The 56,661-nt window shown below is 68.6% G+C and carries 48 protein-coding genes, 3 tRNA genes and 1 other RNA gene (2 of these 52 only partly in view); 20 read left to right on the forward strand and 32 right to left on the reverse strand.

The window, feature by feature from the left end; all coding sequences use genetic code 11:
* Positions 1-1,337: the 3' portion of a DNA gyrase/topoisomerase IV subunit A gene (locus ACFM35_RS05975; RefSeq protein WP_378839636.1), read on the forward strand. Its footprint begins 1,132 nt before the window's first position; only the last 1,337 of its 2,469 coding nucleotides appear in the window; its start codon lies off the left edge, out of view; the stop codon is at positions 1,335-1,337.
* Positions 1,338-1,354: 17 nt separating this feature from the next.
* On the opposite strand, the gene ACFM35_RS05980 is transcribed toward ACFM35_RS05975, so the two are convergent.
* Positions 1,355-3,436: a DNA gyrase/topoisomerase IV subunit B gene (locus ACFM35_RS05980; RefSeq protein ID WP_378839638.1), complete on the reverse strand. Its 2,082-nt coding sequence runs from the start codon at positions 3,434-3,436 to the stop codon at positions 1,355-1,357.
* A gap of 171 nt (positions 3,437-3,607) precedes the next feature.
* On the opposite strand from ACFM35_RS05980, the gene ACFM35_RS05985 reads away from it, so the two are divergent.
* A complete protein-coding gene (locus ACFM35_RS05985) occupies positions 3,608-3,832 on the forward strand; it encodes a DUF7455 domain-containing protein (RefSeq protein WP_378839641.1) in 225 nt (74 codons plus the stop codon).
* A 90-nt stretch (positions 3,833-3,922) separates the two neighbouring features.
* Here the strand turns inward: ACFM35_RS05985 and ACFM35_RS05990 are convergent, their stop codons facing one another.
* Together ACFM35_RS05990 and ACFM35_RS05995 are read right to left on the reverse strand one after the other, a co-directional pair.
* Entirely contained in the window at positions 3,923-4,984 is a 1,062-nt protein-coding gene (locus ACFM35_RS05990; RefSeq protein ID WP_378839643.1) for an alanine racemase, read from the reverse strand.
* Positions 4,981-5,679 carry an alanine racemase C-terminal domain-containing protein gene (locus ACFM35_RS05995; protein WP_378839646.1) on the reverse strand — a complete coding sequence of 233 codons (699 nt, stop codon included), beginning with the start codon at positions 5,677-5,679 and terminating at the stop codon, positions 4,981-4,983. The genes ACFM35_RS05990 and ACFM35_RS05995 overlap by 4 nt, the downstream gene beginning before the upstream one ends.
* A 44-nt stretch (positions 5,680-5,723) precedes the next feature.
* Between ACFM35_RS05995 and ACFM35_RS06000 the strand changes: the two genes are divergently transcribed.
* A complete protein-coding gene (locus ACFM35_RS06000) occupies positions 5,724-6,746 on the forward strand; it encodes a sugar-transfer associated ATP-grasp domain-containing protein (protein WP_378839648.1) in 1,023 nt (340 codons plus the stop codon).
* A gap of 64 nt (positions 6,747-6,810) precedes the next feature.
* Here ACFM35_RS06000 and ACFM35_RS06005 read toward each other — a convergent pair whose 3' ends face one another.
* From ACFM35_RS06005 to ACFM35_RS06015, 3 genes are all read right to left on the reverse strand, one after another.
* Positions 6,811-7,509, reverse strand: coding sequence for a coenzyme F420-0:L-glutamate ligase (locus ACFM35_RS06005; RefSeq protein ID WP_378839651.1), 699 nt, complete (start codon positions 7,507-7,509; stop codon positions 6,811-6,813).
* Entirely contained in the window at positions 7,509-8,912 is a 1,404-nt protein-coding gene (locus tag ACFM35_RS06010; RefSeq protein WP_378839654.1) for an RNA polymerase sigma factor, read from the reverse strand. Before ACFM35_RS06010 ends, ACFM35_RS06005 begins: the two co-directional genes overlap by 1 nt.
* Before the next feature lie 254 nt (positions 8,913-9,166).
* Positions 9,167-10,081, reverse strand: coding sequence for a proteasome assembly chaperone family protein (locus tag ACFM35_RS06015; protein ID WP_378839656.1), 915 nt, complete (start codon positions 10,079-10,081; stop codon positions 9,167-9,169).
* 88 nt (positions 10,082-10,169) lie between these two features.
* Between ACFM35_RS06015 and ACFM35_RS06020 the strand changes: the two genes are divergently transcribed.
* From ACFM35_RS06020 to sucB, 3 genes are all read left to right on the forward strand, one after another.
* Positions 10,170-11,648 carry a leucyl aminopeptidase gene (locus ACFM35_RS06020; protein ID WP_378839659.1) on the forward strand — a complete coding sequence of 493 codons (1,479 nt, stop codon included), beginning with the start codon at positions 10,170-10,172 and terminating at the stop codon, positions 11,646-11,648.
* Entirely contained in the window at positions 11,645-13,018 is a 1,374-nt protein-coding gene (gene lpdA, locus ACFM35_RS06025; protein WP_378839661.1) for a dihydrolipoyl dehydrogenase, read from the forward strand. The genes ACFM35_RS06020 and lpdA overlap by 4 nt, the downstream gene beginning before the upstream one ends.
* Before the next feature lie 74 nt (positions 13,019-13,092).
* Positions 13,093-14,865, forward strand: a complete 1,773-nt coding sequence (sucB, locus tag ACFM35_RS06030; RefSeq protein WP_378839664.1) for a 2-oxoglutarate dehydrogenase, E2 component, dihydrolipoamide succinyltransferase — start codon at positions 13,093-13,095, stop codon at positions 14,863-14,865.
* A gap of 1 nt (position 14,866) precedes the next feature.
* Here sucB and ACFM35_RS06035 read toward each other — a convergent pair whose 3' ends face one another.
* Positions 14,867-16,243, reverse strand: a complete 1,377-nt coding sequence (locus ACFM35_RS06035; protein ID WP_378839667.1) for a hypothetical protein — start codon at positions 16,241-16,243, stop codon at positions 14,867-14,869.
* A 127-nt stretch (positions 16,244-16,370) separates the two neighbouring features.
* On the opposite strand from ACFM35_RS06035, the gene ACFM35_RS06040 reads away from it, so the two are divergent.
* On the forward strand, positions 16,371-17,081 hold the full coding sequence (locus tag ACFM35_RS06040) for a DUF4191 family protein (protein ID WP_378839670.1): 711 nt from the start codon (positions 16,371-16,373) through the stop codon (positions 17,079-17,081).
* Positions 17,082-17,105: 24 nt separating this feature from the next.
* Here the strand turns inward: ACFM35_RS06040 and ACFM35_RS06045 are convergent, their stop codons facing one another.
* Entirely contained in the window at positions 17,106-17,468 is a 363-nt protein-coding gene (locus tag ACFM35_RS06045; protein ID WP_378839857.1) for an RDD family protein, read from the reverse strand.
* 215 nt (positions 17,469-17,683) lie between these two features.
* Between ACFM35_RS06045 and glnA the strand changes: the two genes are divergently transcribed.
* Complete coding sequence (gene glnA / locus ACFM35_RS06050) at positions 17,684-19,108, forward strand: type I glutamate--ammonia ligase (RefSeq protein ID WP_378839672.1); 1,425 nt, start codon at positions 17,684-17,686, stop codon at positions 19,106-19,108.
* A 60-nt stretch (positions 19,109-19,168) separates the two neighbouring features.
* On the opposite strand, the gene ACFM35_RS06055 is transcribed toward glnA, so the two are convergent.
* Genes ACFM35_RS06055 through ACFM35_RS06065 form a run of 3 tightly spaced genes read right to left on the reverse strand, consistent with a single transcriptional unit; the run spans position 19,169 to position 23,798 of the window.
* On the reverse strand, positions 19,169-22,174 hold the full coding sequence (locus ACFM35_RS06055) for a bifunctional [glutamine synthetase] adenylyltransferase/[glutamine synthetase]-adenylyl-L-tyrosine phosphorylase (RefSeq protein ID WP_378839675.1): 3,006 nt from the start codon (positions 22,172-22,174) through the stop codon (positions 19,169-19,171).
* Positions 22,175-22,188: 14 nt separating this feature from the next.
* Positions 22,189-23,526: a glutamine synthetase family protein gene (locus ACFM35_RS06060; protein ID WP_378839677.1), complete on the reverse strand. Its 1,338-nt coding sequence runs from the start codon at positions 23,524-23,526 to the stop codon at positions 22,189-22,191.
* Between the two features lie 38 nt (positions 23,527-23,564).
* Positions 23,565-23,798 carry an SPOR domain-containing protein gene (locus ACFM35_RS06065; RefSeq protein WP_378839680.1) on the reverse strand — a complete coding sequence of 78 codons (234 nt, stop codon included), beginning with the start codon at positions 23,796-23,798 and terminating at the stop codon, positions 23,565-23,567.
* Between the two features lie 86 nt (positions 23,799-23,884).
* Here ACFM35_RS06065 and ppgK point away from each other — a divergent pair, with 86 nt between their 5' ends.
* Complete coding sequence (gene ppgK / locus ACFM35_RS06070) at positions 23,885-24,706, forward strand: polyphosphate--glucose phosphotransferase (RefSeq protein WP_378839682.1); 822 nt, start codon at positions 23,885-23,887, stop codon at positions 24,704-24,706.
* Between the two features lie 5 nt (positions 24,707-24,711).
* Here the strand turns inward: ppgK and rnpB are convergent.
* An RNA gene (rnpB, locus tag ACFM35_RS06075) (RNase P RNA component class A) lies at positions 24,712-25,072 on the reverse strand.
* A gap of 167 nt (positions 25,073-25,239) precedes the next feature.
* Between rnpB and ACFM35_RS06080 the strand changes: the two genes are divergently transcribed.
* On the forward strand, positions 25,240-25,893 hold the full coding sequence (locus ACFM35_RS06080) for an LPXTG cell wall anchor domain-containing protein (protein WP_378839686.1): 654 nt from the start codon (positions 25,240-25,242) through the stop codon (positions 25,891-25,893).
* A gap of 114 nt (positions 25,894-26,007) precedes the next feature.
* Here the strand turns inward: ACFM35_RS06080 and ACFM35_RS06085 are convergent, their stop codons facing one another.
* From ACFM35_RS06085 to ACFM35_RS06095, 3 genes are all read right to left on the reverse strand, one after another.
* Positions 26,008-27,762: a bifunctional 3'-5' exonuclease/DNA polymerase gene (locus ACFM35_RS06085; RefSeq protein WP_378839688.1), complete on the reverse strand. Its 1,755-nt coding sequence runs from the start codon at positions 27,760-27,762 to the stop codon at positions 26,008-26,010.
* Between the two features lie 12 nt (positions 27,763-27,774).
* Entirely contained in the window at positions 27,775-28,506 is a 732-nt protein-coding gene (locus ACFM35_RS06090) for a zinc ribbon domain-containing protein (RefSeq protein ID WP_378839691.1), read from the reverse strand.
* Between the two features lies 1 nt (position 28,507).
* Positions 28,508-28,580: transfer RNA gene (locus tag ACFM35_RS06095), tRNA-Val, on the reverse strand.
* A 177-nt stretch (positions 28,581-28,757) separates the two neighbouring features.
* Here ACFM35_RS06095 and aceE point away from each other — a divergent pair.
* The 6 genes from aceE (at position 28,758) to ACFM35_RS06125 (ending at position 36,378) form a co-directional block, all read left to right on the forward strand.
* Entirely contained in the window at positions 28,758-31,484 is a 2,727-nt protein-coding gene (aceE, locus tag ACFM35_RS06100; RefSeq protein ID WP_378839694.1) for a pyruvate dehydrogenase (acetyl-transferring), homodimeric type, read from the forward strand.
* A gap of 17 nt (positions 31,485-31,501) precedes the next feature.
* The gene (locus ACFM35_RS06105; RefSeq protein WP_378839697.1) at positions 31,502-32,698 is read left to right on the forward strand and encodes a PucR family transcriptional regulator; all 1,197 of its coding nucleotides are present in this window, start codon (positions 31,502-31,504) and stop codon (positions 32,696-32,698) included.
* A gap of 95 nt (positions 32,699-32,793) precedes the next feature.
* Positions 32,794-33,708: an ACP S-malonyltransferase gene (locus ACFM35_RS06110; protein ID WP_378839700.1), complete on the forward strand. Its 915-nt coding sequence runs from the start codon at positions 32,794-32,796 to the stop codon at positions 33,706-33,708.
* The gene (locus ACFM35_RS06115) at positions 33,705-34,706 is read left to right on the forward strand and encodes a beta-ketoacyl-ACP synthase III (protein WP_378839702.1); all 1,002 of its coding nucleotides are present in this window, start codon (positions 33,705-33,707) and stop codon (positions 34,704-34,706) included. Before ACFM35_RS06110 ends, ACFM35_RS06115 begins: the two co-directional genes overlap by 4 nt.
* Before the next feature lie 75 nt (positions 34,707-34,781).
* Entirely contained in the window at positions 34,782-35,030 is a 249-nt protein-coding gene (locus ACFM35_RS06120; RefSeq protein WP_045276804.1) for an acyl carrier protein, read from the forward strand.
* A gap of 109 nt (positions 35,031-35,139) precedes the next feature.
* A complete protein-coding gene (locus ACFM35_RS06125) occupies positions 35,140-36,378 on the forward strand; it encodes a beta-ketoacyl-[acyl-carrier-protein] synthase family protein (protein ID WP_378839706.1) in 1,239 nt (412 codons plus the stop codon).
* A 154-nt stretch (positions 36,379-36,532) separates the two neighbouring features.
* Here the strand turns inward: ACFM35_RS06125 and ACFM35_RS06130 are convergent, their stop codons facing one another.
* Positions 36,533-37,036, reverse strand: a complete 504-nt coding sequence (locus ACFM35_RS06130) for a DUF3145 domain-containing protein (RefSeq protein WP_378839859.1) — start codon at positions 37,034-37,036, stop codon at positions 36,533-36,535.
* 214 nt (positions 37,037-37,250) lie between these two features.
* Complete coding sequence (locus ACFM35_RS06135; protein ID WP_378839708.1) at positions 37,251-38,024, reverse strand: hypothetical protein; 774 nt, start codon at positions 38,022-38,024, stop codon at positions 37,251-37,253.
* Between the two features lie 213 nt (positions 38,025-38,237).
* Between ACFM35_RS06135 and ACFM35_RS06140 the strand changes: the two genes are divergently transcribed.
* Positions 38,238-40,250, forward strand: coding sequence for a DUF262 domain-containing protein (locus tag ACFM35_RS06140; protein ID WP_378839710.1), 2,013 nt, complete (start codon positions 38,238-38,240; stop codon positions 40,248-40,250).
* Between the two features lie 103 nt (positions 40,251-40,353).
* Here ACFM35_RS06140 and ACFM35_RS06145 read toward each other — a convergent pair.
* Positions 40,354-40,427, reverse strand: a tRNA-Ile gene (locus tag ACFM35_RS06145).
* Between the two features lie 48 nt (positions 40,428-40,475).
* Positions 40,476-41,576: a DMT family transporter gene (locus ACFM35_RS06150; protein ID WP_378839713.1), complete on the reverse strand. Its 1,101-nt coding sequence runs from the start codon at positions 41,574-41,576 to the stop codon at positions 40,476-40,478.
* Between the two features lie 42 nt (positions 41,577-41,618).
* On the opposite strand from ACFM35_RS06150, the gene def reads away from it, so the two are divergent.
* Entirely contained in the window at positions 41,619-42,185 is a 567-nt protein-coding gene (gene def / locus ACFM35_RS06155) for a peptide deformylase (RefSeq protein ID WP_378839715.1), read from the forward strand.
* Between the two features lie 117 nt (positions 42,186-42,302).
* Here def and ACFM35_RS06160 read toward each other — a convergent pair.
* The 5 genes from ACFM35_RS06160 to dusB all read right to left on the reverse strand — a co-directional run bounded on the left by ACFM35_RS06160 (position 42,303) and on the right by dusB (position 47,702).
* A tRNA-Asn gene (locus tag ACFM35_RS06160) sits at positions 42,303-42,375 on the reverse strand.
* Positions 42,376-42,436: 61 nt separating this feature from the next.
* Positions 42,437-43,228, reverse strand: a complete 792-nt coding sequence (locus ACFM35_RS06165; protein WP_378839718.1) for an ATP-binding cassette domain-containing protein — start codon at positions 43,226-43,228, stop codon at positions 42,437-42,439.
* 57 nt (positions 43,229-43,285) lie between these two features.
* Positions 43,286-45,163, reverse strand: a complete 1,878-nt coding sequence (gene dnaG, locus ACFM35_RS06170) for a DNA primase (RefSeq protein ID WP_378839721.1) — start codon at positions 45,161-45,163, stop codon at positions 43,286-43,288.
* On the reverse strand, positions 45,163-46,536 hold the full coding sequence (locus ACFM35_RS06175; RefSeq protein ID WP_378839723.1) for a deoxyguanosinetriphosphate triphosphohydrolase: 1,374 nt from the start codon (positions 46,534-46,536) through the stop codon (positions 45,163-45,165). Before ACFM35_RS06175 ends, dnaG begins: the two co-directional genes overlap by 1 nt.
* Before the next feature lie 5 nt (positions 46,537-46,541).
* Positions 46,542-47,702 carry a tRNA dihydrouridine synthase DusB gene (gene dusB, locus ACFM35_RS06180; protein ID WP_378839861.1) on the reverse strand — a complete coding sequence of 387 codons (1,161 nt, stop codon included), beginning with the start codon at positions 47,700-47,702 and terminating at the stop codon, positions 46,542-46,544.
* Positions 47,703-47,915: 213 nt separating this feature from the next.
* Here dusB and ACFM35_RS06185 point away from each other — a divergent pair, with 213 nt between their 5' ends.
* The gene (locus tag ACFM35_RS06185) at positions 47,916-48,416 is read left to right on the forward strand and encodes a glutathione peroxidase (RefSeq protein WP_378839726.1); all 501 of its coding nucleotides are present in this window, start codon (positions 47,916-47,918) and stop codon (positions 48,414-48,416) included.
* Positions 48,417-48,460: 44 nt separating this feature from the next.
* Here the strand turns inward: ACFM35_RS06185 and ACFM35_RS06190 are convergent, their stop codons facing one another.
* The 5 genes from ACFM35_RS06190 to recO form a co-directional block, all read right to left on the reverse strand.
* Complete coding sequence (locus ACFM35_RS06190; protein ID WP_378839729.1) at positions 48,461-49,150, reverse strand: DsbA family oxidoreductase; 690 nt, start codon at positions 49,148-49,150, stop codon at positions 48,461-48,463.
* A 46-nt stretch (positions 49,151-49,196) separates the two neighbouring features.
* Positions 49,197-50,054, reverse strand: coding sequence for a hypothetical protein (locus tag ACFM35_RS06195; RefSeq protein WP_378839731.1), 858 nt, complete (start codon positions 50,052-50,054; stop codon positions 49,197-49,199).
* Between the two features lie 138 nt (positions 50,055-50,192).
* Positions 50,193-50,828: a hypothetical protein gene (locus ACFM35_RS06200; RefSeq protein ID WP_378839733.1), complete on the reverse strand. Its 636-nt coding sequence runs from the start codon at positions 50,826-50,828 to the stop codon at positions 50,193-50,195.
* 130 nt (positions 50,829-50,958) lie between these two features.
* Positions 50,959-51,762 (reverse strand): isoprenyl transferase, encoded by an 804-nt coding sequence (locus ACFM35_RS06205; protein ID WP_378839736.1) that lies wholly within the window; start codon positions 51,760-51,762, stop codon positions 50,959-50,961.
* Complete coding sequence (gene recO / locus ACFM35_RS06210) at positions 51,759-52,487, reverse strand: DNA repair protein RecO (RefSeq protein WP_378839738.1); 729 nt, start codon at positions 52,485-52,487, stop codon at positions 51,759-51,761. The genes ACFM35_RS06205 and recO overlap by 4 nt, the downstream gene beginning before the upstream one ends.
* A 102-nt stretch (positions 52,488-52,589) precedes the next feature.
* On the opposite strand from recO, the gene ACFM35_RS06215 reads away from it, so the two are divergent.
* A complete protein-coding gene (locus ACFM35_RS06215; RefSeq protein ID WP_378839741.1) occupies positions 52,590-53,276 on the forward strand; it encodes a trimeric intracellular cation channel family protein in 687 nt (228 codons plus the stop codon).
* An 85-nt stretch (positions 53,277-53,361) separates the two neighbouring features.
* Here ACFM35_RS06215 and leuA read toward each other — a convergent pair whose 3' ends face one another.
* The 3 genes from leuA to era all read right to left on the reverse strand — a co-directional run.
* On the reverse strand, positions 53,362-55,122 hold the full coding sequence (leuA, locus tag ACFM35_RS06220) for a 2-isopropylmalate synthase (RefSeq protein ID WP_378839743.1): 1,761 nt from the start codon (positions 55,120-55,122) through the stop codon (positions 53,362-53,364).
* Between the two features lie 141 nt (positions 55,123-55,263).
* Complete coding sequence (locus ACFM35_RS06225) at positions 55,264-56,199, reverse strand: quinone oxidoreductase family protein (protein WP_378839746.1); 936 nt, start codon at positions 56,197-56,199, stop codon at positions 55,264-55,266.
* A gap of 186 nt (positions 56,200-56,385) precedes the next feature.
* Positions 56,386-56,661 carry the end of a GTPase Era gene (gene era / locus ACFM35_RS06230; RefSeq protein WP_378839748.1) on the reverse strand. 621 nt of this gene lie beyond the right edge of the window, so only the last 276 of its 897 coding nucleotides appear in the window; its start codon lies beyond the right edge, outside the window — the gene reads right to left on this strand; the stop codon is at positions 56,386-56,388.

Below are 56,661 nucleotides of genomic sequence, written 5' to 3' on the forward strand. Positions count from 1 at the left end.
GCCTCGCCCGCAGACGGGAGCGATTGCACCTCGTCGAAGGTCTGCTCATCGCGATCCTCGATATCGACGAGGTCATCCAGGTCATCCGCGGGTCCGATGACAGCGAGCAGGCCCGCACCCGGCTGATGGACGTGTTCGACCTGTCCGAACGGCAGGCCGAGTACATCCTCGAGCTGCGCCTGCGCCGCCTGACCCGGTTCTCCCGGATCGAGCTCGAGGCCGAGCGCGACGCGTTGAAGGCAGAGATCGCCGAACTCGAGACGCTGCTCGCCAGCGACACGCTGCTCCGCGCGCTGGTGGCGAAGGAGCTGGAAGCGGCGGCGGAGACCTACGGCACACCGCGGCGGACGCTCCTGCTCAACGGCGGTCCGGTGACCGCTCGATCGTCGCGGTCCGCGGCGCCGGCCGACCTGCAGATCGCGGATGCCCCCTGCCGGGTGTTCCTCTCGGCCACCGGTCGGATGGTCCGCGCCGAGATGACGGCTGACGTGCCCCACGGCGGAATCGTGCCGCCCGCGCGACGCTCCAAGCACGACGCCGTGCGTTCATCGGTCGATACGACCACCCGCGGAGACATCGGGGCGGTGACCAGCACCGGGCGGCTCGTGCGTTTCACGCCGGTCGACCTGCCCTCGGTGCCCGGTAACTCCGTGCAGCTCAGTGCGGGAACCCGCGCCGAGCAGTATCTCGGTCTGGGCAAGGACGAGCATCTCGTGGCTCTCGTGCCCCTGACGGACGACCCACCCATCGCCCTCGGAACGGCGCAGGGCGTCGTGAAACGCGTCTCGGCTTCGGAGCTCGCAGCCAAGCACGACGTCGAGATCATTTCTCTCAAACCGGGCGATCGGGTCGTGGGCGCGGCCGCCGCCCCGGACGACGTCGAGCTCGTCTTCATCACCACGGATGCGCAGCTCCTCCGGTTCGACGCCGACGCCGTGCGCCCGCAGGGCCGTGCCGCGGGTGGAATGGCGGGCGTCCGCGTGAGCCCGGGCGAGAGCGTCGTGTTCTTCGGGGCCGTCGCGAAAGATGCCGCCGACCCGGTCGTGATCACCATCGCCGGGACCACGCAGGCATTGACCGGCGCCGACCCCGGCACAGGCAAGGTCTCGGCGTGGGACGAGTTCCCGCCGAAGGGACGCGCCACCGGCGGTGTTCGAGCGCAGCGCTTCCTGCGAGGCGAGGACACCATCACCCTGGCCTGGGTGGGACCCTCCCCCGCGCGTGCCGTCGGTGCGGACGGGTCGGTCCGTGCGCTGCCGGACGCGGGCGCGAAGCGCGACGCCTCGGGTCAGCCGCTCGACGGTGTGGTCGGAGCGATCGGCTCCGCGGTCGGCTGATCCGCCGACGCAGCGCGTCAGGCGTCGATGCGCTCGCGCGAGAGCCCGGCGGACGACTCCACGATGAACTCCTTGCGGGGGGCGACGTCGTTGCCCATGAGCAACTCGAACACGGTCGCCGCCGACTCCGCGTCCGAGACGCGCACGCGGCGCAGCATCCTGCCGGCCCGGTCCATCGTCGTCGTCGCGAGCTGTTCGGCGTCCATCTCGCCCAGTCCCTTGTAGCGCTGGATCGGCTCCTGCCAGCGCTTACCCGCTTTGGTGAGCTTCGCCAGCAGCGCGTGCAACTCCTGCTCGGAGTAGGTGTAGATCGTCTCGTTCGCCTTGGAGCCGGCGTTCACGACGATCACGCGGTGCAGGGGCGGAACCGCCGCGAAGACACGACCGTCCTCGATCAGCGGTCGCATGTATCGGAAGAACAGCGTCAGCAGGAGCGTCCGGATATGGGCACCGTCGACGTCGGCGTCGCTCATCAGGATGATCTTGCCGTAGCGGGCGGTGTCGAGGTCGAACGTGCGCCCCGAGCCGGAGCCGATCACCTGGATGATGGACGCGCACTCGGCATTGCCGAGCATGTCGCTCACCGACGCCTTCTGGACGTTCAGGATCTTGCCTCGGATGGGAAGCAGCGCCTGATACTCGCTGTTGCGGGCGAGCTTCGCTGTTCCGAGCGCGGAGTCGCCTTCGACGATGAACAATTCGGAGTCGCCCACGTCGTTCGACCGGCAGTCGACGAGCTTCGCGGGCAGCGACGAGGACTCCAGCGCGTTCTTGCGCCGCTGCGTCTCTTTGTGGGCACGCGCCGAGATGCGCGCCTTCATCTCCGAGACGACCTTGTCGAGCAGCAGAGCGGTCTGAGCCTTGTCGTCCCGCTTCGGCGAGGCGAACAGCGCGGTCAGTTCCTTCGAGACGACGTTCGAGACGATCTGGCGAACGGCCGGTGTGCCCAGCACTTCTTTGGTCTGACCCTCGAACTGCGGCTCCGGGAGACGCACCGTCAGCACGACGGTCATGCCCGCGAGGATGTCGTCCTTCTCGATCTTGTCGGTACCGACCTTCAGCCGGCGCGCGTTCTGCTCGACCTGCCCCCGCAGCACCTTCATCAGGCCGGCTTCGAATCCCTGCTGATGGGTGCCGCCCTTCGGCGTGGCGATGATGTTCACGAAGGACCGCATCACGGTGTCGTATCCGGTGCCCCAGCGGAGCGCCACATCGACGACGCACTCGCGCTGCACCTCCGTCGGGATCATCGCCCCGGTGGCCTGCAGCACGGGCACGGTCTCGGCGAACGTACCGGTGCCTGTCAGCCGCCAGGTGTCGGTCACCCCCGCGTCCGGTGCGAGGAAGTCCGCGAACTCTGAAATGCCGCCGTCATAGCGATAGCTCGTCTCGACCGGCGCCTCGCCGCTCGGCACGCGACGTTCGTCTCGGATGACCAGCTCGAGCCCGGGGACCAGGAACGCCGTCTGGCGTGCCCGCTGCTCCAGCTCGTCGAGGTGGAAGGTCGCGTCCTTCGTGAAGATCTGCCGGTCTGCCCAGTAGCGGATGCGGGTGCCCGTGACGCCACGCGGTGCCCGGCCGGCCACCCGCAGCTCGGAGCTCTTCTCGAAGGGTGTGAAGACGGCATCCGGGCTGTCTCCGGCGAAGTTCCCCGGCTCGCCGCGGTGGAACGACATCGCCCATGTCTTGCCGCCGCGATCGACCTCGACGTCGAGACGTTCCGACAGGGCATTCACCACGGATGCCCCGACACCGTGCAGTCCGCCGGACGCCGCGTAGGACCCTCCGCCGAACTTGCCGCCGGCGTGAAGCTTCGTGAAGACGACTTCCACGCCCGTGAGTCCCGTGCGGGGTTCGATGTCCACGGGGATGCCGCGAGCGCGGTCCCGGACCTCGACGCTGCCGTCCGCGTGCAGGACGATCTCGATGCGACTGCCGAAGCCTCCGAGCGCCTCATCGACGGAGTTGTCGATGATCTCCCACAGGCAGTGCATGAGCCCTCGGGAATCGGTCGAGCCGATATACATGCCGGGGCGTTTGCGGACGGCCTCGAGGCCCTCGAGCACCTGCAGGTGATGGGCGGAATACTCGGAGGTCACAGTCCTCAAGCTTAAGCGCGGTCCCGACACCGGTTCGGCAGACACTCAGCGGGGCATTCCCACGTACGCGCACAGCGAAATGTCATTGGATCGCGGCATTATCGAAACAATGCCGTGGTTGTATGTCATGCACCTGCAACAGCACGCGACACGTCGAGGAGGCCACCGAAAATGAACACTATTTCCCGCACATCCGAGCCCACCGCCGTTCTCGAATACCGCCTGAGCGCGATCGACCGCTGCGATTCCTGTGGAGCACAGGCGTACATCGCCGCAGAGGTCAACGGCAGCGAATTGCTGTTCTGCGCTCACCACGGACGCAAGTACGAAGAAAAGCTCCGCGGCATGGCGAGCACGTGGCACGACGAGACGTCGCGTCTGTCTGAGACCGCCTGACTTTCAGCGTCAGAGAACCGGGTCCGGGAGCGTCGCGCTCCCGGGCCCGGTTTTTCGTTCGCCGGCTTCGCCGACCGGGTCACGCCGTGCTCACACAGGGAGCGCGCCGACGTACCGACGGGGAACGGACGGGGAGATGCGCACCGCGATCTCCTCGCCGATCGTTCCGATCGACTCGGCCAGATCGGTCGCCGTCGACGTCGTACCGCCGAGGCCGCCGTAGACCTCGACGATCTGCCCGGGCGCGGAGTCCGGCCAGGGGTCGACGATGGTCTGGTCGGCGTCGATCCGCCGAACCACGCGCTGTCCGGCAGGAGTGGTGACCGAGAAGCGACCCGCCAGCGCCGACGGCAGACCGTCGAGCGCCCCCACCGCGAGGTGCACCCCGTGCTCGGAGACGGATACGAGACGCGTGCGGAGTGACCCGATCGGCCGCAGGCCGAGTGCTGTCTCGTCGGGACCGCCGGCCGGCCGGATGCCGTAGCAGAACGCTCCCACCCGCACCATGTCCTGGCGGAATCCGGGGCGGGCGAACGACGCCGCGCTCGCGGCGAGATGCCGCCACTCCGGCGACAGTCCGGCCTCGATCGCCTGGGAGCACGCTCGGTCGAACACGGCTCGCGCGTGGTCATCCTCTTCATCGGATGCCTCGGCCAGATGGCTCCACAGGCCGGCGACATGCACGACGCCGCTGGTCTGGAGTTCGGCGGCGCGTTCGACGAACGCCGGCCACTCCTCGGGGCGCACGCCGTTGCGGTGAAGCCCTGAATCGATCTTGAGGTGCACGCGGGCGACCGCCCGTCGCAGGCGGGCGATCGCCGCCACGTCCTCGAGCAGGTCGCGATCGCCCACGCCGACGTCGAGGTCTTCGGCGAGAGCGAGCTCCACGTCGTCGCGGTTGCCGGCGAGCCAGACGAACACCCTCGCGCGCATGCCCACGGCTTCGCGCACGGCAGCGCCGGTTCGTGCGTCGAAGGCCCCGAACCACCGCACCCCCGCCGCGTGGGCCGTCGGGACGACACGGTCGAGGCCGTGCCCGTACGCGTCATCCTTGACGACGAGCATCAGCTCGGCGGGAGCGACCGCCCGCTGCACCGTGGCGATGTTCGCTCGGAGCGCCTCGAGGTCGACGACCAGTTCGGTGACGTTCATGTCCCGACTATCCGGTACGCGCGCTGACCCACCACCGTCACGATCTCGCGCGGGGTGAGCCCGGTGACCGTCGCCCAGGCGGCAAGCGAGGGCTCACCGGCTGCGGGGTCTCCGAAGAAGACGGCCTCGTCACCGCGCCGCACGAGGGCGTCGCCGACATCGACGACGCAGACATCCATCGCCACCCGACCGACGATGCGGTGCAGGACGCCACCGATGGCGATGTCGACGTGATTGCCGAGCGTCCGCACGACGCCCTGGGCGTAGCCACCCGTCACGAGGGCCACGTGGGTGTCCGTCGGCGCATGGTGCGTGTAGCCGTACGAGACGCCCTCTCCGGCGAAGAGGCGCTTGACGCTCAGCACGGCCCCGGTCAGGCGCATCACCGGCCGGCCTTCCGAGCCGGGAAGACCGAACAGCGACGCCGCCGCGGCCTGCCACGGCGAGGTCGTGCGCAGTGGGCCGTCGGCCACGAGCGATCCGCCGGCGGCACCCTGCGCAGCCTCATCGACGACAGCGGCGCCGTGCCCCCAGGCATCGTGCGTGAGTGCGCCGACGAGAGCCGTGATGGCACCGGTCCGACTGAGCAGCGCGACGTTCGCCTGCAGCGCGGATGCCGAGATCGTCGCCGTCGGCGCCGTGCGACGAGCGGTCGCGCCAGCCGACGGCGGGTGCTCGGCGGTCTCGGATGTCACGCCATCTAGACTAACCGGGTCCCCGTCACGACTCTGGAGAACGCATGCCCCGCACCGGCCTCGGCCTCACGCCCCGCCTTCGATACCTCGTCGGTCGAGCCCGCCGGATCGACGTCGGCTCCGTGGTCGAACGCGCCGGCGAGGCCTCCGCTCAGCACGGCAAATGGAAGCCGGCTGTCGTCGCCGACATGCTGTGGCAGGCCGGATTCCGCAACGTCGGCTTCCAGGACTACATCGACTACGACTTCGCGATCCTGAACCGGGACGAGCGGTCGACGTTTATGACGCACCCGGTTTCGAACCAGCTCTCGCAGAAGTACGACGACCCCGCGTTCCGCCATATCTTCCAGGACAAGGTCGAGTTCGATCGGGTCTTCAGCGACCACCTGAAGCGTGAGTGGATGGTCGTCGATGACGGGAACGCCGACGACGTGCGATCCTTCGCCGAGCGGCTCGGCACCATCGTCACGAAGGAGCCTGTCGGTCAGGCCGGCACCGGTGTCCACCGCTACCACGCGGCGGACATCGAGCATTGGGACGCGTTCCATCGTGGTCTGCGTGACCGCGGCGAGCTGCTCATCGAAGAGGTGATCCGCCAGCACGACGATCTTGCGGCGGTATGCCCCGGCACGGTGAACACCACTCGGGTGACGGCGTTCTTCGACGGCGAGCAGACCCACATCCTCGCCATGGCGCAGAAATTCGGACGCGGTGCCGTCAGTGATCAGATGACCTTCGGCGGCTTCTACACGATGCTCGATGAGCGTGGCCACGCCGTCGGCGCCGGCTACGACTCGCACGGGCACGTGCATGTGCGGCATCCGGATTCGGACTTCCCGATCGCCGACTTCCAGCTTCCGATGATCGACGAGGTGATCGCCTTCGTCGATCGTGTCGCACGCGTGGTCCCGCAGGTGCGCTACGTGGGCTGGGACATCGTCGTCACCCCCGAGGGCCCTGTGCTCGTGGAGGGCAACTGGGGCGCTGGTGTGTATGAGAACAAGCCCAGCGTCACCGGCATCCGTACCGGCCACAAGGGCAGATACCGCGAGGCGATCGGGTTCTGAACGGTTCGCCCCCGGCGGACGACGAAGCCCCGTTCCGAGGAACGGGGCTTGTCGGGTCATCCGCTCAGGCGGGCCGGATCACTCCGAGCGGAGTGGATTCGTGGCCCTGACCCAACGGGTTGTCTTTCAAGATCGTGACGAGGCGTCGCTCCGCGGCTTTGTCGAGTGTCGACCCGAGGATGTTGCCGCCGAGGTCGTTGATGTCGACCACAGCCACTTCGGCGGACCCGCCGAGCAGCGCCTTCAGCCGCGTAGCCACCTCACGGGGCTTCTCCGGCCCCAGCACGACCGCCTCGTTGTACGGCGGGATCGTGCCCTTCGTGGGCCCGTCGATCGCCCGCGCCTTATTGCCGGCCACGCGATAGAAGTCGCCCTTACGGCCGAACACCTTCGTCACGGCCGACACGCCGGCTGCGAAGAGGATTCGAGGCGTACCGCACTCGCGCAATGCCATCTCCATCGTCTCGGGCATGCCCAGGCCGATGCCGTAGGGCGTGCGCACGACGAACTTCGAGAGGAAGAACGCCAGCTTGCGCGGCTGGATCGAAGCGATGGGATACGACCGTCCCTGCGTGATCGCGACGATCTTCTCGGTCACGAACAGGGTGTCCCCCGGCTGCACGACACCGCGCGCGTAGTCCTCGATGAAGGCGTCGAGGTCATCACCCGGCATGACGACACGGGTGCGCACGGGTATGCGCGCGTACGTCGTGCCGTCGACCGTGACGGTGAGCGCCTTGCCGGCGTTCGATTCGTACAGCATCACTCGAGATAGTCGCGCAGCGACTGCGAACGGGACGGATGCCGCAGCTTCGCCATCGTCTTCGACTCGATCTGACGAATACGCTCGCGGGTCACGCCGAAGGTGTCGCCGATCTGATCGAGGGTCTTGGGCTGACCGTCGCCGAGACCGAAGCGCATGCGGATGACGCCCGCCTCACGCTCGCTCAAGGAATCCAGCAGCGACTCCAGCTGACGCTGGAGCATCGTGAACCCCACCGCGTCGGCGGGCACCACGGCCTCGGTGTCTTCGATGAGGTCGCCGAACTCGCTGTCGCCGTCCTCACCGAGAGGCGTGTGCAGGGAGATCGGCTCACGGCCGTACTTCTGAACCTCGATGACCTTCTCAGGGGTCATGTCCAGTTCGCGGCTGAGCTCCTCAGGGGTGGGTTCGCGACCCAGGTCCTGCAGCATCTGACGCTGCACGCGGGCCAGCTTGTTGATGACCTCGACCATGTGGACGGGGATGCGGATCGTGCGGGCCTGGTCGGCCATGGCACGGGTGATCGCCTGACGGATCCACCACGTCGCATACGTGGAGAACTTGAAGCCCTTCGTATAGTCGAACTTCTCCACCGCACGGATCAGACCGAGGTTGCCCTCCTGGATGAGGTCCAGGAACTGCATTCCACGACCGGTGTAGCGCTTCGCGAGGGACACGACGAGGCGGAGGTTCGCGCCCAGGAGGTGCGACTTCGCGCGCTGACCGTCACGAGCCACCCACTGCAGGTCGAGTCCCACCTGCTTGGACTTCTCCGCCGCCGTCATGTGCGAGAGCTTCTCCTCGGCGAAGAGTCCCGCCTCGATGCGCATGGCGAGCTCGACTTCTTCGGCCGCGTTCAGCAGCGGAACTTTGCCGATCTGCTTGAGGTAGTCCTTGACGGGGTCTGCCGTCGCACCGGTGATCTGCGTCGAGTACACCGGGACATCGTCTTCGTCGCTCGATGAGATGACGATCGCACCGGTGGGCAGGGGCTCGGAGAACGCGGGCTTCTTGTCGTCCTCGTCGTCCTCCTCCTCCACCGTCTCGGCTTCGGCGGGCTCCGCCTCGGCGGGCTTCTTCGCGCGGCCGGCCTTGGCGACAGGCGCCTCCTCGGTGTCGTCGGCGTCGTCGACGGCGTCTTCGTCGATCTCGACGTCGACGAGCTCTTCGTCGGCCGGCGCCTCGTCGTCGTCACCCTTTTTCGCGGTGCTCTTCTTGGGGGCAGCCGTCGTCTTCTTCGCGGGCGCCTTGGCGGCAGCCGTCTTGGGCGCAGCGGCTTTCGCTGCGGGCTTCTTCGCCGTCGTCGCCTTCGCCGGTGCGCTCGGGGCGTCCACGGCCTCATCGACGGCGTCGACGGTCTTCGCCGTACGGGAACGGGTGGGAGTGTTCGTGCCTGCGGTCACGGTTCGCCTTTCACCGGCGGACGTGTGCGGACGTCCATCGGTCGTGTTTCGGACACTAGTAAGACCCTTGTCAAGTCCTCGTCCTGCGGGAGTGATCCTGCGGGACTGGTTGACAACGGGTCAGGTTTTACAGTATCTCACACCTTACGCGCGCTATCCGCACGGATAGCGCGCTGAGATGGGGAGACCTCGGATACAACCTGCGGGAGCCCGCCCGCATTCCCCCCGGCGGAGTGAGGCAGGGCTCGACGGGTTCAGCGGTCGTCGTCGCCGCTCGGCCGATTGGCGAGGAATCTCTCGAGCTCCGCTGCCAGCTCGTCCGCGCTGGGCAGATCGCCCGTGTGGATGATCGGCGTCGCGAGTGTGGAGCCGGCCATGTAGGAGTCGTAGCGCTCTTCGAGGCCCTGCAGCATGCGGGAGAGCTCGTCGTTGCCGCTGACCTGTTCCGTCACCTTCTCGAGGTACTCGCGGTTCTCTTCGCGCAGCTCCTCCCCCGCGAACACCAGACCGGTCGCGGCGGTGAGGGCATCCAGGCCGGCGAGGGTCGCCGCCGGATACTCGGTGTCGGCCAGATAATGCGGCACGAGCAGGACGAATCCCGCGATGCGCGCGCCGACCTCAGCGAAGCGGTACTCGAGGAGGTGACCGACGGTCGCGGGCACCTGCGTGTGGGGCTGCCACACCGAGTGGGCGGCGGTGAGTTCCGACCGAGTGCCGCTCACCGTGGTGCCGATGGGCCGCGTGTGGGGAACCGGCATCGGGATCGCGTGCACCCAGGTGACCGACGACACGGCGAAGGAATCGGCCAGTGCGAGCACGGCCTCGGAGAACGCATCCCAGACGAAGTCGGGCTCATAGCCGGCCAGAACCAGGAAGGGACTGCCTTCCGCGTCGTGGGCCAGAGACAGTTCCAGGCGCTGCGGCCGGTAGTCCGTCAGATGGTCCTGTTCGAAGGCGACGGTGGGGCGCCGCGCCCGGTAGTCCAGCAGGACATCATTCGAGAAGACGGCCAGGGGCGTGGGGTCGAGGTCGTCGCGCACATAGTCGACCAGACCGGATACGGCGCTTCCGGCGTCGGTGAATCCGGTGAGGGCGATCACGAGCGGTAGACCCGCCGGCACGGAGGGCGCAGCGGTCGCGCGCACGAACAAAGACGCGGGCCAAGGCATGCCTCCACTCTACGAGGGGTGATCTGCGCCCAGACGCGTCGCACTCCCGCTCACAGCGAACACGACGAGCGAACCTAGGATGGAGCCCATGTCGTTTCCGGACCTGAGCTGCACATCCGCGCCCATTCTGAAATCGGAGGCCGACGCGATACTGCTGGCGCTGCCGCCGCTCGATCGCGAGGACGCCCCCGCTCTGGAGGGGTGGCCGGGCGTGAGAGACGCCCTCCTCGCGATCGGTTTCACGGGCGCCCCGTCCTCCTTCGTCCGCGTCTACGCGCCGGAGTCGACCGCGAAGCCGCTGGCGGTCGTCGGCACCGGTCACGCGCCCGACGCCGCAGCCGTCCGCGACGCCGTGGGAACCGGCATCCGCCTTCTCACCGGCTACACGACCGTCGCGATCGCCGTCCCCCTCGCCGACCCCGCTCTGTGGCGCCACGCGGCCGAGGGCGCGACGCTGGGCGGGTACCGATTCGACGCGTACAAGAGAGAGGCCCCCGCGCCGCGTGCCGCACATGTCGTAGTGCACACGGACGAGGAGGTGGGTGACGACGCCGTGGCCGCGATCACCGCGGCGGCATCCGCCGTCGCCCTCGTGAAAGACCTCGTGGGCATCCCCGCGGAGTGGCTCGGGCCCGAAGATCTGGCCCGCCGCGCGACGGAGTCCGTGGCGGATCTTCCCATCACCGTCGAGGTGCTGGATGAGGATCGACTCGCCGCCGAGGGATACGGCGGCATCCTCGGTGTCGGGCAGGGATCGGATCGCCCGCCGCGGCTCGTGAAGCTGGACTATTCACCCCCGTCCGCCACCCGGCACATCGCTGTCGTCGGCAAGGGGATCACGTTCGACACCGGCGGCCTCTCCCTCAAGCCGCCCGCCGGCATGGTCGGGATGAAGTACGACATGTGCGGAGCCGCGACGGCACTCGCCGTGGTGCGCGCGGTCGCGCAACTCGGACTGCCCGTGCGGGTGACGGGATTCCTCTGCATCGCCGACAACATGCCTTCGGGGAGGGCGATCCGCCCGGGCGATGTTCTGCGGATGCTGGACGGCACGACCGTGGAGGTGCTGAACACGGACGCCGAGGGGCGCCTCGTGCTCGCCGACGGCCTGGTCGCCGCCAGCCGGACGCGGCCCGACCTCATCGTGGATGTCGCCACGTTGACGGGCGCGATCACGGTGGCGCTCGGCAATCGCCACACCGGCGTGATGGGCGACGACGGTGCGGTGCGAGAGTACCTCGACGCTGCGACGAGCGTGGGCGAACTGGCCTGGCAGCTCCCCCTCCCCGCGCACATGGTCGACGAGCTCGACTCCCCCATCGCCGACCTGCAGAACGCGAAGATCGGCGACACCGCCGGAGGGTCGCTGTTCGCCGGCCTCTTCCTGCAGCACTTCGTGGGTCGTGTGGGCGACGAGAAGGATGCGCCCCGCATTCCGTGGGTGCATCTGGACATCGCCGGCAGCGGCATGAACAAGGGCAGCGGGTTCGGGTTCACCGACAAGGGGACGACCGGCGCGACCGTGCGATCGCTGATCCACCTCCTCGCCTCCGAGGCCGCCAAGTGACGGATCGCAGCTTCGACCTGGTCGTCCTCGGCGGCGGCAGCGGCGGCTATGCCGCTGCGATCCGCGCCGCCGAGCTGGGCAAGACCGTCGCGCTCGTCGAGAAGGACAAGCTCGGCGGAACGTGTCTGCATCGCGGATGCATCCCGACGAAAGCTCTGCTCCACGCGGCGGAGGTTGCGGATGCCGCCAGGGACTCCGCGTCGTTCGGCGTGCGTGCGACCTTCGACGGGATCGATGTCGCGGGCGTGCGGAAATATCGTGAGGGCATCGTCGCCAAGAAGTTCAAGGGCCTCGAGGGACTCATCGCCACGCGCGGCATCAGGGTTGTGCGTGGGGAGGGCACACTCGTGTCCGGTCCCGCGGTCCGCGTCGGCGAGGACCGGTACGTCGGCGGTGACGTCGTCCTCGCCACCGGGTCGTACAGTCGATCGCTGCCCGGCCTGGAGATCGGCGGGCGGATCCTGACGAGCGAGCAGGCGCTGCAGCTCGACGAGGTCCCCCAGCGTGTCGTGATCCTCGGCGGGGGCGTCATCGGGGTGGAGTTCGCGAGCGTCTGGCGCTCCTTCGGCGCCGACGTCACCGTCATCGAGGCGCTCGAGCACCTCGTTCCGAATGAGGATGTCACCTCGAGCAAAGCGCTCGAGCGCGCGTTCCGCAAACGCGGTATCGGCTTCTCGCTGGGTGTGCGATTCGCCGGAGTGACGCAGACGTCCGACGCCGTCGCCGTCACGCTCGAGGACGGCAAGACCTTCGAAGCCGACTACCTGCTCGTCGCGGTCGGCCGCGGCCCTTCGACCGCCGGCCTCGGCTTCGAGGAGGCGGGTGTCGCACTCGAACGGGGGTTCGTCGTCACTGACGACCGCCTGCGCACGAACGTGGAGCATGTCTGGGCGGTCGGTGACATCGTGCCGGGCCTGCAGCTGGCGCATCGTGGATTCCAGCAGGGAATCTTCGTCGCGGAGGAGATCGCCGGACTCCGCCCGGTCGTCGTGCCCGACCTGCACGTCCCCAAGATCACCTACAGCAGCCCCGAGGTGGCCTCCGTCGGGCAGACCGAGGCCCAGGCCGTCGCCGCGCTCGGCGTAGACGCAGTCGTCGCATACGAATACAACCTGGCGGGCAACGGCAAGAGCGAGATCATCGGCACGACCGGCATCGTCAAGGTGGTCCGGGCGAAGCAGGGTCCGGTGCTCGGCGTGCACCTCGTCGGAGACCGCGTCGGCGAGCTCATCACGGAAGGTCAGCTCTCCGTCGTCTGGGAGGCGCACCCCGAGGACATCGCCCCGTTCCTGCACGCACACCCGACGCAGAGCGAAGCCCTGGGCGAAGCCTTCCTGGCATTGGCCGGCAAGCCGCTTCACGCGCTCTGACGTGCCGCGCGACGCGAGGGCACGCCGCATCACTAAGCTAGAAACGACATCGAAATCTTGAAGGAGACATCGTCATGAGCACTTCTGTGGTCCTCCCCGCGCTCGGAGAGAGCGTCACCGAGGGAACGGTGACCCGCTGGCTCAAGCAGGTCGGCGACACGATCCAAGAAGACGAAGGCCTCCTCGAGATCTCGACCGACAAAGTCGACACGGAGATCCCTTCGCCCGTGAGCGGCGTGCTCGAAGAGATCCTCGTCCAGGAGGACGAGACCGTCGAGGTCGGCGCCGTCCTGGCGAAGATCGGTGACGGGTCCGAGGCCGGCAACGCCGCTCCCGCCGCCACCGAGGAAGAGGCACCCGCCGCTCCCGAGCCTGAAGCCGCTCCGGTAGAGGCCCCGGCACCGGCAGCCGCTGAGCCCGCACCCGCCTCTGCGCCGCAGGGCGAGGGAACAGATGTCGTGCTGCCCGAGCTCGGCGAGAGCGTCACGGAGGGTACGGTCACGCGCTGGCTGAAGGAGGTCGGCGACCACGTCGACGTCGACGAGCCGCTCCTCGAGATCTCCACCGACAAGGTCGACACCGAGATTCCGTCACCCGTCGCCGGCACGCTCCAGGCCATCCTCGTGAAGGAGGACGAGACCGTCGAGGTGGGCGCCGCTCTTGCACGCATCGGAGACGGCGCCGCTCCCGCGGCCGCCGCCCCCGCGCAGGAGGCACCGGCCGCGCCCGCCCCCGCGGCGCCGGCCGAAACCGCGCCCGAGGCGCCGTCGACCGAGAAGCCCGTCGAAGCCGACAAGCCGGCTCCGGCCGCACCTGCCGCGGAAGCACCCGCACCCGCACCCGCACCCGCCCCCGCGGCGCCTGCCGCAGCCGCACCGGCTCAGAAGGCCCCTGCGGAGCCTGCTCCGGCGGCATCCGTCTCCGACGACGACACCATCACGTACGTCACGCCCCTGGTTCGACGTCTCGCCCAGCAGCAGGGCATCGACCTCGCGACCGTCACCGGAACCGGCGTCGGCGGTCGTATCCGCAAGGAGGACGTGCTCAAGGCGGCTGAGGCGGCATCCGCGCCGGCTCCCGAGACCGCGGCGGCGGCGGCGCCCGCTGCGCCCGCCGCCGTCGAGGTCTCCCCGTTGCGGGGCACCACCCAGCCGATGTCTCGTCTGCGCAAGGTCCTCGCCGAGCGTGCCGTGGCCTCGATGCAGGCCACCGCCCAGCTCACGACCGTGGTCGAGGTCGACGTCACCAAGCTTGCGACGTTCCGCGACAAGGTGAAGAACGAGTTCCTGAGCAAGACCGGCGACAAGCTCTCGTTCCTGCCGTTCTTCGCCCTGGCGGCGGCCGAGTCCCTGCAGGCCTTCCCCGTCGTCAACGCGACCGTGGATGGCACGAACATCGTCTACCCGCCCACGGAGAACCTCTCGATCGCCGTGGACACAGAGCGGGGCCTCCTGACGCCCGTGCTCCGCGACGCGGCGACCAAGAACCTCGCGCAGATCGCGCACGAGATCGCCGACCTGGCGGCCCGCACGCGTGACAACAAGCTGAAGCCCGACGAGCTGGGCGGTGGCACGTTCACGCTGACGAACACCGGATCGCGCGGAGCCCTGTTCGACACGCCGGTGGTCTTCCTCCCCCAGTCCGCGATCCTCGGTACCGGCATCGTCGTCAAGCGTCCCGGTGTGGTGTCGGTGGACGGCAAGGATGCGATCTCCGTCCGCTCCTACGTCTACCTCGCGCTGTCGTACGATCACCGGATCATCGACGGATCGGACGCCGCCCGCTTCCTCGGCGCCGTCAAGACCCGGCTCGAGGCCGCACAGTTCGAGGCTCAGCTGGGCATCTGAATCACCCTTCCTGCTTCGCGACATCATGGATGTCGCGAAGCAGGAATCGGTCATCCAGGCGGACGACGATCACGAGCTGGGATTCGACCGAGCTGTCGCGGGCGTCGACTCTGAGGACGGCCGCTCCGCCGAACTCGTCGAGCAGGGTGACGACGTGTGATGCCGCGGGGAGATCGGCTGCGCCCTTCGGGTGCACCTCCCACGGGTCTTCCATGACCTCGGACAGGCAGGCGGGATCATCCCCGCAGCCCGCTCTCACCGTCAGAAGTTCACCGGCAGTGCTCACCCATTGTTCGGCGCCGACATCCGGCGGGGGTGGCGCCGAGTCCGCTGTGGTGGGTTGTTCCTCGCCGGCAGCAAGGGGTCCGGCCGTCGGGGTCGGGGTCGCCGTGGATGCGCCCTGTGATGCTGCTCCCGCGGATGCCGGCGCCGTGTCTCCCGCCGGCCACATCGCGCCGACACAGATGACGACGGCGGCGCTCACCGCGGCCATGACCCACGGCCTACGAATCGGCCCCGCACTCTTCGACCGCAGACGACGCCAGATGCGCATCGTCATCCGGGAGGCGGTGTCTGCGAGATCCGCGTCGACATGACGCGCGATCAGCGCCAGAACACCGCCCTCCTTCGCTGCGGCCATGTCGTCGTCGTCTGCCGTGGGACTCGACGGACTGGTCGGGCGCGAGAGCACCGGAGCCAGGATCGCCGTGGCGAGGGGCAACGGTGCGGCCGCAGCGAACGCCCTGGTCTCCCACTGCTCGATCGACCGCAGCAGGCGACGCGGCTCGGCGAGCAACTCGGCGGCGGCGGCGAGAACCGGCCGAAGCGAGGACGACGCTTCGTCGGTGATGAGCGTGCAGAGCCGCATCGTCGAACTGTCAGCGGACGCCCGGTCGCGATCGCCCACCGTGTCCGTGCCGGTCCGGCCCGCTCCCGCCGCGAACATCGGCCGGCCGCCGTCGATCAGCCACCATTCGCCGGCCAGGGGGTCGCGCGGCGTGCGCTCCACCCATTCCGAGGCACCGCGCATGAGGCTCACCGCCAAAGTCACGGCCTCGCCGTCGCTGAGCGGCGCGCCGATCGCCGTCCTCCGTCGCAGGAATGTCTCGACGGTCTCGGTGCAGACGGGCAGTGCGACGTCGTGACCATCTGCCCGTCGGAGCACATCGATCGGGGCCAGCAGATGCCCGTGGGCACGAGCGTCCCACCCTCGCCACAGAGGGCCGAGGACATCCGCGTCCACCAGCACGCACATCTGCCCTCCCGGCATCCGGGTCAGCATTCCCGGCCAGGGGGTGTCGGGGCGATCTACGTCCCTGATGGTCCGATAGCCGCGCAGCAAGCCGTCGGTGTCGGCGTCTGCGGTCTCGGGGAGCATGCGTCGAGTGTGGGTCGCGGCGCGCTCAGGTGGCTTGCGCCCCTCTGCTTCTGTGCATCGTCGCACTCCAGCGGCGGCTGTGGAGGAACCAACCCAGATCGCGAGACCGAAAAGGTACGCTGGACTCATGGCAGCCCGCACCACCACGCCCGAAAAGCGCCCAGGTTTCTTCTCACAGCTCCGCTCCCTGTTCACCTTCACGCGCAGCGCCTATCCGTGGCTGCCGTGGGTGCTCGTCGGCGTCCTGCTCCTCGGCATCGGCATCGGCGTGCTCGTCGGCTTCCTCCTCCCGCCGGTCGCCGTGTGGAGCATCATCCTGTGGGGTCTGACGGGCCTGATGCTGGGTCTGCTCGGCTCACTGATGACCATGACGCGACTGTCGACCACCGCGATGTACAAGAAGATCGATGGGATGCCCGGCGCTGCCGGTCACGTGCTGAGCTCGTCGCTCGGACGGAACTGGCAGGCCAGCGAGACGCCGGTGGGCATCAACCCGAAGACGCAGGAGGCCGTCTACCGCACGATCGGGCGCGGCGGCGTCGTCATCGTCGGCGAGGGTGCCCGCGGGCGGCTCACGCGACTGGTGAACGAGGAACGATCCAAGGTCCAGCGCGTCGCGAACGGCGTCCCGATCACGGTGATCTATCTCGGACACGGCGCCGATGATGTGCCCATCGGCAAGCTCGCGCCCACGATCAAGTCGCTGCCGAAGAAGGTGGATCGCGCGACGATGGCCGCGGTGATCAAGCGGATCGATTCGGTGTCGCAGTCGCTCGCGTCCCTCCCCATCCCGAAGGGCATCGACCCGACGAAGGCCCGCGCACCGCGGCCGCGCTGACTCCGTCACGCGAGCCGTCCCCGATCAAGAGCGGATGAGGACGGTACCCGCCGCCTTGTCGTGCAGCCCGCGGTGGTCGGCGTCCCAGATGGCCGCCGGGATCACGAGCACGAGCAGGATGCTGCGCACGATCGGCCGCCAGAGGCCGACCCACTGACCGCTGGTCGTGACGACGCGCATGCCGGTCACGCGGTGTCCGGGGCTGCCCCCGATCGTGGGGACGAACAGGACCTGGACGACGATGAAGACGATGATCGGGGCGAACTGGCTCAGGCCGGCCTCCGAGGGCAGCGCGAACTGGTTGTAGCCGAAGAACGCCGTAGCGATGACGAGTGCGCACACCCAGTCGATCGCCAGGGCGCCGACTCTCCGTCCGAGCTTGGCCATGCTCCGCGAGCCCTCGCGCGGCAGTCCCAGTCGCTCACCCGGGTAGCTCGAATCAGACGCAGGATCGCTCACCTCATGAGCCTAACCCCCGCCCGCGTAACACGCCGGAAACATGGGAGATACTGCGGGGCAACGCCTTCCCGGTAGGTTGCCAGAACGCCCACGTGGTGGGCGCGGCCGAATCCCGATTCCGGTGCCCTACCTCTGGAGCCTTCATGTTCAAAGATTCATCAGAGGTGCTCAAGTTCATCAAGGACGAGGACGTAAAGTTCCTCGACATCCGTTTCACGGATCTTCCTGGTGTTCAGCAGCACTTCAACATCCCCGCTTCGACTGTCGACGAAGAGTTCTTCACCGTCGGACAGCTGTTCGACGGCTCGTCGATCCGCGGCTTCGCGAACATCCACGAGTCCGACATGCAGCTCATCCCGGACGTGTCGACCGCGTACGTCGACCAGTTCCGCGAAGCGAAGACCCTCATCATGATCTTCGACATCTACAACCCGCGTAACGGCGAGATCTACCACAAGGACCCGCGCCAGGTCGCGAAGAAGGCCGAGAAGTACCTCGCGTCGACCGGAATCGCCGACACGGCGTTCTTCGCGCCGGAGGCGGAGTTCTACATCTTCGACGACGTGCGGTTCGAGGTGAAGCAGAACTCGAGCTTCTACCACGTGGACTCCGAAGAGGGCGCTTGGAACAGCGGCCGCGTCGAAGAGGGCGGGAACCTCGGCAACAAGACCCCGTACAAGGGCGGGTACTTCCCCGTCAGCCCGGTCGACAAGACGGCCGATCTGCGCGACGACATCACCCTCAAGCTCATCGAGGCGGGCTTCATCCTCGAGCGCTCGCACCACGAGGTCGGCACCGGTGGTCAGCAGGAGATCAACTACCGCTTCGACACGATGGTGCACGCGGCCGACGACATCCTCAAGTTCAAGTACATCGTCAAGAACGTGTCGGAGCAGTGGGGCAAGTCCGCGACCTTCATGCCGAAGCCGCTGTTCGGCGACAACGGCTCGGGCATGCACGTGCACCAGTCGCTCTGGTCCGACGGCAAGCCGCTCTTCTACGACGAGAAGGGCTACGGCGGCCTGTCCGACACCGCTCGTTGGTACATCGGCGGCCTGCTCGCCCATGCACCCGCCGTGCTCGCATTCACGAACCCGACGATCAACTCGTACAAGCGTCTCGTCAAGGGCTACGAGGCTCCGGTCAACCTGGTCTACTCGGCCGGAAACCGCTCGGCGGCCATCCGCATCCCGATCACGGGAACGAACCCGAAGGCCAAGCGCATCGAGTTCCGTGCACCGGATGCTTCGGGCAACCCGTATCTCGCGTTCGCCGCTCAGCTGATGGCGGGCCTCGACGGGATCAAGAACCGCATCGAGCCGCATGAGCCCGTCGACAAGGACCTGTACGAGCTTCCCCCCGAGGAGGCCAAGAACATCCCGCAGGTTCCCAACTCCCTCCTCGACTCGCTCGATGCGCTCGCGGCCGACCACGAGTTCCTTTTGGCCGGCGGCGTGTTCACGCCCGAGCTGATCGAGACGTGGATCGAGTACAAGATCGAGAACGAGATCAAGCCGATCGCGGCCCGTCCGCACCCGTTCGAGTTCGAGCTCTACTACGGCGTCTGACGCCCTCTGCGAGGAAGGCTCCGGGGTGTTCCCCGGGGCCTTCTTCGCGTCTGAGATCCATCAGCCGTAGAACAGCTTCTCGAAGATGCGGCGAGCCCGCCGTGTCGTGGCGAAGTAGCGCTCCTCAAGGGCTGTCGCCGACCCTGGCGGATAGCCGAGGATCCGGGCGATGCCGTCGAGCTGCCAGCGATCGGTCGGGAGGACGTCGCTCGTCTTGCCCGTCCAGAGGGTGTTGGCCGAGCGCAGTCTGCTCGCGAGGTGCCACGCCTCCCCCAGTCGCTGGGCTGCGAGTGATGAGATGAGCCCGTCCGCCTCAGCGGCCTCCAGAGCGCGCAGGGTCGACGTCGTGCGCAGGCCCGGCACACGTCCGGCGTGCTCGAGCTGCATCAACTGCACGAGCCACTCGACGTCGCTCAGCGTTCCCGGCCCGAGCTTCAGGTGCCGCGCTCTGTCGACGCCCTGCGGGAGTCGCTCGTTCTCGACGCGCGCCTTGATCCTCTTGATGTCGCGAAGCCCCTGGGGATCGACCGCGGTCGGGTAACGCACCGAGTTGGCCAGCGCAGTGAAGTCCCTGATCAGATTCACGCTGCCCGCGACGCCCCGGGCCCGCAGCAGAGCCTGCGCCTCCCAGGACATACTCCACCGCCGGTAGTACTCGGCGTACGCGTCGATGGACCGGGCGAGTGGTCCGCTCCGTCCCTCCGGCCGCAGATCGGCGTCCAGATCCAGCGGCAGCCGGAAATCCTCCGAGCGGCGCCGAAGCTCGGCCACGATCTCGAGCGCGAGTCTGTGGCCGCGCTCGGGTTCCATGTCCGGCGCGCGGTACACGTAAAGGATGTCGGCGTCCGAGCCGAATCCCAGCTCCGCGCCGCCGAATCGGCCCATGGCGATGACGGCGAAGTCGAAGTCGCCGGCGTCGTCGGGCACGCGCTCGCGGCGGATGGCGCGCAGCGTCGCCTGGATCGTCGTCTCCGTGATCGTGGTGAGAGATGCCGCGACGTCTTCGATGCTCTGCACGTCGAGCAGTCCGCCCATGGCCGTGCGGAGGATCTCACGCCGACGGATGGCCCGCACCGCCCGCACGGCGTCTTCCACGCTCTCGTGACGCGCCTGGATGGCGCGTGCCTCCTGCTGCAGCAGGACACCCCTGCGCGGCCGCAGCTGCTCCTCATCGTCGAGCCACGCGGATGCCTCGGGAATCCACTCCATCAACTCGCCGATGTACCGCGAACCCGAGAGGACGGTCGTGAGACTCTCGGCCGCCGCGGAAGAATCGCGCAGCATCCGCAGAAACCACGGGGTCTCGCCGAGACGCTCACTGATGCGCCGGAACGCCAGCAGCCCGTAGTCGGGGTCGGCCCCGTCCGCGAACCACTGGATCATCACGGGCATGAGGTGACGCTGAATGGTCGCTTTCCGTGACAACCCGGTGGTCAGAGCCGCCATATGACGCAGCGCGCCCACGGGATCTCGGAACCCGATCGCAGCGAGACGGTCGTGCGCCTGCGCGGTTGACAGGGACCGCTGCGCCTCCGGGAGGGCGGCGACGGCGGAGAGCAGCGGTCGGTAGAACAGGCGGACGTGGATCTCCCGTACCTCGCGCTTGATGCCTTCCCACACCTGAGTGAGCGCTGCACCGCTCGGCGCGAGTCCGGTCGCGCGAGCGAGCACCCGCAGCCCGTCCGGCGTGTTCGGCATCAGGTGGGTGCGGCGCAGTCCCCGCAGCTGCAGACGATGCTCCATCAGGCGCAGCATCCGGTAGTCACGCTCGAACTTCGCCGCTTCGGGCCGTCCGATGTACCCCTCGCTCACCAGGGCGTCGATCGCGTCGAGCGTGCTGCGCTGACGGATGCTCGCATCGCTCAGGCCGTGGACCAGCTGCAGCAGCTGCACGGTGAACTCGATGTCACGGATGCCGCCCGGACCGAGCTTGATCTGCAGGGCGATCTGGTCTCGGGGGATGTTGTCGGTGACGCGCTCGCGCATGCGCTGCACGCTCTCGACGAAGTTCTCCCTCCCCGAGCTCGTCCACACCTTCGGCTGGACCGCGTCGACGTACGCCTGCCCCAGTTCGACGTCGCCCGCGAGTGGACGCGCCTTCAGGAGAGCCTGGAACTCCCAGCTCTTGGCCCAGCGCTCGTAATAGGCGAGGTGCGAGCTCAGCGTGCGCACGAGCGCGCCCTGCTTGCCCTCGGGGCGCAGGTTCGGATCGACCTCCCACAGCGGCGGCTCGATCTCGGTACCGGATATTCCTCGCATCGTCTGCACAGCGAGGCGGGTGGCGATGTCGATGACCCGGCTCTCACCCCAGGCCCCGGTGTCGCGCTCGGACGCACCGCCCACGAAGATCACGTCCACGTCGCTGACGTAGTTCAGCTCGCGCGCGCCCGCTTTGCCCATGCCGATGATCGCGAGCTGCGTGCCCGCCACCTGCTCGCGTGGGAAGAGCCCCAGGCCCGCGCCGCCACCCGACACGCGTGTGCGAGCAACCGCGAGAGACGCCTCCAGGGCCGCGCCCGCGGCATCCGCCAGTTTCTCCGCCACGTCCTTGACGGCCTGCACCGGGTCGTCGGAGAGAAGGTCGTACACCGCGATCGCGGCGATCAGGCGCCGGTAGCGGACCCTCAGAGCGACCCACTCGGCATCGGTACCGGCCGACGCGAACCCGTCGACGACGTCCACCGCGGCGAGCATTTCGCTGAGGAGTTCCCCTTGAGAGGGAAGTCGCGAGCCCGCGTCCACGAGGTGGACGATCTCGTCGGGATGCCGCAGGTAGAAGTCGCTGAAGCCGTCGGAGGCGCCCAGCAGTGCCCACACGGCGTCACGGCCGCGTTCGTGCACCAGCACGTCCCGCACCGGTCCCGCTGCCCGCCGGGCGACGCGGACGATGCCCCCCAGCGCGGCATCGGCGTCCGCCGCACGAGCGGACCCGCGGGTCAGCTCGACGAGCGGCAGGCCCACGAGTTCTTCCAGCTCGTGGAAGAGTGCATCGGCCGCCGCGAGATCGCTGAACCCCCGACGTGCGAGGTCGGTGAGGATCGTGGACCGCTCGCTGGACGAAGTCATCGCGCAGCCTCGGGCTAGAGCATCTCCAGGTTGCTCTTGAGCTCGAAGGGCGTCACCTGCGAACGGTACTCCTGCCACTCCCGACGCTTGTTGAGCAGGACGTAGTTGAACACCTGCTCGCCGAGGGTCTCCGCGACCAGCTCGGACTCCTCCATGGATTCGAGAGCGTGATCAAGGCTGGCCGGAAGCGGCGCATAGCCGAGGGCGCGGCGTTCGGAGTCGGTCAATGACCAGACATTGTCCTCGGCCTCGGGAGGCAGTTCGTAGCCCTCTTCGATGCCCTTGAGCCCTGCGGCCAGCATCAGCGCGTACGAGAGGTACGGGTTGGCGGCGGAATCCAGACCACGGTACTCGACGCGGGAGGACTGCCCCTTGTTCGGCTTGTACATCGGCACGCGCACGAGCGCCGAGCGGTTGTTGTGCCCCCAGCAGATGAAGCTCGGAGCCTCATCCCCGCCCCACAGGCGCTTGTAGGAGTTCACGAACTGATTGGTCACCGCGGCGATCTCGCTCGCGTGACGCAGCAGCCCCGCGATGAACTGCCGACCCACCCGAGAGAGCTGGTACTGACCGCCCTCTTCGTAGAACGCATTGACGTCGCCCTCGAACAGCGACATGTGGGTGTGCATCCCGCTGCCGGGCTTGCCGCTGAGCGGCTTGGGCATGAATGTCGCGTACACGCCCTGCTCGATCGCCACCTCTTTGATCACGGTGCGGAAGGTCATGATGTTGTCGGCGGTCGCGAGAGCGTCCGCGTACCGGAGGTCGATCTCGTTCTGGCCGGGCCCGCCCTCGTGGTGGCTGAATTCGACCGAGATGCCGAGGTCTTCCAGCATCCGCACGGAGCGACGACGGAAGTCGTGCGCAGTCCCCCCCGGCACGTTGTCGAAGTAGCCGGCCGAATCCACGGGCTCCGGGCCCTCAGCACCGTAGGTGGAGGACTTCAGCAGGTAGAACTCGATCTCCGGGTGCGTGTAGAAGGTGAACCCGGCGTCAGCGGCCTTCGCGAGCGTGCGCTTGAGGACGTGACGGGGATCGGCGACCGCGGGCTGCCCGTCGGGCGTCGTGATGTCGCAGAACATGCGGGCGGTCGGGTCGATCTCACCGCGCCACGGCAGGATCTGGAACGTCGTCGGATCGGGATGGGCCAGCAGATCCGACTCGTACGACCGCGTCAGCCCCTCGATCGCGGAGCCGTCGAAACCCAGACCCTCGGCGAAGGCGCCCTCCACCTCGGCCGGTGCGATCGCCACCGACTTGAGCGTGCCGATCACATCGGTGAACCACAGCCGGACGAACTTGACGCCGCGCTCCTCGATCGTGCGCAGAACGAAATCCCGCTGCTTGTCCATCGAATCCCCTTCGGTACTGCCTGAAGCCGGAGGCCAGACTACTTGTCGTCGGTGTCGCTTTCGGTGGGAGAAGCGGATGCCCCGCCCCACCCTTCCTCCCGAGCCTCTTCATCGGCCCACGCACGCGAGCGCGCGCGCAGCAGCTCCGGCGCGTTGGCCGCTTCTTCCGCGGTATCGAAAGGACCGGCGCGGTCGACCGCGGGCGACTCGAAACCGCGCTCCACGGCGCCGGTGTCGAGGTTGTACCAGAACTTCTCGCTGTCGTTCGTCATAGCCCTCACCTTGCTTGCGGCCGGCGTCTCGGCCCCTCTCGCTCGATCCTACTGATCGGGGGCCCGACGCTGGCTAGGCTGAGCGCATGGCAACGAAGACAGCAGTGGGAATCGACATCGGCGGCACCGGCATCAAGGGAGCGCTGGTCGATCTGGAAGCGGGAACCCTGCTGAGCGACCGGGTGAAGGTCGCGACGCCGTCCGGAGCGGAGCCGCCGGACGTCCTGAAGGCCGTCGAGCAGGTGCTGTCCACCCTCGCCGTGACCGACGCAGACGTCCCCCTGGGCGTGGCCTTCCCCGCCATCGTGAAGGGCGGCCGAACCCTGTCGGCCGCGAACGTCTCCAAGAAGTGGATCGACTTCGAGGCGGAGAAGTTCTTCGAGAAGGGACTCGGTCGCGAGATCCATTTCGCGAACGACGCCGATGTCGCCGGCGTCGCCGAGCTGCGCTACGGCGCGGCGAAGGGCGTCCCGGGCCTGACCATCCTCACCACGCTGGGAACGGGGATCGGGTCGGCGTTGCTCTACAACGGCGTCCTCATCCCGAACTCCGAGCTCGGCCACGTGCAGCGCGCGAAGCACGGCAAGGACGCCGAGGCGTTCGCCGCGTATTCGGCGATGGAGCGCGAAGAGCTGTCGTGGACGGACTGGGCCGAACGGCTGCAGTGGTACTACAGCTACATCGAGTTCCTGTTCAGCCCCGACCTCCTCATCGTCGGCGGAGGTGTGTCCAAGCACGCGGATGAGTTCCTGCCGCTGCTGAAGCTGAGGACGCCCATCGTCCCCGCCGTCCACCGCAACAACGCGGGGATCATCGGTGCCGCGGCCCTCGCGCTGGCGTCGGACGCACCGGAGGAGGCCAAGGCCTCGACTCCCCTCGAAGCCGAGCCCGGACACCTTCCGGGCTGAGAGGGCGAATGGGCCGGCCTGTACGCCGGGTTCTGTCCGGGGGCGTGAGCCCCGTGGACGGTCATCTCTCTCGGCGACGTGTTGCCACGCCGCTCTAGCGGCCTACCCGAGGACTCGGCGAGCCGCGTCAACATCCTCTGTCTGGCCTTGCTCCGGGCGAGGTTTGCCGTGCGGGCCGCGTCACCGCGACCCCGGTGGTCTCTTACACCACCCTTTCACCCTTACCGCGGCCGAAACCGCGGCGGTCTGCTCTCTGTGGCACTGTCTCGCGGATCACTCCGGGTGGGTGTTATCCACCGCCCTGCCCTGCGGAGCCCGGACGTTCCTCGGTGCGCTTGCGCGCCACGCGACCGTCCAGCCGACCCATTCGCACTCTGATTCTACGCGGAGCCGCCCTGCGCCCACCTCTCCCGCCCGGGCTCGGCGACACGCTCGCAGAATTACTCCAGCGACATCGACGATGGTGGGCTATGCTTTGAAGACTGATGCCTGACTGGGGATGGCACAGCAACTGCCTCTGGGGGGCAATTATCATGCGCAAAATTACTGTCGCGCTCGGCATCGCCGCGCTCATCGCATTCGCAGCACCGACCGCTGCGTTCGCCGACGACTCCGCCTATCCGCCGGACGCTCCGACGACACCGAGCCTCACGGGCTCGGGAGCCGTCTCCGAGTGCCGCAACGACGTTCCGTGGATCAACTATTCCGTCGTCCTGACCGATCCGGCCGGCGTCTCCACGAGCCGCAGCGCCACACTGACGCTGAGCAACGGCTCGCAGACGACCGGACCCATCGCGCTCGGCGAGCTGGTCGACAACAAGCTGACGGGTTCGGTGCTGTGGCCCGGTGCCACCGTCGACGCTGCGGGCAACCCGACCGATTGGCCTGGCTGGTCGCTCGTCAACGGATCGTGGGTACAGGACCAGGACGAATTCGCGTGGACGCGGGGAGAGATCACCGCCACCATCAACGTGAACCCGTCGGCAGGCGTGGCGCTCTCGTATCCGCTCGCGACTCCTGACTGCGTCGCCGGGCCGACGGCGGCGACCGCCGCTGCGGCAGGCGGCACGGGCACGTTGCCCGCCACGGGTATGAGCGACTCGGTCCTGCCGATCGGCATCGCCGGCGGCGTCATCGCGCTGCTGGGCGGTGGCCTGCTGGTCACGCGCCGCCTCGTCCGCCGCTGACGGCCGGGTGACGGGTCTCGCGGCCCGTCTCCGCGCTCTTCTTCGCGACGACAGAACCCCGTCCTCTCCGGAGGTCGGGGTTCTCGTCGTGGTCCGTGCGGGAACCCGACGCCGCTAGGCCTTGTCCGCGGCCTCGGCGATCCGGAGTTCGAGCGGGAAGTCCAGAGGAAAGTCCCCGAAGAGCAGGCGGGCCGCGGATGCTGCGGCCTCGCGTGCGGCGACGGCCACCTGATCGGCGAGCGCCGCGGGCGTGTGCACGATCACTTCGTCATGCAGGAAGAACGCAAGATGCGGCCGGCGCTCGAACGCGGGCCCCGACAGGGGCGCGGCATCCGTCTCGGCCACGATCGGCATCGCGGCCAGGCGCGCGCGCAGATCCGCCAGCCACGCCAGGGCCCATTCGGCCGCCGTGCCCTGAACGATGAAGTTGCGGGTGAAGCGGCCCCGATCGCGGGCGGAGCGTCGAGCGCGCGACTCCTCCAGCTCGGACGCGTCGGGAGCGCCCGCCCGGGCCTGCACGTCGCGCCATTCGGCCGAGGGTGCAGCCGCAGACCGACCGAGCCAGGTCGAAACGACTCCCCCACCGTCCCCGACGCGCGCCGCCTCGTCGACCATCGCCATCGCTCGCGGGAAGGATCGTCTGAGGCGCGGCAGCAACCGGCCGCTCTCGCCGCTCGTCGCCCCGTACATCGCCCCCAGCAGGGCGACCTTGGCCTCGGCGCGCGTGGTGACCGCGCCACGCTCGACCACACCCGCGTACAGATCCCGGCCGCGCGCCGCGTCGGCGAGGGCGAGATCGCCCGACATGGCGGCGAGCACCCTCGGCTCGAGCTGCGCGACATCGGCGATCACGAGTCGCCACCCCTCGTCGGCACGCACCGCGGCGCGCAACTGACGCGGCAGCTGCAGCGCGCCCCCGCCCGAGGAGGCCCACCGACCCGTCACGACGCCGGCCGGGACGTAGACGGGGCGAAACCGTCCCTGGTGCACCCACTCGTCCAACCACGCCCACCCGTTCGCGGAGTACAGTCGCGCCATCCTCTTGTACTCCAGGAGAGGTTCGATGACAGGATGCTCGAACTCTGCGAGCTCCCACCGGCTCGTCGACTGCGCCGGCACGCCGGCCCGATGGAGGGCTCGCAGCAGCTTCGGGTGTGAATCGAGGCTCGCACGGGGGTCGCCGAGGGCGTCGCGCACCCGCCCGGCGAGCTCCTCCATCCGCGCCGGAGGCGAGCCCGCGGCCGGTCGGGGACCGAGGACCGCCCTCAGGAGCTCGTCGTGGGTCTCGACATCCCACGGAAGTCCTGCAGCGCGGAGCTCTTCGGCGATGAGTGCGCCCGCGGACTCCGCCGCGAGCAGCAGCCGCAGACGGCCGGGATCGGTCGAGCCCTGCACAGCCGCGCGCTGGCGTGCGAACTCGGCAGCCACGGCGGAGGGTGTGGACGGCAGGTCGTCATGCGACGAGCTCACGTCCAGATCGAACAGTGCGGGCGCGCCCACGGCCCCACCCTGGCTGATGGACGTGCGCTCCCACGCCGACGCAGCCCGCAACTCCGGGGCGTCGGTGACGGCGGTCGAATCCTTGAGGATCGCGTGGCAGAGCCGCAGATCATCGCACCGGGCGACACGGACCCCGGCGGCGAGGAGCGGCGGGTACCAGACGGTGGTGTCATTCCACACCCACCGCGGACCCCACCTCGTCTCGGCGTCCGACACCCACTCCGAGACGTCGTCGGGTCCGAGGACGACCTCGGACTCAGGCATCCCCCGCCCATCGCGCAGCTCGGCGACAACCGCATCGCCCGCGCGGCTCAGGACGACCCAGCGCGGCGGCTCAGGACCGTCCGACGAAACGTTCGACGTCGTCATCGTCGCCTGCGGTCACAGACCGGACTCCTCGGTCCGCACGAGGATGCATCCGCACTCGGGGCACGTGACGACCGTGTCGGCGGGCGTCTGGCGGATGCGCTGCACGTCGGTTCCCGAGAGCACCATGTTGCATCCTCCGCACGTCCCCCGGGTCAGGAGCCCCGCGCCCACCCCGCGCGCCGCAAGTCGCTCGTAGAACGCCACGAGATCGTCCGGGATGGTCCCCGTGATCGCCGCGCGGTCGCGAGTGCGCTCCTCGAACCGGGCGTTCGCCTCGGCGACGACACGCTTCGCCTCTGCGCTGAGCGTCGCCCCCTCGGCGTTGGTGTCGGCGATCGCGGCCTCCTGGCCGGCGATGGCGGCATCGGCCTGTTCCAGACGCTCCATGACTTCGAGCTCGGCATCCTCCAGGTCGCTTTTACGACGCGCCAGTGACGCGATCTCGCTCTCGAGCCCCTGGGCTTCCTTCGGGTTGCTGCTGGTCGCGAGGCGTCCGGCATCACGTGTGCTGCGGGCGTCGACCATCGCGACATCGGACTCGATGCGGCTGAGCTCCGTGCGGAGATCGTCTCGGGCGCCCAGCCGAGCGGACAGCTCGTGCGAGAGCTCCTGGCGGCGCGCGGTGAGCTCCTGGATGCGGGCGGCCTGCGGCGGGTTCCTGCGAGCGTGGTCGGCGTGTCGCAGTGAGATGTCGAGGTCCGCGAGATCGAGCAGGCGCCGCTGGTCGGCAGGACTGGAGTTCATGTGGGCCCTGCCGGGATCGAACCGACGACATCCACGGTGTAAACGTGGCGCTCTACCAGCTGAGCTAAAGGCCCTCGCCACCAGTGTATGAGGCCGATGGCGAGAAGAGAGCGCGCGTTCCCGCTGTGGACGGTCCGGGCACCTGAAGACTGGATAGGCTGGACGACGGTGCGTTGTGCTGTTCAGACAAAGGCGGCGCCGCATCGATTGTGAATCCCTGGCACGATCTGCCAGACGACGAAAGGTCTCGCGTGACTGTCCACGATCAGGATCCGTACTCCCAGGGCTCGGCCGACAGCGATCCCGACGAGACGAGCGAGTGGCAGGAATCCCTGCAGCAGCTCGTCGCCGAGAAGGGCCACCAGCGTGGTCGCGAGATCATGCTGAGCCTGTTGAGCTCTTCGCACGATCTGCACCTCGGCGTGCCCATGGTCCCCACGACCGACTACATCAACACGATCGCGCCCGAGAACGAGCCCGACTTCCCCGGTGACGAGGAGATCGAGCGACGGTACCGCGCGTGGATCCGCTGGAACGCCGCCGTGACCGTGCATCGCGCACAGCGCCCCGGTGTCGGCGTCGGCGGTCACATCTCGACGTACGCCTCCTCTGCCGCGCTGTACGAGGTCGGCTTCAACCACTTCTTCCGCGGCGCCGACCACCCGTCCGGCGGCGACCAGATCTTCATCCAGGGCCACGCCTCCCCCGGCACCTATGCGCGTGCCTTCCTCGAGGGCCGCGTGACGGAGGCTCAGCTCGACGGCTTCCGCCAGGAGAAGTCGGCATCGCCCAACGGCATCCCGTCGTATCCGCACCCGCGCCTCATGCCGGACTTCTGGCAGTTCCCGACGGTCTCGATGGGTCTCGGACCGATCAACGCGATCTACCAGGCGATGACGAACAAGTACCTCGCGAACCGCGGGATCAAGGATGTCGCCGACTCGCACGTCTGGGCCTTCCTCGGCGACGGTGAGATGGACGAGGTCGAGAGCCGCGGACAACTGCAGGTGGCTGCGAACGAAGGCCTCGACAACCTGACCTTCGTCATCAACGCCAACCTGCAGCGCCTGGACGGTCCCGTCCGCGGAAACGGCAAGATCATCCAGGAGCTGGAGAGCTTCTTCCGCGGTGCCGGCTGGAACGTCATCAAGGTGGTCTGGGGTCGTGAATGGGACGACCTGCTCGCCCGCGACACGGACGGCGCGCTGCGCAATCTGATGAACGTCACGCCTGACGGCGACTACCAGACGTTCAAGACCGAGAACGGCGCCTACGTGCGCGGGAACTTCTTCGGTCGGGACGAGCGCGCGCTCGCCCTGGTGAAGGACTACACGGACGACCAGATCTGGAGCCTCAAGCGCGGCGGCCACGACTACCGCAAGGTCTACGCCGCCTACAAGGCCGCGATGGAGCACAAGGGTCAGCCGACCGTCATCATCGCCAAGACGATCAAGGGCTACGGCCTGGGGCCGCACTTCGAGGGCCGCAACGCGACGCATCAGATGAAGAAGATGACGCTGGACGATCTGAAGCAGTTCCGCGACACGATGCACATCCCGATCACGGACGCGCAGCTCGACGAGAACCCGTACCTGCCGCCGTACTACAACCCCGGTCCGCAGGACGAGACGATCCAGTACCTGATGGAACGGCGCCGTGCCCTGGGCGGTTTCCTTCCCGCCCGTCGCTCCGAGCACGTCGCCCTCACCCTTCCGGGTGATGCCGCGTACGCCTTGCCGAAGAAGGGTTCGGGCACCCAGGAGGTCGCCACGACGATGGCGTTCGTCCGGCTCCTGAAAGACCTGCTGCGGTCGAAGGACTTCGGCAACCGCATCGTGCCGATCATCCCCGACGAAGCACGCACGTTCGGCATGGACGCGTTCTTCCCGACGGCGAAGATCTACAACCCCAACGGGCAGCACTACACTTCGGTCGACCGCGAGCTGCTCCTGGCGTACAAGGAGAGCCCGCAGGGGCAGATCGTGCACGTCGGCATCAACGAGGCCGGCGGTATGGCCGCCTACACGAACATCGGCACGAGCTACTCGACGCACGGCGAACCGCTGATCCCGGTCTACGTCTTCTACTCGATGTTCGGCTACCAGCGCACCGGCGACGCCATGTGGGCGGCGTCCGATCAGATGTCCCGCGGTTTCATCATCGGCGCCACCGCCGGACGCACCACGCTGACGGGCGAGGGCCTGCAGCACGCGGACGGGCACTCGCACCTGCTGGCCTCGACCAACCCGGCCACCGTCGCCTACGACCCGGCGTACGGCTACGAGATCGCGCACATCGTGCGTTCGGGGCTGGAGCGGATGTACGGCGGCTCCCACGACGACCCGAACGTCTCGTACTACCTCACGGTCTACAACGAGCCGATCGTCCAGCCTGCTGAACCGGAGGGTGTGGACGTGGACGGTATCGTCCGCGGCATCCACCGGCTCTCGTGGGGCCAGGGTGACGGGCACCGCGTACAGCTGCTGGCGTCCGGCGTCGGTGTGCCGTGGGCGATCGAGGCTCAGCACCTGCTCGGGCAGGACTGGGGCATCGCCGCAGACGTCTGGTCGGTCACCTCATGGACCGAGTTGCGTCGCGACGGCCTGGCCGCGGACGAGCACAACTTCCTGCACCCCGAGGCCGAGCCCCGGACCGCCTACGTGACCGAGCGTCTTCGCGAGAGCGACGGCCCGGTCATCGCGACCAGCGACTGGATGCACGCCGTCCCCGACCAGATCCGTCAGTGGGTGCCTCGTCGCTACCTCACGCTCGGGGCTGATGGCTTCGGCTTCTCCGACACCCGCGCTGCGGCGCGCCGCTACTTCAAGATCGACGGCCCGTCGATGGTCGTCCGCGCGCTGCAGGCGCTCGCGGATGAAGGTGCCATCGATCGCGGCCTCGTCGGTCAGGCTATCGAGAAGTACCGCCTCCACGACGTGAACGCGGGCACCAGCGGCAACGCCGGCGGAGAGAGCTGACGGGTGCTTCGACACCGATGAACAAGACGGAGACGCTCGCTTGGCTGCGACGCATCTCGGGTGACCTCGCCACGGCGACCACCATGCGACTGGAGGAATCACTCCCCTGGTACGCCGAGATGCCGCCGGCCCGCCGCTCGGCGGTGGGCCTGGTCGCCCAAGCGGGCATCACGTCGTTCATCCAGTGGTACGACGATCCGGCGTCCACCCCGTGGATCGCGGCCGACGTCTTCCTGGCGGCGCCGCGCGAGCTTCTGCGGAGCGTCAGTCTGACCCAGACGCTGCAGCTGATCCGCGTGACGGTCGAAGTCACCGAGGAGCGCATCCAGGGCAAGACCGAGGATCTCCGCGAAGCGATCCTGCTGTATTCGCGCGAGGTCGCCTTCGCCGCCGCCGACGTCTATGCCCGCGCCGCAGAGGCCCGCGGACTCTGGGACGCACGCCTCGAAGCGCTCGTCGTGGACTCGATCCTGACGGGCGAGGCCGACGACGAGCTGCCCAGTCGGATCGCCGCACTCGGGTGGCACGGTCACGGTGAGGTCTCGGTGCTGGTGGGAACGACTCCTCCGCAGTTCGACGTCGATCAGCTGCGCCGGACGGCGCGGAAGTTGGGCGTGGACGTGCTCATCGGAGTGCAGGGGTCGCGCCTCGTCCTGGTCATCGGACGCTCGGACTCTCCGCCGCGCGAAGAGATCGAGCCGGAACTGCCGTTCCCCGAGATCGCGCGCCGTCTGGAACCCGGCTTCGGAGACGGATACCTCGTGCTCGGCCCTGCGGTGCCCGCGCTCGTCGATGCCGGCCAGAGCGCACGGGCGGCGCTGGCCGGGTTCGCCGTCGCACGCGCATGGCGCCACGCGCCGCGGCCGGTGGAGGCCGACGACCTGCTCCCCGAGCGGGCTCTCGCGGGCGATCCACTCGCGAAGCAGACCCTCGTCGAGCGCATCTTCCGTCCCCTGCAGGCGCACAGCTCGGACCTGGTGACGACCCTGTGGAGCTATCTCGACAACGGACGTTCGCTCGAAGCCACTGCACGTGAGCTGTTCGTGCACCCCAACACGGTCCGGTATCGGCTCAAGCGCGTCTCCGAGGTCATCGGATGGGATGCCACCGGGCCGCGCGAGGCTCTGATCCTGCAGACCGCGCTCATCCTCGGATCCGTAGGATTCATCCCCACCGACCCGACACGCCGACGGATGCCTGCGTCGCGACGCTGACGGTCGGTGATGATGTAGACCGCCCACAAAGCATCGGGCGATTCTTGTGCGGTGATCGCCAGAAGGCGCTCCGTCGTTCTTGGGAGGATGGACTGATGTTCATTGCCGTATTCCCCGGCCAGGGCTCACAGTCCCCCGGTTTCCTCGCCCCCTGGCTCGAACGCGACGGCGCGCGCGAGCGACTGGTCGAGTACTCGGAGTGGTCGGGCGTCGACCTCGTCGCAGCCGGCACGGAATGGGACGCGGAACGCATCCGTGACACACAGGTGGCTCAGCCGCTGATCGTCGCGGCGAGCTTGCTGTCGTGGAACGAACTGGCTGACCGTGGCGCGATCACGGGAGTCGCGGGTCACTCCGTCGGCGAGTTCGCCGCCGCGGCCGCTGCCGGCGTGCTCAGCGAGCAGGACGCACTCCGCCTCGTCGGCATCCGCGGCCGCGCGATGGCCGAGGCGGCCGCAGCCGAGCAGACCGGGATGAGCGCGATCATCGGCGGGGACGAGGCATCCGTGCTCGCCCGCCTCGACGAACTCGGCCTGACCCCCGCGAACTACAACGGCGGCGGACAACTCGTCGCCGCCGGCGCGCTGGGTGGCTTGCAGGCCCTCGCTGCGCAGCCGGTCTCCGGCACGCGGGTCATCCCGTTGCAGGTCGCCGGCGCATTCCACACGTCGTACATGGCCCCCGCGGTCGAGGCGCTCCGCGCCGCAGCCGATCAGGTGCTCGCGTCCGATCCGACGCTGACCATCTGGACCAACAGCGACGGCGAGACCGTCACTTCCGGTGCGGCCTATCGCGATGCGCTGATCGCTCAAGTCGCCTCACCCGTGCGGTGGGATCTGTGCATGGCGTCCTTCGCGGCGCACGAGGTCACGGGACTCGTCGAGATGGCACCGGCGGGCACGCTGACGGGGCTCGCGAAGCGCGCTCTGCGCGGCGTGCCGTCTGTGGCCCTCAAGACGCCCGACGACCTCGCGGCGGCCGCCGCTCTGTTGACTGGAGATCGCGCATGAGCCCGACATTGACGCAGGCGACCGGCCCCGCCCACACCCGCATCTATTCGTACGGAGCCGCCCGCGGCGAGATCGCGGTCCCCAACGATGATCTGGTCGGTCCCATCGATTCGAGCGACGAGTGGATCCGTCAGCGCACCGGAATCGTCACGCGTATGCGAGCCGTCGCGACCACGGACGCGATAGATCTGGCGACGGATGCCGCGACCGAGGCCATCGCAAAATCCGGCGTCTCCGCCGACCTCATCGACGCCGTCATCGTCGCGACCATCAGCAACCCCAAGCAGACCCCGTCGGTCTCGGCGATCGTCGCGGACCGCGTCGGGTCGAACCCGGCGGCGGCCTATGACCTGAACGCCGCCTGCGCCGGCTTCGCTTACGGCGTCGCACAAGCCGATGCGCTGATCCGCGCGGGCGCCGCGCATTACGCGCTGGTCATCGGCACCGAGAAGCTCAGCGATGTCGTCGATCCGGCGGACCGCAGCATCTCGTTCCTCCTCGGCGACGGCGCGGGAGCCGTCGTGATCGGCCCGAGCGATACGCCCGGCATCGGACCCACCGTGTGGGGGTCGGATGGTTCGAAGGCCGAAGCCGTGGGGATGAACGGTACGCTCACCCAGTTCCGTGACGGCGAGGTGCCGTGGCCGACCCTGCGCCAGGAGGGCCCGACCGTCTTCCGCTGGGCCGTCTGGGAGATGGTGAAAGTGGCACGCGAGGCTCTCGAAGCCGCCGGTGTCGACGCATCCGATCTGGCGGCTTTCGTGCCTCACCAGGCGAACATGCGCATCATCGACGAGTTCGCCAAGCAGCTGAAGCTGCCCGACACCGTCGTGATCGCCCGAGACATCGAGACGACCGGCAACACGTCGGCCGCCTCCATCCCCCTCGCGACGCACCGGCTTCTGGCCGAGAACCCGCAGCTGAGCGGTGGACTCGCGCTGCAGATCGGATTCGGCGCCGGGCTCGTGTTCGGCGCGCAGGTCGTCGTCCTCCCGTGAGCCGACGACCACCGACCCTAAACTGAACAACGGCCCCGACGGGGCCCGCAGACCCCCGAAGAACAGGAGAAACCCATGGCATTCACCACCGACGAGGTGCTCGCAGGCCTTGCAGAGCTCATCACCGACGAGACCGGCATCTCGGCCGACGAGGTCGCCCTCGAGAAGTCGTTCACCGATGACCTCGACATCGACTCGATCTCGATGATGACGATCGTCGTGAACGCCGAGGAGAAGTTCGGCGTCACCATCCCCGACGACGAGGTCAAGAACCTCAAGACCGTGGGCGACGCCGTCACCTTCATCACGTCCAACCAGGCGTAGGCAGAACCGGTGGGGGCTCCGCCCCGAACACCGGCCTGCTGACGCACGCTCCGGTGGGGGCTCTTCGCCCCCACCGGTCATGCAGATTTCTTCGCGAGGATCCACACCCATGAGTACGTCACGCATCGTCGTCACCGGCATCGGAGCGTCGTCGCCGATCGGCGGCACCGCGCCCGACAGCTGGACCGCCCTGCTCGGCGGCGCCTCCGGCGCCCGCACCCTCGAGCACGAGTGGGTGGAGCAGTACTCGCTCCCTGTCACATTCGCCGCCGAAGCGCTCGTCCGCCCGGAAGCGGTGCTGGAGCGGACCGAGGTGCGCCGCCTCGACCCGTCCTCGCAGTTCGCCCTCGTGGCGGCCCGCGAAGCCTGGGCCGACGCCGGAGCGCCCGACGTCGAGCCCGAGCGCCTCGGCGTGGACTTCGCGACGGGGATCGGCGGCCTGTGGACGCTTCTGGACGCGTGGGACACGCTGCGCGAGAAAGGACCCCGACGGGTCATGCCCATGACCGTGCCCATGCTGATGCCGAACGCGGCCGCGGCCGCCGTGTCGATGCATTTCGGGGCGCGGGCGTTCGCCCGCACGGTCGCGTCTGCCTGCGCATCGAGCACGGAGTCCATCGTCAACGCGTTCGAGCACCTGCGCGCCGGTCTCGCCGATGTCATCATCGCGGGTGGGACGGAGTCGGCGATCCACCCCATCACCATGGCATCGTTCGCGTCGATGCAGGCGCTGTCCAAGCGCAACGACGATCCGGCCCACGCGTCGAGGCCCTACAGCGCCGACCGAGACGGGTTCGTGATGGGCGAGGGCGCGGGAGCGCTCGTCCTCGAGACCGAGGAGCACGCGATCGCCCGTGGGGCGAAGATCTACGCGGTCATCGTGGGCGGAGGCGTGACAGCCGACTCGTACCACATCACGGCGAACGACCCTGAAGGTCGGGGCGCGAGCAGGGCTGTGACCTTCGCTCTCGAACAGGCCGGCGTCTCGCCGGACGATGTGACGCACATCAATGCGCACGCCACCTCGACCCCGGTGGGCGATCCGGCGGAGTACACGGCCCTCAAGACCGTCTTCGGCGACCGCGTCCACGAGATCCCCGTGTCTGCCACCAAGGCCTCCACCGGTCACCTGCTCGGCGGCACGGGCGCCCTCGAGGCGATCTTCTCGATCCTCGCGATCCAGAACCGCATCGCCCCGCCCACGATCAACCTCACCACCCAGGACCCCGAGATCCCCCTGCGCGTCTCGGGCGAACCGATCCCCCTCGGGGACGGGCCGCAGCTCGCGATCAGCAACTCTTTCGGATTCGGCGGACACAACGCCGTCCTCGCGATTTCGACGCCGTAGCGAGGCATCCTCGACCGACGCACACGAAGACGCCCCCGGAGATCACACACCGGGGGCGTCTGTCGTGTCAGGCGGGGATTCGCGTTCCCTGCGTCCGGGTTGGGGCCGCCGACCGCGGGTAGTGGCGCCTCGCCGCCTGAGATCTGAGGGGGTGTCAGCCCACCTTGTGCAGCCACACGACGGGCGCGTCATCGCTCGCATGGCGGAACGGCTCGAGCTCATCGTCCCAGGCGGCTCCGAGGGCGACGTCGAGTTCACGCTGCAGCTCGAACATGTCGCCGGCGGCGACCTCCATGGCATAACGGATTCGGTCTTCGCCGATGACCACGTTGCCGCCGGAATCGGTCTGCGCGTAGTGGATGCCGAGGCCCGGAGTGTGCAGCCAGCGGCCCCCGTCGCTGCGCGGTGTCGGATCTTCCGTCACCTCGAACCGCAAGTGCTCCCATCCGCGGATCGCCGTCGTCAACGCGGCGCCGGTTCCCACCGGACCTTCCCAGTAGTACTCGGTGCGTCGACTGCCCGACAGCACCGGCTGTTCGGTCCAGTCGAAGTTCACTCCACGACCGAGGGCGCGTCCTACCGCCCACTCGAGGTGGGGGCACAGCGCGCGCGGCGCAGAGTGGATGAAGATCACCCCGCGCGATTGACGTGTCGCCATCATGTCTCCGTTTCTTCAGGTTCGTCTTCCCCAACGACCTGACGGATACCGCAGCGATGTGTGTTCGGTTGTGCGGCCATTATCGCTCATCTGCACCGAGAATCACAAGCGTGTCATTCCGGTCCCGTCGTCACCCCATTCCGACGGCACGCAGACGGGGAATGCCGGAGGCCCCGGCTGTGCGCCGAGGCCTCCGTCGTCCGCTCCCGAGTGATCAGGCTTCGCTCATGGCCGTGACGACGGCCTGACCCTTCGCGGCGTAATAGGCGGCGCGTGCAGCATCCTTGCGAGCCTGCTCGACGTAGCCCGCATCGAGGATGTCCTGATCGACGGGGAAGCTCTCGACGCGGTTCACGCCGTGGTACTTCTCGATGTACGCGTCGAGTTCGGGGCCCGACGTCCACGATGTGATGAGGTTGTAGCGCGGCTCGGAACCCACGTGGGTGGCGGCGTGCCACAGGCGCTGGGTGTCGATGATGAGCTGCGCTCCGGCCGGAAGTGCGATGCGCGTCTCGCCCTCGGGATCGGTGCGGTTCTCCCGCAGCACGAAGAAGCTGTCCTTGTCGTCGGTGAGGTTGAAGAAGCCACGCACGACCCAGCCGGTGCCGTCGGGGTTGAGGCGGTTGTTGTCGTCCTGATGCAGGTTGTACAGGCAGTCGCCGTAGGGCGTGGGCTGCAGTTCGATCACGCGGCACCGCCCGACGTTGGCGCCGGGCTCCTGCGCGCGGCGGGTGAGATGGGGCGCCTTCTCGACCTGCGAATCGATCCACACGCCGTCCTTGTCGGTGCGTGGCGGCTTGTGATTCCAGAAGCCGTTGCACTCGATGTCACCGAAGGCGCTCGCAAGCGGTGCGAATCGGGTGTCGCCCGACGACTTCCAGTCGTTGTACTCGATGTCGAGCCATTCCTTGGGGTCGAGCTCCTGGTTGTAGCGGTCCAGGACGACGTAGCCGGTCTCTTCGAGCGCGGCGGAGGTGATGTAACTCATGAGGAGAGTCGTACCTTTCGTAGGGGGCCAGCACGTTTTAACAGGCCCAACTTAGGCAACCCTACATCGGGGCCCTGCGACACACCCGGAGACCGGCCGACGCGACCGGACCGCGGGGAGACGGTCGGTTAGGCTTGCCCACGGCCGCCTCGAGGCTGCCGCGATTGCCGTCTCGACGAGCCGCTTTCGCCGTCGGACGGAGGATGTCGCAGCATGGGATCAGCCACCAATGTCGACGCCGTCGCCGTCAACACGATCGCGTGGCTCGCGGCGGCGGAGACCAGCATCGTCGTTCCCGTCTATCAGCGCCAGTACCGCTGGGACATCGGCGGATGTGAGCAACTGCTCGCCGACGTGCGCGCCGTGGCCGACGCCGAAGACCGCGGGATGCACTTCATCGGCTCGATCCTGTCCACCCTCAGCACCGACCGGGACGACGCCGAGCTCGTCCTGATCGACGGTCAGCAGCGCATCACGACGCTCATGCTGCTCGTCGCGGCGCTCCACCACATCGCTCAGGACGTCCGTCCGCTCCTCGCGGCCGAGATGCACACCGTCCTCGTGCGCGCGAGCGACCCCGACCGTACCAAGCTCCGCCCCCACCGGGCGTGGGCGGATGTCTTCGAGAGAATCGTCCGCGACCGACCGGTTGCGGGAGACGACGCGCAGGATTCGCGCTTCGACAGCAACTACGCGTTCTTCCGCAGTCAGGTGCGCCCCGATGAGGTTCCGCGCATCTGGCGAGGACTGCAACGGCTCGAGCACGTCGCGATCACCCTCGGTGCCGGCGCGCATGCCCAGCAGATCTTCGAGAGCCTGAACTCGACGGGCGAGCCCCTGCGCGATCACGAACTGATCCACAACTACGTGCTCATGGGCCTGTCGCACGCCGAACAGACCGAGATCGAAGACACGTTCTGGGTGCCCATCGAACAGAACACCGGTCAGGCCATCGGCTCGTTCTGGCGGGACTACCTCGTGATGACGACCGGACGGGAGGTGTCGGTTCCCGGCACCCGGGGCGTCTACGACGCGTTCCGAGCCGAGTTCCCCCGCCTCGACCTCGATTCGCTGCGTTCCGCTGCCGCGCAGTGGCGAGCGGCATCCGATGTCTACCGCGCACTGCTGCATCCCGCGCGAGAACCCGACGCCGCCCTCGCCCGCCACCTCGCCCACGTGAACACGTTCGGACGCGCGATGTACCCGCTGCTCATGCGCGTCTACCTCGACTATCGCCGGGGGACGACGGATGCCGCGGCCTTCGCGGCCACCCTCGAGGCCGTGCAGTCACTGCTGCTGCGTCGTACGGTCGTCGGCACCGGGACCGACCGCTTGGTCGCGCGACTGTGCCGCGCCTGGAACGAAGGGCCCGATGCGCTGACGCTCGCCTTCGCCCGTATCACCCCGTCGGACGAACGCGTACGGGTCGCCCTCAAGTTCGGACCGCTCCCCCATCCGGCGTACGTGCTGGGTCGGCTCGCCGATGTCGAGGACACGACCGCCGTCGACATCGAGCACATCGTGCCGCTCATACCGGCGGACGATTGGACGGGCGACGGTGTACGACGGTGGCGGGATTACTCCGAGGACGAGCAGAACAGCCACCGTGCGCTCGCTCCCACGTTGGGCAACCTCACGCTCCTCGAGGAGCCCCTCGCCATCCGCGCGTTCGACGCCGCGTTCCCGACCAAACGGGATGACGTCTATGCCCAGAGCCGCATACCCCTCACCGCCGATCTGGTCGGAGTTCCAGAGTGGAATACCGCGGCCCTTTCGCGGCGGACGGCGGCACTCACCGGGCGTTTCCTGGCGTTGTGGGCCAAGCCCCCGATCGTCGGGATCGACGATGACGGACTGACGCCGGTGTTGGACGCCGTGCGTCGACGCGGGTGGCCGGCCGGATGGCAGCGCGAGTTCGAGTACGTCGAGTACCGCGGAGAGCATTGGGAGGTCTACGACGTCAAGTACCTCTTCAACCGCATCTTCCGACGACTGTGGGCGGACTCACGCGCAGACGTGATCTCCTTCAGCCTGCGCCGTGGCGGGCCCGTCTACGATTCGCCGTCCTGGCAGGGACAGTGGGACGCTCTCGACGACGACACCCATCTGTACATGGGGTGGGACTCGAAGTACATGCTGACAGCGGTTCAGGGCGTGCTCGAAGAGGCCGGGATCGCTGCGGAGGTCTTCGTCAAGTACTCCTACGTCGGCGCCGCGATGAGGTGATCGTTCCACACCGCTCGAACGACGCCCGGACGTTCACGGATGGGTCACGCCGAGCGAGGGAGAACCCGACACGGCGTGTCCCGTCCGTGAACGGAACGAGGTGTAGGGCGGGTGGGACTTGAACCCACGATCGTCGGGTTATGAGCCCGCTGCCTTGACCAGCTTGGCCACCGCCCCCTGCACGACGAGCCTACTCGGCAGAGACGAGCAGTCCGCAGTGGGTGATCACTTCGGATCGGGCTTTCGCAGACGCAGGGGACCGTCCGATTCGTCGATCGGCGGCGCAGGCCACACTTTCGACACGGCGTCGGTGATGCGGATCGATCCGGTGCTGGGAGCGCGGTTCTCGCCGCCGTCGCTGCCCCGCTCGATCGGCACCTCCTTGCTGTGCCCGCTCACCACCTCGGGGTGGAACCGAGCCAACTGCACGACGCCCCACACGGCGATCGCGCCGGCGATGCCGAAGCCCACGAACGCCCACCACGGGGCGCCCGACGCTTCCCCGAGCACCAGCAGCCCGATGAACACCGCCACGATCGGGTCGACGACGGTCAGCCCCGCGATGACGAGGTCGGGGGGTCCCGCCGAATAGGCGGTCTGGACGAAGTAGGCACCCATCGCCACGGCGGCGAGAAGCGCCACCAGGCAGACAAGCGTCAGCCATTCGAAGTCGCCGTCCTGAATGCGCTTGATGACCACCTTCGCGAGGGTCGCGACGAAACCGTAGATGACGCCCGCTGCCATGATGTAGAACAGCGCCTGCATGCGGGTGCGCAGCCAGAACCAGAGCACGGCGAAGACGACGATCACGACGGCGAGGATCGCCAGAATGATGATCAGCTGCAGTTCCGTGATCGGGTGCTCTTCGGCGAAGAACGCCGCGATCGTGACGAACAGGAAGATGCCGCCCACGCACGCCACGATCGCGATGATCGACTGACGGGTCGGCTTGTTCCCCGACACCCGCGCGTTCAGCAGCGTCGTGATGACGAGGGCGATCGCGCCGAGGGGCTGCACCAGGATGAGCGGAGCGACCGCCAGCGCACCGAGCTGGCAGAGGATCGCGAGCGCGAGCATGATCGTGCCCAGCACCCATGACGGGCGCTTCAGGAGACTGAGAAGCTGCCCGCCGGTGAGCCCGCTGGAGCTCGCGTGCTCCGAGAGCCGCTCCACCTTCGCGACCCCGCGGTGCTGATACTGCGCGCCGAGCGACATGAACACCGCACCCAGCAGCGCGAGGGGTATGCCCGTGAGGATCGCCGGGTCGCGGAAGAAGCCGACGAGGTCGTCGGTCACATCGGAGATCGTCAGCCCGTAGCCCAGCACGTGTCGACACTAACGGCTCCGCTCGCTCGGTAGGCTCAAGACGTGGCCGTTCTGCCGATCCGAATCATTGGCGACCCGGTGCTGCATTCCGCCGCAGCACCCGTCGCGGAGATCACCGATGAGGTCCGCGCCCTGGTGGCGGACATGTTCGAGACGATGGATGCCGCACCCGGCGTCGGCCTCGCCGCGCCTCAGGTGGGCGTCGGCCTGCGCATCTACACCTACAGCTATGCGGATGACGCCGGTGAACCGTGGCGCGGCGTGATCGTCAACCCCGAACTGTGGATGCGACCTCTCGTCCCCGGAGAACCCGATCCCGACGACGAATCGGAGGGCTGCCTGTCCTTCCCCGGCGAGCGGTTCCCGCTCCGACGCTCCGAGGAGGTACTCGTGACCGGCACCGATCTCGAAGGCGCCCCGGTGCGCATCGAGGTCGATGGCTGGCGCGCACGCATCATGCAGCACGAGTTCGACCACCTCGACGGCATCCTCTACGTCGACCGTCTCGATGACGGCGAATGGAAGACGGTCCAGAAGATCGCGCGCAAGCGGGGATGGGGCCGGCCGGGACAGGCGTGGACCCCTGGCTTGGACGACATCGACGCGTGAGCCGTCCGCGCGAGGGCGGACGCCCTGTCGGACGCCTCCGTCGGACCCGCATGACGGGTGCGGACGAGCTGCTCAGGGAATGAAGAACGGCCCCGGAGTGGAGTCCAGGGCCGTTCGCTCCCCGGCTTGGACTCGAACCAAGAACCTGCCGGTTAACAGCCGGCTGCTCTGCCAATTGAGCTACCGAGGAAGAGCCCGGCCGAAGCCGGGCAACCCCACCATCCTAGCAAAGGATCGGACGTGCTCGTGAATCAGGACGACACCAGGCGCTGATCCGGGTCGGCGCTCGGCGTCCACAGCAGGTCGTCCATTCTCGGTCCGTATGCGATCGGATGACCCCCGCGCATGACGAGGACCGCAGCGCTCAGGTCGCTCGCGATCTGCGCGTCGTTGGTCACGACGACCGTTGACATGCCGTCGGCGTCGCGGCGACGGAGGATGGCGTCGCAGGCTGCCCGCCGCGCCTCCACATCGAGGTTCGCGAAGGGTTCGTCGACAATCAGAACCCGTGGGCTGTGGATGAGGGTCCGGGCGAGCGCGACGCGCTGTCGCATGCCCGCGCTGAGCTCGTACGGGTACTTCGCCGACGCCCCCAGGGGGAGCATGAACTCGTCCAGGAGAGTGGCCACGCGCACCTCGAGCGCGTGCGCGTTCACCCGCCGATCGCGACTGACGATGGGCTCCGCGATGACGTCCGACACGGTCATCCGCGCCGGGAGATCCGCCCCCGCCCGTTGCGCCAGGTATCCCGTGACCCACGTGAGCGTGCGGCGATCCCGCCCCGGCCGCCGGACCGGGATTCCATCGACGTACGCGTCGCCGCCGACGACGGCGAGGCCCATCTCGTCGATACCCGCGAGCACCGCGGCAAGGCTCGACTTGCCCGCACCGGTGGGGCCCATCAGAGCGAGCGAGGTCGCATGGGGCAGGTCGAACGACACTCCGTCCACGACACGGAGGCTTTCGGACGAGCGCGCGGAGGCCCGGGCGATGGAGAGGTCGGTGCAGCGGATCGCGACATCGGGGTCTCGGCGGCGGGACATGACTTCATCCTGCCCGCCCAGCCCACCCCGCGCCACTCGAGAGCGGGGACCGCCTCCTCAGGCCTCGATCAGCCGTTGACGGGCGACGTCCAGTTCACGGAGGCGGAGACGCACGATGCGTCCCTCCTCCGAGTCGGCCGACACCCGCTGGATGGCCCCCAGCAGCTCGGTCTTCTCACGATCGAGCGAACGCAGCACGAGGTTGTGAGCGAGATCGATCGTCGAGTTGACCGCGTGCGCGTCATCCCGGGCGGGGAACGGCGAGGTCAGGAGCTCGGCCGCCAGCGAGCGGTACGGTTCCCGCACGGCGGTCACGGCATCTGCGGACCACCCGGGCCGCGTGGTGTCTGCGCCCACCAGCGTCTGCCGGACGGCATCGAGCGCCGCCGTGCGGAAAGGCAGGGCCACCGCCTGCTCGAAGAGCGCGATGTCGAGGCGGTGCCCGAACTGCAGGAAGCCCATCAGGGCGTCCCGCTCGAGGGCTGCGTCCTTCGTGCGCGGGAGCGTTGCGATGGTGGTGCGCTCCAGGACGGGCGAGCCGTCGGCATCGGGCACGGCCTGCGCGGCCGGACCGTTCGCCGGCCGTCGCGACGTCGGATCCTGGCCCGCCGACGTGGACCGTGCAGCGCGCTCCACCGCGCGTTCGACCTCCGGCAGATCGAGTCCGAGACGTCGGGCGAGCACCCGCGTGTAGCCGGGCCGCAACGCGGGGTCGCGGATCTCGGCGACGATCGGGGCCGCGGCGCGCAGCCCGCCCGCTCTGCCTTCCACGCTCGCCAGGTCGAACGCGGCCAGACGCTGATCGATGACGAATTCGAACATGGGCGCCTTGGCGTCCATCAGCGCACGCACGGCTCCGTCGCCTCGCTGCAGCCGCAGATCGCAGGGATCGAGTCCCCCCGGAGCGACGGCGACGTATGTCTGTGCGGCGAATCGCTTCTCGTCGGCGAACGCGCGCAGCGCCGCCTTCTGACCAGCGGCGTCGGGATCGAAGGTGAAGATCACCTCTCCGGCGGTGGTGTCATCGCCCATCACCCGCCGGAGCACGCTGATGTGATCCGCACCGAACGCCGTACCGCAGGTGGCGACCGCCGTGGTGACTCCCGCCAGGTGGCAGGCCATGACATCCGTGTAGCCCTCCACGACCACGACGCGGTGTTCCCGGGAGACGTCGCGCTTGGCGAGATCGAGCCCGTAGAGCACCTGGGCCTTCTTGTAGATGATCGTCTCGGGGGTGTTCAGATACTTCGGCCCGTTGTCATCGTCGAACAGCCGCCGGGCGCCGAACCCGATGACCTGCCCTGTCACGTCACGGATCGGCCAGACCAGCCGGCCGCGAAAACGGTCGTAGACGCCGCGTTTCCCCTGCGAGACGAGCCCTGCCGAGATCAGCTCGTCCCTGGTGAACTTCTGCGCGATCAGGGCGTCGGCGAGCGACTGCCAGCCCTGCGGGGCGTACCCGACCCCGAAGTGGGCCGCGGCCCCCGCGTCGAAGCCACGTTCGCCGAGGAAGCGGCGTCCGAGGTCGGCGCCCGCGGTGCCGAGCTGCTCGCGGTAGAACTCGGCCGCGGCGGCGTTCGCGGCGTACAGTCGCGCGCGTCCCGCCGTCTCGGGGGCGGGACCACCGCCCTCTTCGTAGTGGAGAGAGAATCCGATCCGGCCGGCGAGCATCTCGACGGCCTCGGTGAACGTGACGTGATCGATCGCACGCAGGAACGAATAGACGTCGCCGGACTCGCCGCACCCGAAGCAGTGGTAGAAGCCGACCTGCGGACGCACGTTGAAACTCGGGCTGCGCTCGTCGTGGAAGGGACAGAGGCCCTTCAGCGAACCCACGCCCGCGGGCTTCAAAGCGACACGCTCGCCGATCACGTCGGCGATGTTGGTCCGCGACTTGACCTCGTCGACGTCCGCCTGGCGGATCCGTCCGGCCATCAGAACCCCTCGAGAGGCTGTGGGAGGGCGTAGGCGGACGGTGGGGTGGGACGGATGCCGGGAACCCAGACGCCGAGGGCAGCGACGTCGAGCTCCCCGACGAGGCGTCCGTGCCACGCGATCGCGAAGCGGTCGGTGAGGCTCGCGACCTGGTCGACCACCACCCGCTTGCGCGCGGCGTGGGTGTCGGCGAGGGCGAAGTCCTCGGCGTGGATGGCGTCGAGGTGCTCCGGAGACTCCCACAGGGCGGTCGCCAGCCGCTTCAGGACGTGGCGCTGCTCCTTGTAGAGCGCCTTCCGACCCTCGATGGAGACCACGAAGGCGCCGATGGTGCCCTTGAGCACGGCCATCTCCGCCTCGATGACCCGCGGCACGACGACCTGGCCGCTGTAGCGGGTCAACGACGGCGCGGCGTACGCCTCGCGAGTGGCGGCGGTGGCCGCCCGGGCGAAGCGTCCGATCAGGTCGGAGGTGAGGTTCTTCAGGCGGGCGAGTGCCGAGCGGGTCCCGTCGAACGACTCGATCCACTCGGGGAGCCGCATCAGGCGGTAGAGCGCGTCGGCGAGCTCGTCGCGCGTGAGGTCGTAGCCGACCCAGGTCTGCATCGCGCTGATCAGCGCTTCATGCTCGCGCGGATCGGAGAGGCGGCGCGGATCGAGGTAGCCGTTGACGATGGCGTCCTCGAAGTCGTGCACCGAGTAGGCGATGTCGTCCGAGAGATCCATCACCTCGGCCTCGATGCAGCGCACCCGGCCGGGTGCGCCTTCCCGCATCCACCGGAACACGTCCTCGTCCTCGGGGTAGACGCCGTACTTGAGGCGGCCCCCCGGGTCGGGTACCGGATGGGCTGCCGTCCACGGGTACTTGCACGTCGCGTCGAGGCTCGCGCGGGTCAGATTGAGGCCGTGGTTGCGTCCCTCGTCATCGATCACCTTCGACTCGAGGCGCGTCACGATGCGCAGGGTCTGAGCGTTCCCCTCGAAGCCGCCGATGTCTTCGGCCCAGCTGTTCAGCGCACGCTCGCCGTTGTGTCCGAACGGCGGATGGCCGAGGTCGTGACTGAGGCACGCGGTGTCGACGACGTCGGGCGACAGGAGCAGCTCGGTGGCCAGCTCCCGGCCCACCTGGGCAACCTCCAGGGAGTGCGTCAGACGGTTGCGCGCGAAGTCGGCAGGGCTGGCGGGGCTGAGCACCTGCGTCTTGGCCGCGAGTCGCCGGAGCGCCGCGGAGTGCAGCACCCGGGCGCGGTCGCGCGCGAACGCATCCCGACGCGAACGATGCGTCTCCGGCCAGAAGCGAGCGGCATCGGTGTCGGTGTAGCCGGTCGGGCGCCCTTGCGCGACGCCCACGGCGATCGTGCGCTCATCGGTCATGCTGATCACCCGCCACTGTGGTCGAGTTCCGCATCGGCGAGGGCGACGGATGCCTCGGCTCCGAGGTCGCGCGACGACAGCCAGCCGTCGGGCAGCGCGGGTCGCTTGGGGGTGCCCGCGCGTCCGCGCTGTCCCTCCGCGGCCGCGCCGGGGTACGGTGCGTCCTGGTCGAGCTGCGCGAGCAGGGCGTCGATCTCGCCGAGGGTGGACGCCGTGGCCAGAGCGGCGCGGAGGTCTCCCCCCACCGGATAGCCCTTGAAGTACCAGGCGACGTGCTTGCGGATGTCGCGGCATCCGCGGCCCTCGTCTTCGAAGAACTCCACGAGCAGCTCGGCGTGCCGGCGGAAGGCCGCGGCGACGAAGCCGAGTGTCGCGTCGACGGGTTCAGCGGTCGCGGCGCCCGGACCGCCCAGTGCGCGGGCGAGGTCGCCGAACAGCCAGGGTCGGCCGAGGCATCCGCGGCCCACGACCACGCCGTCACAGCCGGTCTCGGCCATCATGCGGACCGCATCGTCGGAACTCCAGATGTCGCCGTTGCCCAGGACGGGCACGCTCGTGACGGCCTCTTTGAGCGCGGTGATGGCCGACCAGTCCGCCTGCCCCGAATAGAACTCCGCGGCCGTCCGGGCGTGCAGCGCGATGGAGGCGACTCCGGCGTCTTCGGCGATGCGGCCGGCGTCGAGGTAGGTCAGGTGGTCGGAGTCGATGCCCTTGCGCATCTTGACGGTGAGGGGAACGTCACCCGCGGCCTGCACGGTACGCGTCACGATCTCGCGGAACAGGCCGAGCTTCCACGGCAGCGCCGAACCGCCGCCCTTCCGGGTGACCTTCGGCACGGGGCATCCGAAATTCAGATCGATGTGGTCGGCATGGTCTTCGGCCACGAGGATGCGGACAGCTTCGGCCATCGTCGCAGGATCGACGCCGTACAGCTGGATCGATCGCGGCGTCTCGGATTCGTGATGGCGGATGAGTCGCATGGTGGTGGCGTTGCGCTCGACGAGAGCGCGGGAGGTGATCATCTCGCTGACGTACAGCCCCGCGCCGTATTCGCGGCAGAGGCGCCGGAAAGCGGTGTTGGTGATGCCCGCCATGGGGGCCAGTACGACCGGTGCGTCGAGCGTGATCGGTCCGATCCGGAGTGGATCCGTCCGCGTCGGAGCCATCGGGTTCGCCACCGTCAGGCCGGGAGCGGGAGAAAGCACGGTGGTCACTCCCCCATTCTCCCAGACCCGCGCGGCGTCCGTCTCCGCGGTGCCGCGCCCGGTGGAGAGCGCCGCGCCCGCGCGGGCGTACCACTCATCGTCGTGTCGATGAGTCTGCTGACAGGCTGTCCGGCCCGATGCCCGACATCGTGCGCGCCGCCTACACTCGGCGTCATGGCCACTGTCGAAGACGCACCGCTCAGCAGCATCCCCTTCTCGACCTCCGACGGCAGGCAGGCCACGCTCGGCGATTACGCCGGCAAGGTCCTGCTCATCGTGAACGTGGCTTCGCGCTGCGGGCTCGCCCCGCAGTACGAACAGCTCGAGCAACTCAAGAAGACCTACGGCGACCGCGGATTCGAGGTGCTCGCGTTCCCGAGCAACCAGTTCCTGCAAGAGCTGTCGAAGATGGACGACATCCTCGAGTACTGCTCGATGACCTGGGGAGTCACGTTCCCCGTGATGGACAAGGTGCGCGTCAACGGGGGCAACGCGGCGCCGCTGTACAAAGAACTCAAGAAGGCCGAGGACGCCGCGGGCAAGTCCGGGCGGGTGACCTGGAACTTCGAGAAGTTCCTGGTGCTGCCGGACGGCGACGTGCATCGCTTCCGTCCGCAGACGAAGCCCGACGACCCCGCCATCGTCAGCCTGATCGAGGCGAATCTGCCGGGCTGACCGGCGCGCACCAGGACACGGTCGGGGAACCGGCGACAGTGACTCTAGGCGGGTACGTCGTCCGTGACGGCGGCGTCCCGGCGCTCCGACCACACCTGGCGGGCGATCTGACTGAACGCCTCCGCCGGCTGCGCGCCGCTGACACCGTACTTCCCGTCGATGACGAAGAACGGCACGCCGTTGATGCCGTACGCGGTCGCCTGCGCCTGGTCGGCACGCACATCGGCGAGGAACTGATCGCTTTCCAAAGCCTGCCGCGCCGCCTCCGGGTCGAGCCCTGCGTCGGCGGCGAGCGCCACCAGATCGTCGATGCGCCCCACGTGCCTGCCCTCGGTGAAGTACGCCGACATGAGTCGCTCGGCGAGCTCGCGCTGAGCGCCGTGGGCTTTGGCGAAGTGCAGCAGTTCATGCGCTTTCACCGTGTTCGTGTGCTTGAGGAGATCGAACCGGTACTCCAGCCCCGCTTCGGCGGCGACACCCGTGACCCGCTCGAGCATCTGACGCGCCTCGTCGGGCGTGATGCCCTTGTGCTCCGCGAGGTAGTCGTACTCTCCGCCGTCGAAATCCACCGGAGTGTCGGGGGACAGTTCGTACGAGTGGAACTCCACCTCCACGACCGGCGCGTCGTCATCGGCGGCCACGGCGGCGAGACCCGTCTCCAGGTTGCGCTTGCCGATGTAGCACCACGGGCACGCGATGTCGCTCCACACGTCGATCTTGATGGCGTCAGTCATGTCAGACGCAACGGAGAAGACGGGCACGGGTATTCCCGCGCAATGCTCAGACCGGCGGGTTCTCGTCCGGGAAGAACCGGAACCGCAGCCGCACGCTGTCATCGAAGGGGATCACGAGGGTCGAGGCATCCGCGGACCATCTGTCCGGGACGAGGTACAGCCGACCTCCGCCCTCCACGAGCAGGCGCAAGCCGTAGTACCGGTAGCGGTACGTCTGCGTCCCGCTCTCGGCGTCGACGGGGGCGGATGCCTCGTCCAGACTCTGCACGGTGATGTCGGCGTTGCCCGGCGCCAGACGCTCGCGGGTGTCGAGCACGACGGCGGGAAGGGAGGAGAGGTCGGCGGCCTGGCTGCGCGCCTCGCCCAGGCCCCATGACTGTGCCACCGTCGCAGTCGTCCAGAAAGCCCCGGCCGCCACGACCAGGACGAAGAGCACGACCACGCCGAGGCCGCCGCGCTCGGCTCGCGACGAACGGGACATGGCCGCCGCGTAGGCGCAGAAGCCCGCGCCCGCCGTGAGGAGCAACGGGGTGAGGAAGGAGGAGGCGTCCCACGATCGCAGCGCGCCGTACATACCGGCGAACACGAGCCCGGTGAAGAGGAGCACCGCGCCGACAGCGCCGAACACGACGGCCACGCTGCGCGCGCGCTCGCCGCTCGAGCTCGTCCACCGGCGGAGGACCCGGTGGCCGAGCACGAGCAGCGCGGAGAGCGAGAGCACGACGATCGCGGGCAGGAGCAGCGCGCCCGGGCTGCGCATGACGAATCCCTGGTTGCTCAGCCGCAGCAGATCGACGTCGATGCCGAAGTACGAGAAGTACGCCCGCGACGACACGTATCCGAAGTAGAAGAGCAGACCCGCGACCAGTGTCGCCGGGGCGACGAAGTTGCCGAGGAATCCCATCCACTTCTCGAATCCCGGACCGCCCGCTCCGGCTGGAGGTTCCGGGGCGCCCGGTGGTGGTGCCGACGATTCCGGAGCGCTCTGCGCCGCGGCGGGCGATCGCGCGGATGTGCGGTGACCGCGACCCCGGGGCATCCGTCACTCCCCCTCGTCCGGCGTGGACGCAGACGTGATGACGATCGGCGGCCCCGGATCGGCCGACCGCGCCTGGGCCGCGTCGCAGAACCTGGGCTCGCTGCATTCGAGAGTGCCGGTGAACGTCACCTCGGCCGAACCCGCGAACGCCGCCGTCTCCGTCAGAGGCAGGCTGCACGCCGTGAACGGGGTGTCGGCGGACATCGTGAATCCCAGGCAGGGCTGATCCGGCGCGATCGATCCGCATCCGGTGGTCCCGGCCGTGAGCGCATCGACGGGGACGGAGATCGTCCCGGTGAGGCGGAAGGTGACATCCTCCGGGGCGCCCGGGTCTCCCCAGAAGAGCCCCACCGTGGCGCACCACGCGCCCTCTCCCACCGGCTCTGGATCACCCTGCAGTCCGTACGGCGGACCGCCGTATTCCGCGATGGGTCCGGTGCGGCGGGTCGTCTGCGCGGGGTCTGCCGGGCCGTCCGCGATCGGCGTGGCGGGGGGATCCGCCTCCGCCGCCGGGGACTCTCCGGGGGCGGACGCGGTCGGCGACGGCGACGCGCTCGCGGCGGCGTCGACGGCATCCACGTCCCCGGCGGGCGCACAGCCGACCAGGAGCAGCGCGCAGGCCGTGACCACCGAGGACAAGAGCAAGCCTCTGCGTCGCCCACGCATGCGTCCCCCTCACCCGGGACCGCGCGCGTGTGCGGCACGGTGTCCGTCGGAGGGCAGGATACGCCCGGGCACCGGGACGGCGGAAGACCGGCCGTCCGCGGCCTCAGGACGTGGGCGTGTCGATCGCTCCGCCGAAGCGGCGATCCCGGTCGAGATAGAGCCCGATGGCCCGCCAGAGTTCCGCTCTCCCGAAGTCCGGCCACAGCGTGTCGAGGAACACGAACTCGGCGTAGGCGGACTCCCACAGCAGGAAGTTCGAGGATCGCTGCTCACCGCTCGAGCGCACGAACAGATCCACGTCAGGCATGTCGGGCTGGTAGAGCCGCTTCTGGATGAGCTTCTCCGTGACCGCCGAGGGCTTCAGGCGCCCCGCGGCGATGTCGTCGCCGATCGAGCGCATCGCGTCGACGAGTTCGACGCGACCGCCGTAGTTGACGCACATCGTGAGCGTGAGCACGTCGTTGCCGGCCGTCAGCTTTTCGGCGAACTGCAGTTCCTTGATCACCGAGCCCCAGAGCCGCGGCTTGCGACCCGCCCAGCGCACCCGCACACCCCATTCGTTCAGCTGATCGCGGCGGCGGTGCAGTACGTCGCGGTTGAACCCCATGAGGAAGCGCACTTCGTCGGGCGACCGCGACCAGTTCTCGGTCGAGAAGGCGTACACGGACAGGTGCGTCACGCCCGCCTGGATCGCGCCGGCGACCACGTCCAGGAGCGCGGCCTCCCCCGCCTTGTGTCCCTCCACACGGGTCAGACCGCGGCGGTTCGCCCAGCGTCCGTTGCCGTCCATCACGATCGCGACGTGCCGCGGCACCGAACCCCGGGGGAATGCCGGTGGCTGCTGACCGGTCCAGTCCACCGGCCGATAGGCGACGGCGTCCCGGTGCGTGAACGGCTTCGGGGTCACTGCGCGGCCTCGAGATGGGTGAACGAGCGGATGCCTCGTTCCAGATGCCACTGCGCGTACGCGGCGACGAGTCCCGACGCCGCGGCGGTGGCGGCCGGGGACGCGGCATCCACATCCGTCCACTCGCCGGAGATCAGCGCGGTCAGAAGGCCCGACGTCGCGATGTCGACCCGCACCGAGCCGACCGGCGCACAGTCGGGACAGACCATCCCGCCCAGCTGGGCCACGAATGCGCCGTGCGGGCCGGGCGCACCGCAGCGGGCGCATTCGGTCAGTCCGGGCGCCCACCCCGACAGGGCCATCGCGCGCAGCAGGTAGGAGTCGAGGATGCTTCGGGCAGCGTGCTCGCCGCGTGCCAGCGCGCGGAGCCCGCCGACGAGGAGAAGGTACTGCTGCGGGGTGGCCTCGGCCTCATTCAGGCGGTCGGCCGTTTCGACCATCGCGCTCGCGGACGTGTACCGGTCGTAGTGCACGACGATGTCGGCGCCGTACGAACCGAGGGACTCCGCCTGCTGCACGATGTCGAGGTTGCGGCCTTCGTAGAGCTGCACGTCGGCGACCATGAACGGCTCGAGGCGGGAGCCGAAGCGCGACGACGTTCGCCGAACACCCTTGGCCACCGCGCGGACCTTGCCGTGGCGGCGGCTGAGCAGGGTCAGGATGCGGTCTGCCTCGCCCAGCTTGTGGGTGCGCAGCACCACGACCTCGTCACGATAGGTGGGCACCCCTCCATTATCCCGCTGACCACCGACGCGCAGCCGGAAGCGGGGCGCGGGGCGGCCGTGTCGGAGCCTCCCGCCGAGCACCCGGGCCGGGATGATGGTGAGGTGAACGACCCGATCCTCGTCATCCCCCTGTGGGCTGACCTCACCGCCGTCGGACTCGGCGGCGTGCAGGGCGCCCTGTTCGCCTCCGGCTTCCGCGGCGAACGCCGCCTCGATCTGCTCGGCGTCGCCATCATCGGCGTGGTGATGGGCATGGGCGGCGGACTCATCCGCGACCTGCTGCTGAACGTGACCCCCACCACCCTGCAGAACAACTGGTACCTGCTCACCGCGAGCGGAGCGGCCCTGGTCGGCATGCTGTTGGCCAACGTGTTCCAGCGGCTCAACCGGGTCATCGTGGTGCTGGATGCGGTCGTGATCGGCATGTTCGGGGCCTTCGGCACCAGCAAGGCCATCACGCTGGGCATCCCTCTCGTGCCCGCCGTCTTCGTCGGCGTCTGCGCGGCGGTGGGCGGCGGCATCCTTCGCGACGTCATGATGGGGCTGCCCGTCGCCATCATGCACGTGGGTTCTCTCTACGCCGTCGCCGCGGCGGCCGGATGCCTCGTCCTGGCGACCTCGGCCGCCTTCGGGCTCCCCCTGGTCACGGCTGCGGTGATCGGGATCGTCGTGACGACCATCATCCGCATCCTCGCCGTCACGTTCGACCTGTCCCTCCCCGAGCAGCGCCTGCTGTACCGCCGCAAGGTCGCGGTCGAGACCTCCGCCATCCCGATCGTCCGGGGCTGATCGCCTTTCGGGCCGAAACACCCGTCCCACATCGGTTCCCCCGCGCACAGAGCGGGTCTCGACGCGGGACGGGGTCTCGCGCAGGTCAGACGGCGGCGAGCGAACCGGTGCGCTCGCGGGAGCGGATCGCGCGGTTCACACCGGACACGACCGCCTTGAGCGACGCCGTCGAGATGTCACCGTCGATACCGACGCCCCACAGGCGATCGCCGTCGACCTGCAGTTCGACGTAGGCCGCCGCCTGGGCGTCGCCGCCTGCGCTGAGCGTGTGCTCGACGTAGTCGTACAGCGAGATGTCGAAGCCGTGCTCCCGCACCACCTCGAGGAACGCCGCGATCGGCCCGTTGCCGCGACCGGTCGCATCCTGCACACCGTCGCCGTCACGCAGGCGCACATGCAATTCGACATCGCCGGTCATGTCGCTCGCCGTCCGCGTGCCGAGCAGCTCGAAGCGTCCCCAGCGATCGTCGGCGACGTCCGCCGGCAGGTACTCGTCGCGGAAGATCGACCAGATCTGGTCGCTCGTGACCTCGCCGCCCTCAGCGTCCGTCTTCGCCTGCACGACTCCCGAGAATTCGATCTGCAGGCGGCGCGGCAGGTCCAGCGCGTGGTCGCTCTTCAGCAGGTATGCGACGCCGCCCTTGCCGGACTGCGAGTTGACACGGATGACCGCTTCGTACGAGCGACCCAGGTCCTTCGGATCGATGGGCAGGTAGGGCACGCCCCACTCGATCTCGTCGATGCCGACGCCCTCCGCTGCGGCGCGGGCCTCCATCGCCTCGAAGCCCTTCTTGATCGCGTCCTGGTGCGAACCGCTGAACGCCGTGAACACGAGGTCGCCCGCCCACGGGCTGCGCTCGTGCACCGGCAGCTGGTTGCAGTACTCCGCCGTGCGCTTGACGTGGTCGATGTCGCTGAAGTCGATCTGCGGGTCGACGCCTTGGGTCAGCATGTTGACTCCGAGGGCGACGATGTCGACGTTGCCGGTGCGCTCGCCGTTACCGAACAGGCATCCCTCGATCCGGTCGGCGCCCGCCAGGTATCCCAGCTCGGCGGCGGCGATCGCCGTGCCACGGTCGTTGTGCGGGTGCAGGGAGATGATGACGTTCTCGCGATGGTTCAGGTGCCGGCCCATCCACTCGATCGAATCGGCGTAGACGTTGGGCGTGGACATCTCGACGGTGGCGGGCAGGTTGAGGATCACCTTGCGCTCGGGCGTCGGGACGAAGATCTCCATGACCGCGTTGCACACCTCGGCGGCGAAATCGAGTTCGGTGCCCGTGTAGCTCTCGGGAGAGTACTCGTAGAACACGGCGGTCTCGGGAACGGTCTGCTCGTACTCGACGCACCAGCGCGCACCCTGCTGGGCGATGTCGATGATGCCCTGCTTGTCGGTGCGGAAGACGACGTCGCGCTGCAGCACGCTCGTGGAGTTGTAGAGGTGCACGATCGCCTGCTTCGCACCCTTGATCGACTCGAAGGTGCGCTTGATCAACTCTTCGCGCGCCTGCGTGAGCACCTGGATCGTGACGTCGTCGGGGATGACGTCCTCTTCGATGAGATGGCGCACGAAGTCGAAATCGGTCTGGCTGGCCGAGGGGAATCCGACCTCGATCTCCTTGTAGCCCATCGACACGAGCAGGTCGAACATGATGCGTTTGCGCTCAGGGCTCATCGGGTCGATGAGCGCCTGATTGCCGTCGCGGAGGTCGACCGCGCACCAGCGCGGCGCCTGGGTGATGCGATTGTCGGGCCAGGTGCGGTCCGGCAGATCGACGCGGATCTGCTCGTGGAACGGCCGGTACTTGTGGATCGGCATGCCGGAGGGCTTCTGAGTGTTCTGCATGATGTCGCTTCTCTGGTCGTCGGTGGATTCACCGGTATAGGAGGCGGGCCAACACCGAGCTCCGCGACGAGGAGGGCCCTAGAACGAGGACTCGTCGCGGCAGCTAAGGAGAAGCTGGCCGAAGCGCATGCACAGATGCTATCAGGGGTGGAGGGCGATCTTTCCGCCCGGATGTCCCTCGGCGAGGAATCGCAGCGCCTCGGGGGCGTCGGCGAGGGGGTAGGTGCGCGCCATCGGAACCTCGATGCGCCCGTCGGCCGCGAGCTCGACGAGGCGTGGCCTCGCGGCATCGCGGAAGGCGGCGCTCTCGGGTTGAGCACCGGCGATCGCGGCGAACCCCGCCCGTTCCGCGCGATCGAACGCGGCGATCGTCACGATGCGTGCGCGATCGGCGACGAGTTCGAGGGAGACGTCGACCGCCTCGTCGGTGCCGACGGCGTCGAGGGCAGCGTCCACGCCCCCCGGGGCGAGATCGCGCACGCGGTCTGCGAGCCCCGGACCGTACTCCACCGGCACACCGCCGAACCGCTCGACGCGATCGAAGCTTCCACGGCCGGCCGTGCCGATCACGCGCGCGCCGATGACCCGAGCCTGCTGCAGCACACTCACCCCGACCGCGCCGGAGGCGCCGTGCAGGAGGACGGTGGCGCCGGCACGCACACCCGTGACATCGAGCATCTGCGCGGCGGTGGTGCCCGCCAGCAACAGGTTCGCCGCTTCGTCGTGGTTGAGCGCGCGCGGCTTCGCCAGCACCTTCGCTGCGGGAACGGTCAGTGCCGTCGCGTAGCCGCCGCTCACGCGGAAGGCGATCACCTCGTCGCCGACCGATGCCGCGCCGGTGACGATCTCCGTGCCCGACCCGATCGCCTCGATGACGCCGGACACCTCATAGCCGATGGCCGCGGGCAGGTCGACGCCCGGACGCCGGACCGCGACGTGCTTCGCGTCAGCCGGGTTGACGCCGACCGCACGCACCCGGATCGTGACCTCGCCGGGGCCGGGAGGGGCGAGGTCGATCTCGCGGAATTCCCATTCGTCGGGCCTGCCCCACTGCGTGGCGAACCATCCTCGTTCCATGAGTCCAGTCAACACCGTCGGCGGGTGTTGCCGCTGTCTCATGATGCGGCGCACGCACGCACTCAGAACCCTCCGTCGGACAGGCGTCCCGGCGTCCCTCCGGCCACGGCGCCTCGACGAACTGCGCTTCGCGGCGCATGCCGACGCGTTCGGCGAGCCGCGCGTCGTGCTCCACCGCCATGACGTTCAGAAGCCGAGGCGACCGAGTTGCTTGGGATCCCGCTGCCATTCCTTCGCCACCCGGACGTGGAGTGAGAGGAAGACCCTGCCACCGACGAGCGGCTCGATCTGTGCGCGTGCTCGCGCTCCGACATCGGCCAGGCGCGAACCGCGGTGACCGATGATGATCGCCTTCTGGCTGTCGCGCTCGACGACGACGTTCGCGAAGATGTCCGTCAGGTCGGAGTTCTCCCGTGGGGCCATGTCTTCGATCGTCACCGCGATCGAGTGCGGCAACTCATC

This window comes from Microbacterium songi (genome assembly GCF_042747925.1).
Taxonomy (GTDB): domain Bacteria; phylum Actinomycetota; class Actinomycetes; order Actinomycetales; family Microbacteriaceae; genus Microbacterium.

What these genes read in the sequence shown, in the direction of transcription:
- ACFM35_RS06000 (WP_378839648.1), top strand. Translation starts at nt 5,724, where the DNA reads ATGCCCCGCACCGGCCTCGGCCTCACGCCCCGCCTTCGATACCTCGTC.
- ACFM35_RS06130 (WP_378839859.1), bottom strand. Translation starts at nt 37,036, where the DNA reads ATGGCGACACGTCAATCGCGCGGGGTGATCTTCATCCACTCTGCGCCG.
- sucB (WP_378839664.1), top strand. Translation starts at nt 13,093, where the DNA reads ATGAGCACTTCTGTGGTCCTCCCCGCGCTCGGAGAGAGCGTCACCGAG.
- ACFM35_RS06195 (WP_378839731.1), bottom strand. Translation starts at nt 50,054, where the DNA reads ATGGGATTCCTCGGCAACTTCGTCGCCCCGGCGACACTGGTCGCGGGT.
- ACFM35_RS06115 (WP_378839702.1), top strand. Translation starts at nt 33,705, where the DNA reads ATGAGCCCGACATTGACGCAGGCGACCGGCCCCGCCCACACCCGCATC.
- ACFM35_RS06080 (WP_378839686.1), top strand. Translation starts at nt 25,240, where the DNA reads ATGCGCAAAATTACTGTCGCGCTCGGCATCGCCGCGCTCATCGCATTC.
- dusB (WP_378839861.1), bottom strand. Translation starts at nt 47,702, where the DNA reads ATGGCTCCGACGCGGACGGATCCACTCCGGATCGGACCGATCACGCTC.
- ACFM35_RS06185 (WP_378839726.1), top strand. Translation starts at nt 47,916, where the DNA reads ATGGCCACTGTCGAAGACGCACCGCTCAGCAGCATCCCCTTCTCGACC.
- ACFM35_RS06120 (WP_045276804.1), top strand. Translation starts at nt 34,782, where the DNA reads ATGGCATTCACCACCGACGAGGTGCTCGCAGGCCTTGCAGAGCTCATC.
- ACFM35_RS06045 (WP_378839857.1), bottom strand. Translation starts at nt 17,468, where the DNA reads ATGGCCAAGCTCGGACGGAGAGTCGGCGCCCTGGCGATCGACTGGGTG.
- ACFM35_RS06090 (WP_378839691.1), bottom strand. Translation starts at nt 28,506, where the DNA reads ATGAACTCCAGTCCTGCCGACCAGCGGCGCCTGCTCGATCTCGCGGAC.
- ACFM35_RS05990 (WP_378839643.1), bottom strand. Translation starts at nt 4,984, where the DNA reads ATGAACGTCACCGAACTGGTCGTCGACCTCGAGGCGCTCCGAGCGAAC.
- ACFM35_RS06175 (WP_378839723.1), bottom strand. Translation starts at nt 46,536, where the DNA reads ATGACCGATGAGCGCACGATCGCCGTGGGCGTCGCGCAAGGGCGCCCG.
- ACFM35_RS06020 (WP_378839659.1), top strand. Translation starts at nt 10,170, where the DNA reads ATGTCGTTTCCGGACCTGAGCTGCACATCCGCGCCCATTCTGAAATCG.
- ACFM35_RS06055 (WP_378839675.1), bottom strand. Translation starts at nt 22,174, where the DNA reads ATGACTTCGTCCAGCGAGCGGTCCACGATCCTCACCGACCTCGCACGT.
- ACFM35_RS06135 (WP_378839708.1), bottom strand. Translation starts at nt 38,024, where the DNA reads ATGAGTTACATCACCTCCGCCGCGCTCGAAGAGACCGGCTACGTCGTC.
- ACFM35_RS06125 (WP_378839706.1), top strand. Translation starts at nt 35,140, where the DNA reads ATGAGTACGTCACGCATCGTCGTCACCGGCATCGGAGCGTCGTCGCCG.
- ACFM35_RS06015 (WP_378839656.1), bottom strand. Translation starts at nt 10,081, where the DNA reads ATGCCTTGGCCCGCGTCTTTGTTCGTGCGCGCGACCGCTGCGCCCTCC.
- ppgK (WP_378839682.1), top strand. Translation starts at nt 23,885, where the DNA reads ATGGCAACGAAGACAGCAGTGGGAATCGACATCGGCGGCACCGGCATC.
- ACFM35_RS06165 (WP_378839718.1), bottom strand. Translation starts at nt 43,228, where the DNA reads ATGTCCCGCCGCCGAGACCCCGATGTCGCGATCCGCTGCACCGACCTC.
- ACFM35_RS06225 (WP_378839746.1), bottom strand. Translation starts at nt 56,199, where the DNA reads ATGGAACGAGGATGGTTCGCCACGCAGTGGGGCAGGCCCGACGAATGG.
- ACFM35_RS06110 (WP_378839700.1), top strand. Translation starts at nt 32,794, where the DNA reads ATGTTCATTGCCGTATTCCCCGGCCAGGGCTCACAGTCCCCCGGTTTC.
- ACFM35_RS06060 (WP_378839677.1), bottom strand. Translation starts at nt 23,526, where the DNA reads ATGGACAAGCAGCGGGATTTCGTTCTGCGCACGATCGAGGAGCGCGGC.
- ACFM35_RS06065 (WP_378839680.1), bottom strand. Translation starts at nt 23,798, where the DNA reads ATGACGAACGACAGCGAGAAGTTCTGGTACAACCTCGACACCGGCGCC.
- dnaG (WP_378839721.1), bottom strand. Translation starts at nt 45,163, where the DNA reads ATGGCCGGACGGATCCGCCAGGCGGACGTCGACGAGGTCAAGTCGCGG.
- ACFM35_RS06040 (WP_378839670.1), top strand. Translation starts at nt 16,371, where the DNA reads ATGGCAGCCCGCACCACCACGCCCGAAAAGCGCCCAGGTTTCTTCTCA.
- glnA (WP_378839672.1), top strand. Translation starts at nt 17,684, where the DNA reads ATGTTCAAAGATTCATCAGAGGTGCTCAAGTTCATCAAGGACGAGGAC.
- leuA (WP_378839743.1), bottom strand. Translation starts at nt 55,122, where the DNA reads ATGCAGAACACTCAGAAGCCCTCCGGCATGCCGATCCACAAGTACCGG.
- ACFM35_RS06035 (WP_378839667.1), bottom strand. Translation starts at nt 16,243, where the DNA reads ATGCTCCCCGAGACCGCAGACGCCGACACCGACGGCTTGCTGCGCGGC.
- ACFM35_RS06190 (WP_378839729.1), bottom strand. Translation starts at nt 49,150, where the DNA reads ATGACTGACGCCATCAAGATCGACGTGTGGAGCGACATCGCGTGCCCG.
- ACFM35_RS06140 (WP_378839710.1), top strand. Translation starts at nt 38,238, where the DNA reads ATGGGATCAGCCACCAATGTCGACGCCGTCGCCGTCAACACGATCGCG.
- ACFM35_RS06005 (WP_378839651.1), bottom strand. Translation starts at nt 7,509, where the DNA reads ATGCTGTACGAATCGAACGCCGGCAAGGCGCTCACCGTCACGGTCGAC.
- ACFM35_RS06085 (WP_378839688.1), bottom strand. Translation starts at nt 27,762, where the DNA reads ATGACGACGTCGAACGTTTCGTCGGACGGTCCTGAGCCGCCGCGCTGG.
- ACFM35_RS05985 (WP_378839641.1), top strand. Translation starts at nt 3,608, where the DNA reads ATGAACACTATTTCCCGCACATCCGAGCCCACCGCCGTTCTCGAATAC.
- ACFM35_RS06105 (WP_378839697.1), top strand. Translation starts at nt 31,502, where the DNA reads ATGAACAAGACGGAGACGCTCGCTTGGCTGCGACGCATCTCGGGTGAC.